This window comes from Citrobacter sp. Ce129, assembly GCF_030334545.1.
GTDB classification, from domain to species: domain Bacteria; phylum Pseudomonadota; class Gammaproteobacteria; order Enterobacterales; family Enterobacteriaceae; genus Citrobacter; species Citrobacter europaeus.
The window spans coordinates 1-50,802 of sequence record NZ_JAOWDS010000049.1 but is presented as its reverse complement, the minus strand read 5'-3'; the positions used below and the strand labels follow the sequence as shown (position 1 = coordinate 50,802).

General features: G+C 48.7%; 71 protein-coding genes, 3 tRNA genes and 2 pseudogenes. 15 read left to right on the top strand and 61 right to left on the bottom strand.

All coding sequences use genetic code 11. The features are described from left to right. The 5 genes from OGV77_RS02025 to OGV77_RS02005 all read right to left on the bottom strand — a co-directional run. Positions 1-203, bottom strand: a 203-nt coding sequence (locus OGV77_RS02025; protein WP_286502587.1) for a DUF6453 family protein, incomplete at its 3' end; no start/stop codon positions are given. Further along, a complete protein-coding gene (locus tag OGV77_RS02020; RefSeq protein ID WP_286502586.1) occupies positions 203-2,923 on the bottom strand; it encodes a phage tail tip fiber protein in 2,721 nt (906 codons plus the stop codon). The genes OGV77_RS02020 and OGV77_RS02025, both read right to left, overlap by 1 nt. After that, positions 2,923-3,321 (bottom strand): DUF6950 family protein, encoded by a 399-nt coding sequence (locus OGV77_RS02015; protein WP_016150471.1) that lies wholly within the window; start codon positions 3,319-3,321, stop codon positions 2,923-2,925. Before OGV77_RS02015 ends, OGV77_RS02020 begins: the two co-directional genes overlap by 1 nt. 6 nt (positions 3,322-3,327) lie before the next feature. Continuing rightward, positions 3,328-3,912: a hypothetical protein gene (locus tag OGV77_RS02010; protein ID WP_048217931.1), complete on the bottom strand. Its 585-nt coding sequence runs from the start codon at positions 3,910-3,912 to the stop codon at positions 3,328-3,330. After that, on the bottom strand, positions 3,912-4,505 hold the full coding sequence (locus tag OGV77_RS02005; RefSeq protein WP_286502585.1) for a hypothetical protein: 594 nt from the start codon (positions 4,503-4,505) through the stop codon (positions 3,912-3,914). Before OGV77_RS02005 ends, OGV77_RS02010 begins: the two co-directional genes overlap by 1 nt. Positions 4,506-4,670: 165 nt before the next feature. On the opposite strand from OGV77_RS02005, the gene OGV77_RS02000 reads away from it, so the two are divergent. Next, on the top strand, positions 4,671-4,892 hold the full coding sequence (locus tag OGV77_RS02000) for a hypothetical protein (RefSeq protein ID WP_137346294.1): 222 nt from the start codon (positions 4,671-4,673) through the stop codon (positions 4,890-4,892). Here OGV77_RS02000 and OGV77_RS01995 read toward each other — a convergent pair. From OGV77_RS01995 to OGV77_RS01850, 29 genes and pseudogenes are all read right to left on the bottom strand, one after another. After that, on the bottom strand, positions 4,889-5,215 hold the full coding sequence (locus OGV77_RS01995; protein WP_181626118.1) for a hypothetical protein: 327 nt from the start codon (positions 5,213-5,215) through the stop codon (positions 4,889-4,891). The two genes, OGV77_RS02000 and OGV77_RS01995, sit on opposite strands and share 4 nt — an antisense overlap. A gap of 42 nt (positions 5,216-5,257) precedes the next feature. After that, the gene (locus OGV77_RS01990) at positions 5,258-7,732 is read right to left on the bottom strand and encodes a phage tail tape measure protein (protein ID WP_286502584.1); all 2,475 of its coding nucleotides are present in this window, start codon (positions 7,730-7,732) and stop codon (positions 5,258-5,260) included. 55 nt (positions 7,733-7,787) lie between these two features. Further along, positions 7,788-8,075: a hypothetical protein gene (locus OGV77_RS01985; protein ID WP_286502582.1), complete on the bottom strand. Its 288-nt coding sequence runs from the start codon at positions 8,073-8,075 to the stop codon at positions 7,788-7,790. A gap of 67 nt (positions 8,076-8,142) precedes the next feature. Next, positions 8,143-8,319, bottom strand: a complete 177-nt coding sequence (locus OGV77_RS01980) for a phage tail assembly protein T (protein WP_286502581.1) — start codon at positions 8,317-8,319, stop codon at positions 8,143-8,145. 110 nt (positions 8,320-8,429) lie between these two features. After that, a complete protein-coding gene (locus OGV77_RS01975; protein WP_286502580.1) occupies positions 8,430-8,810 on the bottom strand; it encodes a phage tail assembly chaperone family protein, TAC in 381 nt (126 codons plus the stop codon). Between the two features lie 53 nt (positions 8,811-8,863). Further along, positions 8,864-9,361, bottom strand: a complete 498-nt coding sequence (locus tag OGV77_RS01970; protein WP_286502579.1) for a phage tail tube protein — start codon at positions 9,359-9,361, stop codon at positions 8,864-8,866. Positions 9,362-9,413: 52 nt separating this feature from the next. Beyond that, on the bottom strand, positions 9,414-9,779 hold the full coding sequence (locus OGV77_RS01965) for a DUF3168 domain-containing protein (RefSeq protein WP_286502578.1): 366 nt from the start codon (positions 9,777-9,779) through the stop codon (positions 9,414-9,416). After that, the gene (locus tag OGV77_RS01960; RefSeq protein WP_286502577.1) at positions 9,776-10,261 is read right to left on the bottom strand and encodes an HK97-gp10 family putative phage morphogenesis protein; all 486 of its coding nucleotides are present in this window, start codon (positions 10,259-10,261) and stop codon (positions 9,776-9,778) included. The genes OGV77_RS01965 and OGV77_RS01960 overlap by 4 nt, the downstream gene beginning before the upstream one ends. After that, on the bottom strand, positions 10,254-10,586 hold the full coding sequence (locus OGV77_RS01955; protein WP_048231622.1) for a phage head closure protein: 333 nt from the start codon (positions 10,584-10,586) through the stop codon (positions 10,254-10,256). The genes OGV77_RS01960 and OGV77_RS01955 overlap by 8 nt, the downstream gene beginning before the upstream one ends. A 2-nt stretch (positions 10,587-10,588) precedes the next feature. Continuing rightward, entirely contained in the window at positions 10,589-10,783 is a 195-nt protein-coding gene (locus tag OGV77_RS01950; RefSeq protein WP_286502576.1) for a hypothetical protein, read from the bottom strand. 70 nt (positions 10,784-10,853) lie between these two features. Continuing rightward, the gene (locus OGV77_RS01945; RefSeq protein ID WP_003833951.1) at positions 10,854-11,180 is read right to left on the bottom strand and encodes a head-tail connector protein; all 327 of its coding nucleotides are present in this window, start codon (positions 11,178-11,180) and stop codon (positions 10,854-10,856) included. Then, on the bottom strand, positions 11,177-12,061 hold the full coding sequence (locus OGV77_RS01940) for a phage gp6-like head-tail connector protein (protein ID WP_286502574.1): 885 nt from the start codon (positions 12,059-12,061) through the stop codon (positions 11,177-11,179). The genes OGV77_RS01945 and OGV77_RS01940 overlap by 4 nt, the downstream gene beginning before the upstream one ends. Further along, positions 12,058-13,410: a phage portal protein gene (locus OGV77_RS01935; RefSeq protein WP_286502573.1), complete on the bottom strand. Its 1,353-nt coding sequence runs from the start codon at positions 13,408-13,410 to the stop codon at positions 12,058-12,060. The genes OGV77_RS01940 and OGV77_RS01935 overlap by 4 nt, the downstream gene beginning before the upstream one ends. 202 nt (positions 13,411-13,612) lie before the next feature. After that, positions 13,613-15,550, bottom strand: coding sequence for a phage major capsid protein (locus OGV77_RS01925; RefSeq protein WP_286502572.1), 1,938 nt, complete (start codon positions 15,548-15,550; stop codon positions 13,613-13,615). Positions 15,551-15,608: 58 nt separating this feature from the next. Further along, positions 15,609-17,267, bottom strand: a complete 1,659-nt coding sequence (locus OGV77_RS01920; protein ID WP_286502571.1) for a terminase large subunit — start codon at positions 17,265-17,267, stop codon at positions 15,609-15,611. A 3-nt stretch (positions 17,268-17,270) separates the two neighbouring features. Then, on the bottom strand, positions 17,271-17,732 hold the full coding sequence (locus OGV77_RS01915; protein WP_286502570.1) for a terminase small subunit: 462 nt from the start codon (positions 17,730-17,732) through the stop codon (positions 17,271-17,273). 99 nt (positions 17,733-17,831) lie between these two features. After that, a complete protein-coding gene (locus OGV77_RS01910) occupies positions 17,832-18,200 on the bottom strand; it encodes an HNH endonuclease (RefSeq protein WP_286502569.1) in 369 nt (122 codons plus the stop codon). After that, positions 18,193-18,786 carry a hypothetical protein gene (locus OGV77_RS01905; RefSeq protein WP_286502568.1) on the bottom strand — a complete coding sequence of 198 codons (594 nt, stop codon included), beginning with the start codon at positions 18,784-18,786 and terminating at the stop codon, positions 18,193-18,195. Before OGV77_RS01905 ends, OGV77_RS01910 begins: the two co-directional genes overlap by 8 nt. Next, positions 18,768-20,225, bottom strand: a complete 1,458-nt coding sequence (locus OGV77_RS01900; RefSeq protein WP_286502567.1) for a glycosyltransferase family 2 protein — start codon at positions 20,223-20,225, stop codon at positions 18,768-18,770. Before OGV77_RS01900 ends, OGV77_RS01905 begins: the two co-directional genes overlap by 19 nt. Continuing rightward, the gene (locus OGV77_RS01895) at positions 20,213-20,548 is read right to left on the bottom strand and encodes a hypothetical protein (protein WP_069891564.1); all 336 of its coding nucleotides are present in this window, start codon (positions 20,546-20,548) and stop codon (positions 20,213-20,215) included. The genes OGV77_RS01900 and OGV77_RS01895 overlap by 13 nt, the downstream gene beginning before the upstream one ends. A gap of 133 nt (positions 20,549-20,681) precedes the next feature. Beyond that, positions 20,682-21,017, bottom strand: a complete 336-nt coding sequence (locus OGV77_RS01890; RefSeq protein WP_286502566.1) for an ATP-binding protein — start codon at positions 21,015-21,017, stop codon at positions 20,682-20,684. Positions 21,018-21,289: 272 nt separating this feature from the next. Next, positions 21,290-21,535: pseudogene (locus OGV77_RS01885) on the bottom strand (DUF2514 family protein); the annotation flags it as partial. Between the two features lie 34 nt (positions 21,536-21,569). Next, complete coding sequence (locus tag OGV77_RS01880; RefSeq protein WP_087051416.1) at positions 21,570-21,920, bottom strand: HNH endonuclease; 351 nt, start codon at positions 21,918-21,920, stop codon at positions 21,570-21,572. Between the two features lie 239 nt (positions 21,921-22,159). After that, positions 22,160-22,930, bottom strand: a complete 771-nt coding sequence (locus tag OGV77_RS01875) for a hypothetical protein (RefSeq protein WP_087051415.1) — start codon at positions 22,928-22,930, stop codon at positions 22,160-22,162. A 317-nt stretch (positions 22,931-23,247) separates the two neighbouring features. Next, on the bottom strand, positions 23,248-23,439 hold the full coding sequence (locus OGV77_RS01870) for a hypothetical protein (protein ID WP_286502588.1): 192 nt from the start codon (positions 23,437-23,439) through the stop codon (positions 23,248-23,250). Beyond that, complete coding sequence (locus tag OGV77_RS01865) at positions 23,390-23,665, bottom strand: hypothetical protein (RefSeq protein WP_286502565.1); 276 nt, start codon at positions 23,663-23,665, stop codon at positions 23,390-23,392. The genes OGV77_RS01870 and OGV77_RS01865 overlap by 50 nt, the downstream gene beginning before the upstream one ends. Positions 23,666-23,672: 7 nt before the next feature. Continuing rightward, on the bottom strand, positions 23,673-24,287 hold the full coding sequence (locus tag OGV77_RS01860) for a glycoside hydrolase family 19 protein (protein WP_286502564.1): 615 nt from the start codon (positions 24,285-24,287) through the stop codon (positions 23,673-23,675). A 155-nt stretch (positions 24,288-24,442) separates the two neighbouring features. Further along, positions 24,443-24,724 (bottom strand): phage holin family protein, encoded by a 282-nt coding sequence (locus OGV77_RS01855; protein WP_181632376.1) that lies wholly within the window; start codon positions 24,722-24,724, stop codon positions 24,443-24,445. Continuing rightward, positions 24,711-25,097 carry a phage holin family protein gene (locus OGV77_RS01850; protein WP_286502562.1) on the bottom strand — a complete coding sequence of 129 codons (387 nt, stop codon included), beginning with the start codon at positions 25,095-25,097 and terminating at the stop codon, positions 24,711-24,713. The genes OGV77_RS01855 and OGV77_RS01850 overlap by 14 nt, the downstream gene beginning before the upstream one ends. A 104-nt stretch (positions 25,098-25,201) precedes the next feature. Between OGV77_RS01850 and OGV77_RS01845 the strand changes: the two genes are divergently transcribed. Beyond that, positions 25,202-25,798, top strand: coding sequence for a hypothetical protein (locus OGV77_RS01845; RefSeq protein WP_048216089.1), 597 nt, complete (start codon positions 25,202-25,204; stop codon positions 25,796-25,798). 79 nt (positions 25,799-25,877) lie between these two features. Here the strand turns inward: OGV77_RS01845 and OGV77_RS01840 are convergent, their stop codons facing one another. The 12 genes from OGV77_RS01840 to OGV77_RS01785 form a co-directional block, all read right to left on the bottom strand. Next, positions 25,878-26,456 carry a DUF1133 family protein gene (locus OGV77_RS01840; protein ID WP_048216088.1) on the bottom strand — a complete coding sequence of 193 codons (579 nt, stop codon included), beginning with the start codon at positions 26,454-26,456 and terminating at the stop codon, positions 25,878-25,880. Positions 26,457-26,470: 14 nt separating this feature from the next. Beyond that, positions 26,471-27,460 carry a DUF968 domain-containing protein gene (locus OGV77_RS01835; protein WP_286502561.1) on the bottom strand — a complete coding sequence of 330 codons (990 nt, stop codon included), beginning with the start codon at positions 27,458-27,460 and terminating at the stop codon, positions 26,471-26,473. Further along, a complete protein-coding gene (locus tag OGV77_RS01830) occupies positions 27,457-28,173 on the bottom strand; it encodes a phage antirepressor KilAC domain-containing protein (RefSeq protein WP_353655772.1) in 717 nt (238 codons plus the stop codon). The genes OGV77_RS01835 and OGV77_RS01830 overlap by 4 nt, the downstream gene beginning before the upstream one ends. Before the next feature lie 25 nt (positions 28,174-28,198). Further along, the gene (locus tag OGV77_RS01825) at positions 28,199-28,588 is read right to left on the bottom strand and encodes a RusA family crossover junction endodeoxyribonuclease (protein ID WP_286502560.1); all 390 of its coding nucleotides are present in this window, start codon (positions 28,586-28,588) and stop codon (positions 28,199-28,201) included. Continuing rightward, positions 28,585-28,905 carry a LexA family protein gene (locus OGV77_RS01820; protein WP_044702960.1) on the bottom strand — a complete coding sequence of 107 codons (321 nt, stop codon included), beginning with the start codon at positions 28,903-28,905 and terminating at the stop codon, positions 28,585-28,587. The genes OGV77_RS01825 and OGV77_RS01820 overlap by 4 nt, the downstream gene beginning before the upstream one ends. Before the next feature lies 1 nt (position 28,906). Beyond that, entirely contained in the window at positions 28,907-29,125 is a 219-nt protein-coding gene (locus tag OGV77_RS01815) for a hypothetical protein (RefSeq protein WP_286502559.1), read from the bottom strand. After that, a complete protein-coding gene (locus tag OGV77_RS01810; protein WP_286502558.1) occupies positions 29,112-29,780 on the bottom strand; it encodes an MT-A70 family methyltransferase in 669 nt (222 codons plus the stop codon). Before OGV77_RS01810 ends, OGV77_RS01815 begins: the two co-directional genes overlap by 14 nt. Further along, positions 29,780-30,223 (bottom strand): hypothetical protein, encoded by a 444-nt coding sequence (locus tag OGV77_RS01805; RefSeq protein WP_180836753.1) that lies wholly within the window; start codon positions 30,221-30,223, stop codon positions 29,780-29,782. Before OGV77_RS01805 ends, OGV77_RS01810 begins: the two co-directional genes overlap by 1 nt. Positions 30,224-30,225: 2 nt before the next feature. Continuing rightward, positions 30,226-31,209, bottom strand: a complete 984-nt coding sequence (locus tag OGV77_RS01800) for a phage replication protein O (protein WP_286502557.1) — start codon at positions 31,207-31,209, stop codon at positions 30,226-30,228. Further along, positions 31,166-31,378, bottom strand: a complete 213-nt coding sequence (locus OGV77_RS01795; protein ID WP_286502556.1) for a DUF4222 domain-containing protein — start codon at positions 31,376-31,378, stop codon at positions 31,166-31,168. The genes OGV77_RS01800 and OGV77_RS01795 overlap by 44 nt, the downstream gene beginning before the upstream one ends. Positions 31,379-31,541: 163 nt before the next feature. Next, the gene (locus OGV77_RS01790; protein ID WP_286502555.1) at positions 31,542-32,096 is read right to left on the bottom strand and encodes a YmfL family putative regulatory protein; all 555 of its coding nucleotides are present in this window, start codon (positions 32,094-32,096) and stop codon (positions 31,542-31,544) included. Then, positions 32,089-32,334: a Cro/CI family transcriptional regulator gene (locus tag OGV77_RS01785; protein WP_286502554.1), complete on the bottom strand. Its 246-nt coding sequence runs from the start codon at positions 32,332-32,334 to the stop codon at positions 32,089-32,091. Before OGV77_RS01785 ends, OGV77_RS01790 begins: the two co-directional genes overlap by 8 nt. Before the next feature lie 101 nt (positions 32,335-32,435). On the opposite strand from OGV77_RS01785, the gene OGV77_RS01780 reads away from it, so the two are divergent. After that, the gene (locus OGV77_RS01780) at positions 32,436-33,062 is read left to right on the top strand and encodes a LexA family protein (protein WP_286502553.1); all 627 of its coding nucleotides are present in this window, start codon (positions 32,436-32,438) and stop codon (positions 33,060-33,062) included. Positions 33,063-33,287: 225 nt separating this feature from the next. Here OGV77_RS01780 and OGV77_RS01775 read toward each other — a convergent pair whose 3' ends face one another. Beyond that, positions 33,288-33,773 carry a hypothetical protein gene (locus OGV77_RS01775; protein ID WP_286502552.1) on the bottom strand — a complete coding sequence of 162 codons (486 nt, stop codon included), beginning with the start codon at positions 33,771-33,773 and terminating at the stop codon, positions 33,288-33,290. Between the two features lie 259 nt (positions 33,774-34,032). On the opposite strand from OGV77_RS01775, the gene OGV77_RS01770 reads away from it, so the two are divergent. The 9 genes from OGV77_RS01770 (at position 34,033) to OGV77_RS01730 (ending at position 39,304) form a co-directional block, all read left to right on the top strand. Continuing rightward, on the top strand, positions 34,033-34,392 hold the full coding sequence (locus OGV77_RS01770; RefSeq protein ID WP_225092854.1) for a hypothetical protein: 360 nt from the start codon (positions 34,033-34,035) through the stop codon (positions 34,390-34,392). Next, on the top strand, positions 34,392-35,432 hold the full coding sequence (locus tag OGV77_RS01765; protein ID WP_286502551.1) for a ParB-like helix-turn-helix domain-containing protein: 1,041 nt from the start codon (positions 34,392-34,394) through the stop codon (positions 35,430-35,432). The genes OGV77_RS01770 and OGV77_RS01765 overlap by 1 nt, the downstream gene beginning before the upstream one ends. Further along, complete coding sequence (locus OGV77_RS01760; protein WP_286502550.1) at positions 35,416-36,075, top strand: hypothetical protein; 660 nt, start codon at positions 35,416-35,418, stop codon at positions 36,073-36,075. The genes OGV77_RS01765 and OGV77_RS01760 overlap by 17 nt, the downstream gene beginning before the upstream one ends. A 179-nt stretch (positions 36,076-36,254) precedes the next feature. Next, entirely contained in the window at positions 36,255-36,809 is a 555-nt protein-coding gene (locus tag OGV77_RS01755; RefSeq protein ID WP_286502549.1) for an ead/Ea22-like family protein, read from the top strand. Position 36,810: 1 nt separating this feature from the next. Further along, positions 36,811-37,230 (top strand): HNH endonuclease, encoded by a 420-nt coding sequence (locus tag OGV77_RS01750; protein WP_286502548.1) that lies wholly within the window; start codon positions 36,811-36,813, stop codon positions 37,228-37,230. After that, the gene (locus tag OGV77_RS01745; RefSeq protein ID WP_286502547.1) at positions 37,227-37,784 is read left to right on the top strand and encodes a DUF550 domain-containing protein; all 558 of its coding nucleotides are present in this window, start codon (positions 37,227-37,229) and stop codon (positions 37,782-37,784) included. Before OGV77_RS01750 ends, OGV77_RS01745 begins: the two co-directional genes overlap by 4 nt. Further along, positions 37,777-38,028, top strand: coding sequence for a hypothetical protein (locus tag OGV77_RS01740; protein ID WP_286502546.1), 252 nt, complete (start codon positions 37,777-37,779; stop codon positions 38,026-38,028). The genes OGV77_RS01745 and OGV77_RS01740 overlap by 8 nt, the downstream gene beginning before the upstream one ends. A 38-nt stretch (positions 38,029-38,066) precedes the next feature. Continuing rightward, the gene (locus OGV77_RS01735) at positions 38,067-38,294 is read left to right on the top strand and encodes a DUF4224 domain-containing protein (protein ID WP_072034363.1); all 228 of its coding nucleotides are present in this window, start codon (positions 38,067-38,069) and stop codon (positions 38,292-38,294) included. Beyond that, positions 38,294-39,304, top strand: a complete 1,011-nt coding sequence (locus OGV77_RS01730) for a tyrosine-type recombinase/integrase (RefSeq protein WP_199953609.1) — start codon at positions 38,294-38,296, stop codon at positions 39,302-39,304. The genes OGV77_RS01735 and OGV77_RS01730 overlap by 1 nt, the downstream gene beginning before the upstream one ends. Positions 39,305-39,429: 125 nt before the next feature. Here the strand turns inward: OGV77_RS01730 and OGV77_RS01725 are convergent. The 6 genes from OGV77_RS01725 to uvrY all read right to left on the bottom strand — a co-directional run bounded on the left by OGV77_RS01725 (position 39,430) and on the right by uvrY (position 42,970). Then, a tRNA-Leu gene (locus OGV77_RS01725) sits at positions 39,430-39,516 on the bottom strand. Positions 39,517-39,528: 12 nt separating this feature from the next. Then, a tRNA-Cys gene (locus tag OGV77_RS01720) sits at positions 39,529-39,602 on the bottom strand. 51 nt (positions 39,603-39,653) lie between these two features. Further along, a tRNA-Gly gene (locus OGV77_RS01715) sits at positions 39,654-39,729 on the bottom strand. A gap of 151 nt (positions 39,730-39,880) precedes the next feature. Further along, complete coding sequence (gene pgsA / locus OGV77_RS01710; RefSeq protein WP_043016768.1) at positions 39,881-40,429, bottom strand: CDP-diacylglycerol--glycerol-3-phosphate 3-phosphatidyltransferase; 549 nt, start codon at positions 40,427-40,429, stop codon at positions 39,881-39,883. A 55-nt stretch (positions 40,430-40,484) separates the two neighbouring features. Continuing rightward, a complete protein-coding gene (gene uvrC / locus OGV77_RS01705; protein ID WP_043016769.1) occupies positions 40,485-42,317 on the bottom strand; it encodes an excinuclease ABC subunit UvrC in 1,833 nt (610 codons plus the stop codon). After that, positions 42,314-42,970: a UvrY/SirA/GacA family response regulator transcription factor gene (uvrY, locus tag OGV77_RS01700; protein WP_003834023.1), complete on the bottom strand. Its 657-nt coding sequence runs from the start codon at positions 42,968-42,970 to the stop codon at positions 42,314-42,316. The genes uvrC and uvrY overlap by 4 nt, the downstream gene beginning before the upstream one ends. A gap of 296 nt (positions 42,971-43,266) precedes the next feature. On the opposite strand from uvrY, the pseudogene OGV77_RS24820 reads away from it, so the two are divergent. The 3 genes and pseudogenes from OGV77_RS24820 to OGV77_RS01690 all read left to right on the top strand — a co-directional run. Beyond that, positions 43,267-43,347, top strand: a pseudogene (locus OGV77_RS24820) (hypothetical protein); the annotation flags it as partial. Beyond that, positions 43,320-43,433, top strand: coding sequence for a hypothetical protein (locus OGV77_RS01695; RefSeq protein WP_141110917.1), 114 nt, complete (start codon positions 43,320-43,322; stop codon positions 43,431-43,433). The pseudogene OGV77_RS24820 and the gene OGV77_RS01695, both read left to right, overlap by 28 nt. Beyond that, positions 43,430-43,654, top strand: a complete 225-nt coding sequence (locus OGV77_RS01690) for a DUF2594 family protein (protein ID WP_043016770.1) — start codon at positions 43,430-43,432, stop codon at positions 43,652-43,654. The genes OGV77_RS01695 and OGV77_RS01690 overlap by 4 nt, the downstream gene beginning before the upstream one ends. A 66-nt stretch (positions 43,655-43,720) precedes the next feature. On the opposite strand, the gene sdiA is transcribed toward OGV77_RS01690, so the two are convergent. The 8 genes from sdiA to OGV77_RS01650 all read right to left on the bottom strand — a co-directional run. Beyond that, positions 43,721-44,443, bottom strand: coding sequence for a quorum-sensing transcriptional regulator SdiA (gene sdiA / locus OGV77_RS01685; RefSeq protein ID WP_043016771.1), 723 nt, complete (start codon positions 44,441-44,443; stop codon positions 43,721-43,723). A gap of 231 nt (positions 44,444-44,674) precedes the next feature. Continuing rightward, positions 44,675-45,427, bottom strand: coding sequence for an L-cystine ABC transporter ATP-binding protein TcyN (gene tcyN, locus OGV77_RS01680; protein WP_003030477.1), 753 nt, complete (start codon positions 45,425-45,427; stop codon positions 44,675-44,677). Next, complete coding sequence (gene tcyL, locus OGV77_RS01675) at positions 45,424-46,092, bottom strand: cystine ABC transporter permease (protein ID WP_003030474.1); 669 nt, start codon at positions 46,090-46,092, stop codon at positions 45,424-45,426. Before tcyL ends, tcyN begins: the two co-directional genes overlap by 4 nt. 21 nt (positions 46,093-46,113) lie before the next feature. Further along, entirely contained in the window at positions 46,114-47,100 is a 987-nt protein-coding gene (dcyD, locus tag OGV77_RS01670; protein WP_032943823.1) for a D-cysteine desulfhydrase, read from the bottom strand. Positions 47,101-47,207: 107 nt separating this feature from the next. Further along, entirely contained in the window at positions 47,208-48,008 is an 801-nt protein-coding gene (gene tcyJ, locus OGV77_RS01665) for a cystine ABC transporter substrate-binding protein (RefSeq protein WP_043016773.1), read from the bottom strand. Between the two features lie 100 nt (positions 48,009-48,108). Beyond that, positions 48,109-48,660, bottom strand: a complete 552-nt coding sequence (gene fliZ, locus OGV77_RS01660) for a flagella biosynthesis regulatory protein FliZ (RefSeq protein ID WP_043016774.1) — start codon at positions 48,658-48,660, stop codon at positions 48,109-48,111. A gap of 57 nt (positions 48,661-48,717) precedes the next feature. Next, complete coding sequence (fliA, locus tag OGV77_RS01655) at positions 48,718-49,437, bottom strand: RNA polymerase sigma factor FliA (protein WP_016153479.1); 720 nt, start codon at positions 49,435-49,437, stop codon at positions 48,718-48,720. Between the two features lie 162 nt (positions 49,438-49,599). Further along, a partial coding sequence (locus tag OGV77_RS01650; RefSeq protein WP_286502545.1) for a flagellin occupies positions 49,600-50,802 on the bottom strand: 1,203 nt, incomplete at its 5' end.

Here is a 50,802-nt window from a genome sequence, read left to right as displayed (position 1 = left end):
TCAGCAAAGGAATAGATGTAAATGGGATTGGTTGGCACCACGATAGCCTGTGAACCAGGAACAAGCGGTGTATTGACCGGATATTGCATGAACTGGGATGACCATCCCGAGAACGATGTACAAAAACTGGGGGCGCGAAGCCCCGCAGTAATTGCCATCACCGGACGGCCATCGTTGTAATCAATCAGAATACCTTCCGGCATTATGACCACCTCCCGACAACAACCCGTCCACCACCAGATAAATTGACGGTCACACCATTACCGTTGATAACGACTGTGTTATTCGTACCGTTAAATGCAAACTGGCCACTGTTTGCGTAAAACTGCCCATGAAATTCACAGTCTCCGTTTTTATCGACATTCCACCCAGCACCAGAAGGACCAGGAACGAAAGATGTGGACCGGATATAGTTGCCAATTTTGGCATTAGTAATACTCCCGTCCTGAATTAGCGCATCACGGATAAATACTTGCCCGTTATAGACAAAAAATGCAGCAGTGTAATTTCCCGGATCACTTCCGGAATAAATACCAAACTGGTCAGCAGCAAAAACCACTGTGGATTTATAGCTGTTCCCCGATGGCTCAATCGACATACCGAACCCGGTGCTGTATTTCACTCCATTCCTGACAATGCCGAGATTAGTGACATAAGAAGCTTTTGCCGTTCCATCAATATTTACTTCGGCGGTAAGTTTCTGGTTAACCGCAGCCGTCAGACTGCCTTCTGGTCCGATTGATGCCTGAACATAGGTGGACAGGTCAGCGAGCCCCTGCTCGGCGGTGGCCACCGTAGTTTTTACGACCAGAATGTCAGCGCGAACCTCACCGTATTGCACCCACTGACGCTCAACAGTGCCATGATTTGCCAGCGCATTTTCCATAATGCCTTCCAGGTTCGTATCGACACCGGCCTTAACGTTCTGGAACGCATCTGATTTCTGTACCGCATCATCAATGAGGTCTATGAGACTGCCAGTGTCCATAGAGCACAGCGCAGGTACTTCGACAAAACCGGATGCACCGAAGGCGTTAATTGTCCTGATATACCAGTAATAGGTATGTCCAACCTGTAGCTGATTGCTGGTCCAGGTGGTTCCCATCCCTTCACGGCTGGCATTCGCTTCCACGGTGGCTGTTGAGGCATCAGGCAGCTTCGTTTCTCCTGACGTCCAGAAATCAAACTGTGTGGAAACACTGGTAATTGCCGCCAGACGCGGGATCAGAGTGACGGCAAAGAAGCCCTGCTCAATATCAACATGGGAAGGTGCTGGCGGGGCTTCAATACTGAATTCAAGATACCCTTCCGGCGACTCTGCCCCCATCTGGTTTACGGCAATAACGTGGGCTGTGTAGGTATTTTTTGGTAACCCGGTAAGACGCGTGAACGTTCCCGGAACCTGGACGGACATCACCATTTGACCATTGCGACGAATGATCACTTTGTTGTAGACCACCTGCCCGATATTCTGCCAGGACAAAATACCCTGTACGACCTGACCAATTTCCTCTACGGTGTATTTCAGGTTCTGCGGCTGCGCCACGCCGCCTGATGGCAACTGAGTAAACGGCGGTCGCTCGATCGGTTTACCGATGGCATCGCCCCAGACATCTGCTGTTTCCTGCTTCAGTGTCAGTTGTACGCCATTCTGAACGCCGAACTTCCAGTCAGTTACCCGCATTTCAACATTAACGATACCGATAGACGGGAAATTCACCTTCACATACATTCCCGGGCGGTAACGGTATCCGCTCAGATTTAACGTTACGTTCATCGTCCTGGCGATGCGAGTGCGCTTTAACTTCACGTCTGCCAGACGCTGGGCCTGAAATTCAGAGGTCACAAATCGCAGCTTCATATCCTGCGATATTTCTACCCCGTCTTCCGTCACCCATTCACTGACTGACACAGAGGGGAAATCTGCTTCGGTGTACCCCTGCTGCGGATCGACAAACGTCCCCTTGATAGTGTTAACGCGTTCCGCCTGGGAGACTTCCGGCATAATTTCGATATCACCGGCCAACTGGCTCTCAGTGATCACCTCTGTCGCAGGACCATAATAAGCCCCGACCAGGAGGCCATGTTTTCCCGCAGTGTACGTTACATCCCCGGCGCATGCCGCCAGCATCCCCTCCAGAATACTGACTTTGTTTTCACTGAGATCGAACTCACCGTTAATCGTGTAGCGCTTCTCAACGGTATTGCTGCCAGTAATCACATCCTCATCACAGATGTTCGCCGCTTCCTTAAACTGGTCCCAGAGAATATCGGTATCAGGTACTTTCAGGTAATTGCGGTAATAGTCCAGGATAACCAGCGCCGCATTGTTGCTGTAACCCGTCAACCCGGTGCGGGGGTCATAAATAGCCCGCCCCTGTTTTTCGACCTTGATGTTAGGGATGCCTGCCGGGAATTTTTCAGCATTGAATTTAAGGGATACGCGCAGCCAGGTGAGTCCTTTACCGATCATGTCTTCTTTCCATGACGGGCAGTTTTCCAGCATGTAGGGGTCCGCCGTCTGGCGGTTGGTGTGCAGCTCGAAAAAGGCATGCTCAGGATAGCTACTGATAGGCTCATCACCCAGCCAGATCGTCTCTACCCCGGATAACGGATGTCCTGCCAGGGCAATGGCCAGATGCAGCATTTCACCATCATCCTGTTCACCAGCCTGCTCTTCAGAAAAGAACAGAGTGCCTGCTGATGTCGAACGACCATAAACAACTGTTTTGGCGCTGGCCGCTGCACGCAGAACCTGTTTGCGTTCAGACGTATCACGGTAAGAATTCAGCGACGGGGTCTTGGTCAGTGCCTGAGTGGCAATCTGTGCGGCGACGGTGATAACCATCGCAATGGCATACATTTCATTTGCCGCCGCCACACCTGCGGCAATGGTGGCAACAATAGGAACAGCAGCAGGCATTAACGCACCCTCCAGACACTCAGCGGTTTAACCCGCAGACTGACAAGACCAGTTTCGCCAGGAACCCATACCACGCCGGAATACACCACCCCGGCACACCGCGCCCCGGCATTTTCAACCACGGCAATATCCCCTCGCTGCGCCAGCTTCACCGGCACTTCATCGAGATAACGGGCCAGCACCTTTTCAAGCGAACCGCCACCGCGCAATATCGCCTTTTTAGCACCATGCTCGCTGTCGTAGGTTCCGCGCCAGCCTGCCGCAAAATCCTCGCCGCACATGGCCTGAGCGCAGTCAGCCGCGAACAGGCAGCAGTCATGACTGCCCCATAAAAAAGGCCGCTTTTCAGCGGCCCTTATTACGGTGATTAATCTGTTATGCCAGTCCGGATGCTTCATGCTTCCTCACTTATAGGTAAATCCTGGTGCATCTTTTTTACTGCCCCAGTAAATCGAACGTTCAGACATCTGCGCCACATACCGGAATATGCGGTCGCCGGGATAAGCAGCCTGCTGCGATTCATCGGTATAACGATCGGGGAAAGGACGCTGCCAGTCTTCAAAAATATTACTGATGGTGTACTGCAGGGCGTTCGTCCCGCCAGCGGTCGCCCCCGTACTGGATACCCGCCCTTTAAACAGGAGATCGGCAACCTGGACAACACCGTTATCATCCATGGCCACAAGATAGATTTCGGCATTTCTGCCCACACAGCGTTCATTAAGCGTGGTGGCAAAGAGGGCCATATCCAGGCCAGAAAGAGTCATTTTGACCTGCGTCGGGCTGGTCGTGCTGGTTTCGCTGGCATCATCAACAGAACCCATGCGCCCCATACCGTAATAGACATAACCGCCGAGAACCAGTGTCCCGGTACCGGAATGCACATAGACGGTACCGGATTCAAACTGAATATTAGCGGCGATCGCAACCGTCACCCTGTCGCGGGATAACCAGTCCACCATCGAATCAGAAAAGGGGGAATACAGCATTAAAATGCCTCCTCAAGCTCCAGCGTGTAACTGGTAAAAACACCCGGAACGCGGTTACCGGCCCCCTGCTGGTTATCTTTCAGTTTGAAAATACCGTAAGGTTTCGCAACTTCAATGGCAGCATTAGCCGGTGGCGAGCTACGCAACATAGGCGCAAATGCAATCATTGCGGTACCGTTCGCAGTACTCGTCACATCAACTGTGACCATCTTCAGCTCGTCATTAACAGTAAAGTAATCTCCCTGTCTGAGCACCACTGTTCCCGGCGTCCAGCCCTTACTCTGAAGCTGGGTGCCGGTCTGATTAGCGCCATCAACAACAGGCAAGCCCGCTGATATTCTGCCACTTCTGCCCCAGTCGCGGACTTTTACCCTGCCATACTCGCCATCAAGCGAAGCCACCAGTGCATCAATACGTCTGGATTTTTCGTCCGTCAGGTTATTAAAGGTAAGGGAACATACCCAGCGGGTACCGGGGAAGCGTGCGGTTTGTGATGATCCATTGAACGGGGAACGAAAGGTTTTGGTATTACTCTCAGGTCGCCAGGTCAGCGACGCGGGACAGACATCTTCCGGCCATTCGAGTACAGCCATAGATTCTCCTGCATTATTCTGCGCACAGCAGCGCTACTGATCATTTATCAGGATGTTACTGGTTTACATACCTGGTTATGGTTGTTATTCAGCCCGTCAGTGGTGGGACACTGGCGCACTAAAAAAGGGAGGGATGGCTGATTACCTCTGACAAGGAATTAGAAAATGGATCAACCAATAAAGTTTATTGAAAAGCTGGAAATTAGTGCTAACACAAGTAACCTTGAGTCTCTTGGCGCTGAAATTGTTGCACTAAAGGTTGCTGTTGGCCTTATTTTTCAAAAGTTACAAGACCCAATGAGAGAAGCTTTTCTGAAAGAATTAAGGCAACTTAATAATCCAGCAATGAACGACCTAGCAAAACAACTCGAACAATTTCGCATTTAATTCATAATGCCAAATTGTGATGAGTGAAATGCTACTTTTAATTCAGCGGTCTGTTTCTGGGCCGCTTCAATAATCTTCGCGATAACATTTTGAGCATATTCTTTTGCCCGCTGATTGTACCCTTCCAGCGTAAATTCTGGCGTTAAGTCTTCGCTGTACTGAATGGTAGCGACGTTTTCTTTGCCAATTTTCACTGACACGTTACTGCCAATGCGCTGCGTAGATGACATCGTCAAATTTTCTCCGAAAGAAATTCTTACTCCTTTTTCTTTCGGAAACCCTACTTTAAATTCAAGTGACTCAACTCGTTGTTCTAAAGTCATAACTTTCTCCCGCCTTTCGGCTTAATGAATATTAATAATGCATTACACACCAAGTAAGCGCCGCGCCTGGCCGCGATTTGAAAAATCATTCAAAATATCCCGCCTGGCCTGTTTCGCACCGTCGTTAGCTCCCTGTCGCGCAGCTTCCTGCATAGCCTGCTTCAGTGCGGCGTCTCCGTTCCCGGAAATAGAGAAATGCTGCTGAATAGTTTGCTGGAGCTGAGCCCCGCCACCGCCAACAGAAGAAACTGTGTCATCCACCATACGAACGCCGAGATTACCGTCAGCAGTACGCGTCAGGGGCATAATAGCTTCCGGACCAGCCTCTCCCATCAGACCTGCACCTTTTGCAAATGCAAACATCGTCGGGCTGTTCACGACGCCATTACGGAAACGACTCAGATCAGGGGAGTCCATTACGCCGCCCTTAGCGAATTTCAATTGAGATGCCGCACCAGTATAAGCTCCGGACGGTGTTGCACCGCCAGCGGATGCTGCACCAGCTACTGAACTACCAAACATCCCACCTAGTGAACCAAACCAGCCGCTATCACCAGCCGATTTAAGCGTGTTGACCATAATTGCCCTGAGCAAGACTTTCTGCAGCTCATTCAACACACTGTTCGCCCAACTGGCCCAGTCAGCTTTATTACCACTAAGGGCATCAGCCATGTTATCCACCAGGCCATCAAGGGTGTTACCGACTAAATCTGACACCTGAGTGTAATAATCGCTGGAAGTATCTACCCAGTTAGCCAGACCATTCTGAGCCCCTGCCAGCCAGTTTCCCTGTAACTCATCCAGTTGGTCATAATGAGAACGGTATTTATCGAGTCGCTCAGCAAGCGCTTTGTCCAGTTCCTGGTTATAGCGGTCATAATCCTCCTGGCTACGAATATCTCCGCTCTGATAGCGCCGTTGCAAATCCTCTCGCTTCTCCAGAAATTCGCGTTCAATACTGAGTTGCTCACGCATCCTTTCGCGGGATTTATCACCAAGTCCTGCGCCAATGACATCTGCATCAAGAGAAGCCGCTGAATTCGCATTTTCACGTTGAAGGTTCGAAACGTATTCAGCCAGTTTTAGATTTTCCTCGTTCGCCCTTTTTACGGAATTTAGGCGATCAACCTCTGTAGCCAGTTGTTCAAGGCGTTGCTTCTGTGTTTCATTAAGTCCAGTTAGCTTGCCGTCAGCGATATCAAATTGTAGTTTTTGCTGTTCAGTAACCTCTGCGCTTTTCTTTCCAGTGGTGTCGATGAGAGCAATCTGGCGGAGGTAACTTGTCTCCATTGATTTAAAAGCTGATTCAAGTTTTTTTGCTGAAAAATCAGTTTTTAATTTCCCGTTTGATTCATCTTTTCCAAGCCCATAACCCGTCTTAGTTGATGAAGAATTACCCACTCTAGCTGGAGTAAGAGGTAGATTATTTGCAGTTTCTAAAATTGAAAGGCGGCGTCTTAATTGTTCTCTTTCTGCCCTTTTTCCCTCTATATCCATTCCAATTCTGTTAACATTTGCAGCAAAACCCTCATCTTCAAGATCTGCTGTTAGATTTCTTATCCTACGCTCAACCTCTCCGGCTGATGCATTATCACCAACAGGGCTACCTCCTTTATAGAGATCAATCAGTTTGCCAGCCTCAGAACCAACCTTCACAAGCCAAGTTGCGAGATCGACAACACCGCCGACAAGGTCGGTTATGCCTTTGATAACTTCAGGGTCTTTAAACACATCCCCCATATCACTGATTGATTTTTGTAGGTTCGAAAGGTCAACCTTTGCTAATCCTGTAGCCAATTCGATCTTAACCCCATTCACTTGGGTTTCCATATCCTCAAAGATTGAATTAACTTTAACCAAGCTTTCTATATCGGAATCGTCAGGTGCAACACCAAAATCTTTAGCAGCCTTAAGATATTTCTGTAATTTTTCTCCCCCCTGATCAAGTAGAGGGAGAAGCTTTGATAAATCATTACCAAGACTTTCAAGAATAGTCGTTTTTTCAGCGTTTGTTTTTATCTTTGAAAGTGCATCGCTGATCGCTAAAAGTTGTTTATCTGGTGACTCGCCTGATAGTTTTTTTGCCGACAATCCAAGAGCATCAAGAGCGTCAACAGCCTCACCTGATTTATTCAGAACTGCATCACCAATCTTATCGCCAATATCTTTAAAAATATCAGCCATCTGATCGCCAGATACGCCAGCTTTTTGCGCTGCATACTGCCAAGACAATAATGACTGAGTAGACATGTTAAGTGATTTTGCCCAGCGATCAGACTCAGTAATCTGTTTAGAGGTGTTTTTAAGGAGATTATACCCTGCCACCCCCACACTAAGCGCAGCAGCACTTGCCGCTGTAGCAAAGCCAGTAAATGCAATAGCTGCTGCCTTAGCATCGCCTTGAACTTGTTTACGCCATTTCTGTGAAGCCCTTTCCGCCTGGCTGAGTCCAGATACAAAACCACCAACTTTAGCAATAAGATCAATAGTCAATGTACCTAGTGATTTTCCAGCCATATTGATCTCCAAATAAAAAAAGCCCGCTAAGCGAGCTTTTCAGAAAAACTGATAATTACTTTTTGTTGAAATATGACTCAAATTGCTTTGCGTCAATACATCTTTGTTCTTTAGTGACATCATGGCCTTTTTTGCTCCACTCGTCACACAAATATGAAATTTTACCTTGATCAATAGCAGTTGATATTAGATTTTTAACGTACTGTACGCAAAGCATACTTTTCTCGCTACCATCATTATTGCAGACTAATTCTATATCCTTATCATATGTTTTTGTTTCAGCAATCGACGTGCACGTGAAAACCGAAATAGAGATTAAAGCACCTAATATTATCTTATTCATAAATTAATTTCCTTTTGAATTAACTCTTCGATAATATCAGGCAAAAGCTTAGCATCAAAATTTGCTACTATGTCCACGTCCTCATCGCTTCCTGCAGGCTGATTGGTTCGTTAGCGGCTACGCGCTCTACCGCTGCAATGTGAGGGGCGAAATCAGCAACGCTGAATGCCGGTGTGTTTGTACCGCGATTAACATTAGCCAGCACAGAAGAAATCAACGCTGCGCCCCATTCAGTTCGCATCATAGGGTTCAGGCTTCCGTACTTTTGACGATACTGAACCCACTGCTGGAACTCAAGGAAGCTAAGGCATTCCTGAGCTTCTGAAATGGTACGACCACCAATCCCGTTGATGACTAGTTCGCACCAGATTTCGTCTTCTGCGCTGAGTCCGTCTTTCCCAGATCGTTAACTTCCTGAATGGCCACCAGCAAAGCCACTGTAAGATTCCCATCCAGTGCGCCACGCTCCGGATCAGCCTCACCTGTTACATCAGCTACGTTAAACACCTGATGCCCGTCTTCGTCACAGATTGAAGCTGCAATACGTCCAGCAACGCCATCAATCTTGCCTAGCCCGGCGAGGACGTCAGACGTAGCAGTGTGATAACCCAGAGGGCGAACATAGGTTGTGGCAATGTGTTCTTCCCCGTCAGCACCTTTCCATTTAATTTCTTTCTCTACAGGACGACCTGTGAATGCCCCAGCCTTTTTTAATGAATCAAGATTCAGTTTCATTTCTTTCCTCTCGTATTGCGGGGTTTCCCCCGCAAGTTAATACCTGATTACGATTAACTGGTTGGCTGTGCTTTAGGAACCCAAACACCCTGACCGGAACGCTGAATAGTCGCGGAAGTCTGAACTACTGTATTGGCCTGAAAATCGAAGGGAAAATCGGACACATAGCCCTGGAACACATACCAAGTACGAGTGTCAGGAAGAGAAAGGCCGTCCACTGCGTCAGGAGTGCCAGAAGTAGCCGCAGTAGGTTCTTCAGTACCATCAGCCCAGCCGATAGCAAAGGTCAGGTTTGTCTGGTCGTTTGATTCAGCAAGATTGCTCAGCATTACGTGACTGGCGTTTGCAGGGTCAGCGTTAAGTGCAACCGTTGCCTGCCCTGGGGTGCGCAACCCTTTTTTGTAGGAACGTGTGTTGGTTTCACTCAGACATGTATCTTCAATCTGATCTGCTGGGCTACTGCCAGGTGAAAAAGAAGTGATGCATTCTATTTCCTGTACCACACCGTTATTCAGCATGTACATCTGAGTGCCTTGAGTCACTACTGACATAATTATCTCCGGGTATAAAAAAACCGGCTCAAGGCCGGTTGTGGAAGGTTTGTTATCGGTTGACTATCCAGTCAACGTCGAAAGAATATCGATACCTGAGCGTTTCAGGGTCTCGTGTTTGATTTCCCCATCGAACAATGTTGGCTTTTACCTCAATCGCATTACACATGGCTTTAGCGACAGCAATAGCCTCATCAGGAGTATCGGCATAGATATCAACCTGAAGCGAATACATGTCCGCATCTGGTCGTTGGTTGAGGAAATTTTCAGGAGAGCCGCTGATGTTCTGCCAGACGGCGTATGGATAAACAACGTCATCATCCTGAATGCCGAAAGGGTAAATTCTGACAGGGTTGCTTCCAAGTAGAGCAGTCACTGCCGGACTCGCCGCACAAACAGGAAAAATGGGAGCAATCATGCGGTCTCTCCTTTCTTCTGTGCTCGTTTGATAGCTCGGTCAATCCCCGCCTCATAATTCACAGAGAAGGTGTTGAAAACCTCAATCAGTCGAGCATTAGCTGCAGCACGAACCAGAGGTTTTGCGGCCATCTTTTCAGTGCCAAATTCCAGAAGACGCCAGTGAGGGGTAGGTGCATCTTTTGCCGTATTCGGATGCTTTTTAAGTACAGCGCCCTGAAGAATACCTATTCTGAAGGCAAGATCACCTGTTTGTTTGAACATTCGACCATTCCAGCGCAGCGCGGCATTATCAGCAATGCTACGGGCAGTGTGTGGATCGTCGAGTCGTTCTGCGTTTCTCTTTATCTGGGTTACGATAACGTTTCCCGCTTTTCTCAGTGCCGAACGCCCTGTTTTCCGTTTGGTTTCCGTAGTAATGGCTTCTAACTTACCAAGCAGTGAATCTACACCTTCAAGCTTAAACTCAATGCTGTCAGCCATCTTTAACCCCCTCAGAACATGGAAGTGTCAGGTATTCAAGTCCGCTATTCGGGTCAGGTAAGATCCCTTCAACGCTGTATATTTTTCCACGGAAGAGGATGCGGTCTTTCTCCTGAATATCATCCCGAAAACGAATGGTGATTCTGGCAGTAACTTTTACGTTAGCGGCTTGAGCTGTAATGAAGTCACGGACTGATGAAGAAACCACGCTGGCATAAACATCTGCCAGGTTGTTCCAGGTATATTCCATTGCCCCTGTGGTTGGTGACTGGACGCCTGTTCGTCGCTGAATAGTGATACGGTGACGCAGTTTAGCAAACTCCACGATTACCTCGGCTTACCATCAAGATAGGTCTGCGGTGGTAGCTCATCATCAATTTCATCAACGAGCGTTTTTGCAATCAGAGATATCAGTGTTTCATCAGCCAGAACCAAGCGGTTTATCGCTTCTGCCTGTTTCAGTTGAGACGTTGCCAGCGCTTTCAGTGCCGCCGTTAGTTCGTTTACCTGCTGCTCGTTCATAGGCAATCCTCGTCCACTTTTTAATCCACTCGCGCCGTCTGGCGCATCCTGCGCATGTCATACCTGCCCCTTAAATAATTGTCGGTTTACGGAGATCGTAAATCAGCATTGAAACAGAAAACGGAAGTTCGCCCTGCTTCAACTTGTCCTCCTCTTCGCCGCCACGGTTACGGTCAAGATAGCCGAGCAGAACCAGCAGAGCTGTCTGAACGCGAGTAAGCGGCTCACCATCAATTAGTTTTCCTGAATTATCCACGACTAACGCGCGACTTCCCTGAATGTAGGAAAGTATTGCTGCGCTGCCGCCCTGAATTTTTAAGGTAAGGTCTGAATCTCCGTAATCGTCGTCAATACGGAGATGCAACTTAGCCTCTTCGAGCGAAACCAGTTCGATCATGGCTTATCCCTCAGATCTCGCCCTTTCTTAACAGCAAGCGTCCATCCTTTCGATCCTGTCTCACCAGGCTTGTCGCATGTTTTCTCGTTGCAATGCCACATACAACCACCCCATGTGACCGTATCGCCAGGTTGATATTCGGTACCAGATTTGAATACGTCGCGATAGATAGTTACCGGGATGTCAAAGGACTTAACTTCAACAGTACCGCTTGCTCTTTCGAGAGAAATTGAGAAGGTTCGCTGGTTATCTTGTTTGATATCAATGCCTGACACACCGTCAACAATACATTCCCAGCCCCGCATGCCGTGCGTCTTTTCGTGGGAGCGCCAAAGTCCGCCTTTGTGAGTCGCATAGGTACCGCGTGGATAGCTTTTTTTCTCATCGATGAATGGTTCAAGCTCTATTGCAAGAGCGTCACGACCATCGGAACCAGGTTCAGGAACAGGAATCTTTGACAACAAATCCTGAGCGAGCTTTTCAACATCTACCGGCTCAGGAATTAACGCATTAACTACCTCTTCGACAAGGGGACGCAGATCATCAACCGTGACGCTTTTACCATCCTTGGGTACTGGAATTGATTCAAAAGCCTGCTTCACCGCGCTTTCGATAGCATCGGTGATAATCTGGTTCAAGTCTGGTAGTTCTGGTGCCTTCGGTAATTCAATTTCACTTACAGCATCGGCAACCATTTTAGATACATCTGGTATTTCTACCGGTTGGAATTCTGGAATTGACTGACGAACCTCTTCCAGTTGCTTCTCCAGATTACTGGCTGTTTTCTCCAGCGCTTGCTGAAAGTCATCTGCCATTTTTTTTATGGCTGCTCCAAACTCTTCGCCAAGCGCCTTAATCAGGGATATTTCACGTTCATTCATTTTGTTAATAATCCTCTGAGCATTGTTTTCGCTGCGAAAAGTTCAGTCTCACTGAGCGACTTTCCACTTTCATCAACAGGTGCAGTCGCTGTCTGTGTTTGTTGCGTCCCTTTCGCGAATGGGTCTTCTGATGCATCGCGTTTGGCCAGTGCTGCCAGGCTGTAGTTTTGCTGCTGCAGGAAGAGAGAATCACCACCCTCAACAGGAGGTAGGTTTTCACTTTTACGGGCTTCGTTTGGAGTAAGAATGGTGTTTTTGACGCCATCACCCAACGCTTTCATTCTTCGTTCGCTGTCCATGCGTAATAGTGCTCCGATATCAAGCTCAACCCGCTTTTTTACACCAAGCTCGAAAGCTTCTTTCAGGAGTGACTCGATAGACTCAATCAGCACCTGCAAGCACTGTGAGTAATATTGCTGCTCAAGTGCTTCAACGTTGTCAGAGCTGGGTATTTCTCCTACGCCAGCCTTATAAGCAGGAACATGAAAGGCGGAACAGATAGCGAGATCAGAGAGTTTCTGTTGTTCAACAGTATCAGCATCAACAGCTGACATAGTCAGTGCCTGATAAGCGGCGCCACCGGAAAGAAGACCTGTTTTTCCTGCGTTTTCACCAGTGTAACCTGCGTCCCATGCTGCTTTAATTTCTTTAGCCTTTTCAGCATCAAGAGAGCCTGGCACAGTGATGATGCCGCTTGGCTTACCACCGTTTTTAAAGAAGTGTGCTGAACTCTCCTGGATATGTTTCCCTTGCATCGCAGCTATTCCGCATGCGTAGATGGGAGAAATACCAATCAGAGGATGAAATAGACAGTTAAAGCGGTCGTGAATTATTTCTCGTGCCGGAACGGTTACTTGTGTCGGCAAACCACTAATCTGGTCAGGACTGATTTGGTAAAAGAGAGACCCGTCATCAGCGACCAACGGGATGACCTTATCCGGATCAAGAATGCGAAGTTCTATAATTTTCCCGGCATTATTTTTTACCTTCATCACATAGGTGTTACCGCGTGAAAGTTTAGAGTTCATCCACGTTTCAAAGAACTGAATTGTGTTCTGAAACTGGTTGGGTTTGCTGATTAGTTTATCGAAATTGTCATCAGCAACTTCTTTCCAGATGCCGTTAGAATCTTTGGACTGAATGGCTGGCGACATCTTTGAAATGTCACTGGCTATCAGCGTAATGCAAGAGAACACCGCATAATACGAAAGTACGGTCTCATTCCTGATTTCAATGTTTCTTTGCCATGCACCAGCGAAAGATTCTCTGACAAAGGAAAATATTGGAGTCCAGCCGCGAGATGATGGTTGCTGTAATGCTTTCTCTTTCCGTCTAAAAGGATTCCACATCAGCCATTCTCCGCGTTAACTTTTTTCTTTTTCGGTCCACCAGCTTTTTTGCCAGTCACATATTCAGCTTTATGCAGCAGAACCAGCACCTTTGCGCACTGGTCATTAACAATTTTCTCATCACCTGGCAATGAGTCATGTGTACGCTGTAGGTATCTGATCTTTGCCATATGAAATGGCGGGGTTTCCCCCGCCCTCCTTCTTAGCTGGTAGCGCCAGTGCTGTAATCAACGCCAGAGATAACAGCTACTGCTGCATCGCGACGGCGTTTCCAGTTAATCCAGCGCTCTGCACGAATGGCCACGCTGTTGGTCTGGAACATGGATACCAGTTCCACTGCCGTTGGGGTGGTGCTGTCATGGGTCGGAGCACTCTGCATTTCCAGAGAAGCTTCGCGAGACATATCAACGGCTACACCGCCGTCATCAGCCAGGTACACATCCGGCGCATTAACCAGTACCAACTGGTTGCCAACGTACTGGGAAACAATTACTGGCAGGCCCTGGAATGTACCGCCCAGCATGGTCATATCCGGATACTCTTTCTGGCCCAATGCATTTTTACGCATGGAGAGAGTGAGAGCCGTAGTGCTGGACATCAGCCATACCGCGCCATTCGGCTGCAGGTTATTGGTAATAAATTTACCAAATGCTGCTGCAGCATCGGTATCCGGATCGCCAGTAGACGGAATCGCAGTAATGCCGCTGGTAATAGATGCAGGGGAAACATCAGCCACTGCCGCTTTTGTCGGGTCGATGAAGTCGGTATCCAGTCGCGCAATAACCGCTTCGGCCAGGGCGTTACGCACCAGAGCATCAGCAGATGGATTTGAGAAGCGGATCAGTTCTTCAGTCAGAACTGCAATGGACGCTACCTTAGAGAAGCCGAAGGTAATGGTTGCAAAGTCAAACTTGGTCAGAGGTTTGGCTTTACCCTGACCTACCCAGCTTGCAGAGCCACCTGAAGTTTGCGCAGGGATACGAACGTTGAATGGAACCTGACGCAGAGACGGGATACTACCCTGACCGAAGCGGCCGATAATGGTCTGAGGACGCAGAAACTCAACGAAATCCTGCGCGTAATCCTGATATTCAACCAGTGCACCAGCCCAGGCAGGGTCTGTGGTGGTACCAGCACTAACCGCAGCTTTCAGAACATGATGAAGTTTGGTGTCATCAGGATACTGGTTTTTCGCAATCTGCAGCGCTTCTGAGCGGCTACCGTTACCAGCTGCCAGAGACTTGGCGAAACGGGCAAAGGCAATACCTTTTTCCAGCTTAGGCTCTACACGGATGATTGACGGCGCGTTATTCACCACTGTAACTTCACCAGATGCTGCTTTAGTAACTGGCTTGGCGGTTGATGCCATGCTGTTTTCCATATCACGCAGGCGTTTAAGGTGCTCGTCGACTGCTTTGATTTCAGTGGAAGTGTTATCGTAGCTCTCTGTTTCTTCCGCATCCAGCGTGCGGCCTTCATCGGCGGCTTTACTCATGATGTCGTTCAGTGAAGAGGCCAGCGCTGCACGCTTGTTTTCAAAACTTTTGATCTGTTCAGCGATATTCATCGTTGATTTTCCTTTTTGAGAAGATTTATTCGGTGCTGAAGCGCCAGCAGAATTTATGGTTTTCACTACCGGTTTCTCAGTGCCGAGCGCGGCGAGTAACTGGCGGTCAAACGATTTAACGGTTTGAATCGAACACTCGGCATTCGCCGGGATCGTTACTGCAGAGACTTCAAGAAGCTCCCATTCAAGAAAATGGATGCCACCAGAGTCGAGATATGCATATTTAATTGGCTTGAAGCCGATAGACAGGCCTTTCACAAGACCTGATTTGATTGATGCCCACGCCTCTTCAAGCCTGGCCACCAGCTGCGATGGCATGTCAGGTGTTGGCTTAACAAGTTGCGCCGTGATCTGAAGCCCTTCTTTCACTTTCTTTGCAGAACAGTTCCCAATAGGTTGGGTTCTGTCATGCTGCCAGAGGAAAGGGTTTTCACTACCGAACTTCGCACCGTCAGGGTCCATAATGTCGCCGTCACGGTCAGGTGATGGAGTGGAAGCAATCCCGGTGATTATCCGTTTGTCCTCATCCACCGCTTTCACCGTCATGATCGTACATGCGCGGTCAAGCTTCATTTACTGTCCTCCAGAAACGAAAAAACCCGCCGCTGCGGGTTATTAACTGACGTGTTATTTATATAAAAAATACCTGGTAATCTTTCTTCTTCGCTTCAGGATTAAGTGCCATTAGCGAAACAGCATTAAACAAGGCCATAAGGGGGTCAATTTTCCCCTTTCCACTGGCCTGTTTAGTGATGAGGATAGCGTTACCTTTAGGTTCTACTCTGGCGTTGCCTACACACCAGGCCATTAATGGCTGTCCACCATGAATTAGCACCCCCTCTGCAAGCTTGCCCTCTGTTGTCTTAATCGCACCACCAAGTCTCCATCCCTGGCTGACACCAACCACTGAATCTTCAGGTATTTCAGCTTCTACAAGAGCATCAAGGATCTGACCGACACCAGAAGGGTCAATGCCAATTTTATCCAGCAGTTCCGCATCATTAATACGGCTGACATATTCAGCGACTTCCTCCGTGTCCTGTCCTACTCGTTTTACGATAGTCAGGTCACCGGCCTTAACGAAATCGTTTAACCTGGATTCCTCGCTTTTGCGGCGACGCACAGCTATTTCATGCGCCCAGGCATGGCCCCATCCAATCCACTCACGGGTTTCTTTGTCACGACCAATAATGTAAAGACCAAGAAGGTCATCAAGGCCACCACCATCTATTCCAACCGTAGCAACCTCAGCTCGCTGAAGGATATCGCTGAATGTTACCTGCCTGATTTGCGGCTCCCAGAAATCAACACCTGCCCATCGGTCACTGCGGAGGTTCAGACCAATTTCGATATTGAGATGTTTTGCAAGGAACTGCTGTAATGTGCCGTCTGTTTTGTTCTGGTTCTTCAGAAGCTGATCGGCAATCCATTCTTCACTTACCGAACGTCCAATATTTGGATTGGTGATGTAGAAATTTTTTGGTTCAAGGTAAGCCTTGCTTTCCACCATCGAGTCAGGGAACTCATACAGGACGCCGAGTGTTTTAAGGTCATTAATCTTTCCATCTCGCACAGCACGCCAGTAATCAAGGCGTTCTTTGAATACACCAGCAGGCGGTTCATCACTTTGCGTAGTCAGGAATATAACCCACCCTTCGTTGCGAGATACCTGACCACCAAGTGCTTCCATAAACATGGCTTCGGCATTAGCTCGCTTGCCAAACAACCAAAGCTCATCGACCAGAATGCGCCCTGACTTTTTACCTGAAACCGTATCGGTGTCAGCTGCTACTACTTTGAGCGTATTTCGCGTTACTCGGTGTGTGATGGTGCGGATATGGTCCTGAATCTGGAACATATCAGACAGCTCATCATCGGCGCGTATCATCCCGGCAGCAGGTTTAAAACTGTTATCAGCAACCTCTTTTGTCGGCGCGAGAATCAGGTGCTCTTCATCTTCACGCCAGCACAGGATTAGCGCAGTCAGCATAATCCCTGCAGCGATGGTCGATTTTGTGTTCTTTTTCGAGATAAGTAGTCCATATTCGCGGATTAACTGCTTACCAGTCTCTGCTTCATAGCCACCGAAGATGGCATTAACAAAGTCAAATACCCATTCCTCGGAACACTCACCAAATGTTGGCTTCCCTGGTAAATCAGAGACGCGTAACTCTTTGAAGATGCCAAGTGCCTGTTCTGCCTGGTCTGGGAAAATTGGTGGTGGGATGATTGATTGCTTTGCAACCAGAAGAGATTCCCATTCATGGCAAGCCGTGGTCCATTGAGCCATTGATTACCCCTTGTTATTAACAACAAGCTTCGGCGGTGCCATTGCCCCAAACTTGCTACCCGTAGCTGCGACCTTCGCAGCGGCATGTCTTGCATCCTTTTTACCGCCTTCTCCTTTTTTGGGGTGGAGGTATGGCAGCATCGCTTTTGCGGCATCTTTTCTGACATCCGTCTCTTCTGATACGTCGTTCATCACTGCTTTCAGGAACTCAAGCGGATCATCAAATTCCTTCACCGTTCTGTTAACAACTTTTGGCAGATCATCTGGTTCAGAAACAGCCTGCTCGGCAATGACATCGGCCCCACGTTTTTTACTGATAAACGCGATGATATCCGGGTCTTTTGCCAGCCTGGAACCCTGAGACCTCGCGGTTTTCTCGGAGTAACCGGCCTTTCGGGCTGCTTCAGCCTGGGATGAACCGGACATCAGCGCTTGTGCGAATTTGCGCTTTTGTCCTGTTAACACGTCAACATCCTCCAAAGGGGAAAATTTTCTGTGCGTGAGAGGGGGCGCGGTGTCCAGCGCGATCGGCGTTGACACCCACTGATACCCCCCGGTGTTTGGTCAGAGAATTACGATGCCAGATTGTGATTTATCTTTCGGCACAGAGTGCTTCAGAGCCTCACTGTCAGGCTGTTTCATTGATGCTTCGCGCGATGACTTACCTGAATGGCAATCAATGCACAGCGTCCAGAGGTTGCTCTCATCGTTGTCACCACCGAACTGTAGTGCTATGCGGTGATCAAGTTCACTGTCATGCAGGTCAACCACTCGCTGACACATGCAACAGTGACCACCGTCGCGAACATAGATACGACGCTTAAGGCTTACCCTTGCGCTACCGCTTATGCGGCGATGCTCACCATAGACAGGCTTTATTCGTCGAGTGTCGATAGCTTTCAGGCGCGGTTGTAGTGTCTTTAACTTAGACATGTAACCTCCATGCTCTGCGGCGTTCTGTTCTTGGCTGATTGTCTCTGGCTGGTTCTACTGGCTGTCCATCAGCGTGGTCAACAAGTGAGTAGCATGGATAGACAACAGGGCCACCGTAAGCATCACCGACTGCATAGTCTGCTGCTTTGCTGTGGTTCCATTTATCCAGCACTCTCTTGAGATGTTGCTGAGGTACGCTGTAGCAGACGCCATGAATAAGGCGCGGCAATGTAATAAAGTCAGCTCTGGCCTTATCAGCTGCTATTAGCTTTGATGCTACCTCCAGTTGATACTGTGGTGGACGGCCAGTGCCGAGATAAAATGAACACAGTGCATCTGGATATCGAGAAAGCCACACAGCAATCTTGTCGCGGAACCCAGCAACTGGCATAGCATCATCTTCAAGTACAACAACGCGGCATGATTGGTTGGCAGCCCATTCAAGCGCACGGCGGTGATTCCAGTTGGCCCCATGCTCACCTTCATCCAGAAGAAGATGGGCTCCCAAATCGCTTGCCAGAAGTACCGCAGAAGCAAAGCGGTCATGGTGTCCGACCACTACGAACTTCACTTGTGTTTCCACCACGCTAACTCCTTACCGAAACCGTCCGTTTTAAAGATGGTATGCACCAGAGGGCCGGTAACGATTCGATCACCGAATGACTTTGCAGCCATTCCGAAAGCACCCATATCAACCAGCGTGGCGGGTGCAGTTTCCATCTTCCAGAAGCGGTGACTTTCTATCAGGTAATACTGACGGATGATGCGGTGAGCGAACTCCATCACATCAGTTCTACTTCCACCTAACAGACCAGCATTCAGTAGTGGTTCATCACGATGCTGCTCGATGAAGTCGCTATATGCTTTGCCGTGGTGATTGGCCTTCATCCATCCATCGGAATACGTCTTGTGCTCAGACCCAACATATATTTTACCTGGCTGCATTTCTGCCCATGGCTCTCTAAGCATCTCGACATCAGTACCATCAGTGCACCAGACCAGATCAAATTCAGGATGTGAGCGCAGGTATTGGTAGATGTGAAGCCAGCGAGCAAAGTAAGGGCTCATGCTCAACTCGGGAACTTCGTACAACTCTACGCCATAAGGTAATACTTTCAGTTCATCCGCCAGTACAACCGGCACCGCACCAGATACTGAATCAGCCCACGACTGTAGAATACCCGCATCATGTTTCATTCTACCTGTGCGCTGTGGATCTGGCTGACTTGTTAGTAATGTGGTCAGAACAAGATTTGGGTTACTTCGGTAAGAAGTGAAAGCTGTATATCCGCTATCACGCCGCGCGTTGAAAATACCAACGTTACGCTTCACTAAAGCTTCGCGATCTGGACGAGGGATGGAGCGTGAGCCCTCTTCGTGCTCATCCATTGAGTGAATAAGCTTTTCAGAGCCAACCACATCAGCGAAAGCCCATGTCGATAACCCGGCGTTGTGAATGCGAAGCGCCAGATCGGGATGCTCGTACATGCCACGACCGTATACCGGATCAAAGCCGCCAACCTTATCAATGGCGCTGCGGTGGTAATACAGCATTACACCGCGCTGCCCTGTGTAAGCGATATGCTTATCATCCCTGTACAGGACAGTCATATCGTTAATCTTTCGTGGGCCAGCGAGGTCAAGAAACTGATAAGCCAGATGGGGCTCTGGTGACTCGATGTAGGGTAGATGCCAATTATCAGCTATTGGCCATGCATCATCATCCCACAGGAAAAGATGCTCACACCCTGCGTCCACCAGCGCTGTCAGGCTGGCGTTCTTGGAAGCGACAATGCCGCGTGATTGCTCATGGCGTACCAACTTAACCCCATCAGGAACTATTGCAGCAGGACTTGATCCATCGTCTATCACAACCACCAGCGCACCAGATGGAAGATGCTTCATGTGCTGCTCAATGGCACGCTTAAGCACTTCATGACGATTATGGGTTGTGATTGCTATCCCAATACGTACTTTATTATCACCTTCTGATATAAAACGTACCCCGTTTATTAATACTTCCATAAACCACCATCAGAGAGATTATGTTTGGCAACAAAGTCTTTTACTAAATCTCGCAGTTCGTCTGCCTGCTCGATGGTTAATGGCTTATCTGGATGGATTACAACGTTAAGTTCGGTAGAAGCGCTGGGATTATCTAAATCAATTCGTGGTTGTTTTTCGGAATGTTCATTGCTGAGATTAAATGTCGCAATTACTTTCGGCATTTCGTTTGGCGCAGTTTCTACCACCGTTGAAACCTGACCATCAATAAGCAAGCCACCTACTGCTATTCCATACCCGAAGAAACGATCACCGCGATACAATTTTGCGAGCTGATACTTCATGTGCGTTTCCTTTTAGACGTGAGCCTGTCGCACGGCAATGCCGCCCGAGAGGTAAACGCAACCTAACGGCATCACCCAGGCTCACTACTGAAAGACTCTCTTCGATATGCGCGTGCGATGCGCTTCGGTGGTACTACCAGGAGTGTTCGTATGAGATGTTGGTCAGCTCATCTGACAGCTCACTGATGGTGTAGGCTATAGCCATTTTCTGTTCCCTGTTGAACGATGGCCACAATTGACGCAAGGAATCGCTTAAGTGGTTTTGCCAGTGTTCACCAACACTAAGCTCCTCCCAACCAGTAGGCAGCAGGCAAAGACCGCGTCCATATTTTTCTTCGTCTGGTGTAAGCGGTGGTAGTGGATTTGCCGCCGTACTGGTGTCGTTACCCCAATTACCAACAACAACACGACCACCACCAGCAAGGTGAACCGTTACACCCTTTTCACCAATTTCAACAGCGTTATTCATCGGTAACCTCCAGGAGTCATGCATTATCGCAGACACTCAGTGAATGCCTGCTGTAATGACTAACGCCGCTTCATGCTTGGGCTCTCTATTAGGCACTACAATAGATAATCTCAATTCGAGGCTATCTCCTGTCATGAGTCTTAAAAGGAGACCTAAATGTTTTTACTAGAAGTGATTAAATTCGCAACTGCTTTAATTGAACTCGCCACACCAGTTATCGACGTCATATGCCATTGGATTAAACTCGAACTGAGTAAGCGCTACGGAGGCAGTTAACCCCTGTTATTTGACTCTCTCACCGAATCGTAAATGCGTTCACAAGTCATCCCGGCGGCATAGCGTTCGTCAGCGATTCCAGCATATCGTTTAACTTCTGCTGCAATATCTCCGTGCATGTCGGCGAGCATTCCGGAATCGGCGCTGGCTATTTTGCTTCTGACGGAAGCGGCAAGATCTGCGGTGTGCTTTGCGGCATCCAGGCGGGTAGTCCGGAAGGCGTGCAGTCGCAGAGATTTAACTTCCCCCTCCCTTGGCTGGCGATGACATCAATTCTCATTTGAGCCGCTCACGCGCTGTCTTCGCGGCGTGACACGACCAGCACAGGCTCTCAAGGTTGCAGTCATCATCAGTACCGCCGTGGGCCTTAGCCTTGATGTGGTCCACACAGGAAGCTTGCTTTGCAATACCCTGACGCAGATGGTTCTGACATAGAGCTTTGTCACGCGTCAGTACCCGAGCACGTATAACTTCCCACTTAGTCCCATATCCGCGCTGATGCCGGGTTTGTCCTGATTTGTAGGATTTCCAGCCTTCGCCTTTGTGGGATTCACAGTAACCTGATGGGTCTGTTGTAGTGGAACGACAGCCTCGAACGCGACAGGCTTTTGGCGTGCGAGGTGGCATGCTTGCTTACTCCAAAGTAACGGTTGCTATATGGATGGAGACTAGAAATATCATTCTCCACTACGTTCATAAAGATTCAATATCTGTAAATGTTTCGCTATAAAACACCCACGCTCAACATGAAAGTACAATTTCATCATCACTTACATCAGCGCAAATGATGATGGCCTTAAACATAATAAATCGTATTATATCTGACAACACTCTTTTGTATTCAGATACTTATAAATTAACGAAAATCATTTCATAGGTTTTATATCATTTACTATTTGACTTAATAATCTCATTACTGGCATTGTACCTTCAAACATCTCCATGGCGTCTTTTTTAATCTTCAAAGCCTCTTCAAAAGTCGCTTGGCCACTAGATTTTAAATTAAAGAAATTAGTACCAGTGCTGGTTGTAATTCTTATTTCTGGTTTTATCTTCTCCATTCTTTCAGAAATATCCATATGTATTGCTTTATTCATAGCATCAGAAAAATCATGACAAAGAACATCCGTTAAATTACGTATTATGGAATATACTTTCGAACAGTATTCTCTTGCGTCAGACTCCGTTGGAATCTCGCCTTTATGAATTACACCATTTCTAAATTTTGTGACATTTTGATCAGGAACATATACTTTTCCAACCTCAGTAAGGTATAGAGCCATAAATGCTCCCAGTTGCCTCTCAGACTGTCTAGACATCTCCTTAAACATTTTAGTAAATATTTCCTTACTGACGCCCCTATTTAATATAAAGACTTTAATGGCAAACTCATAAACCCGCTCAAGAGCAGAACTAAAACTCGCACAAGCCTCTAAGGTAAATCCACTCAAAAGCGCTTCAGAACCTGATTCCATAAGGACTTCGAACTTTTGACTTTGAAGCATTAAGGCACTTTTGTGTCCCCTCGAGCATTCAACATAGCCAATACGATCGTCAAAGTAAGGAATCATAAATGGCTCGAAACTTGGGTGACCAAGCTCAATCTGACACTCCATACAAACAGCAAACACCTTCATTATCGCCCCATACCTACATAAATAAAGAAGACTTGTAATGCTATCGGGAATTTAATTACTTTCAAGCGGTATTTGAAGATTCAATTCAAAACAAGAGAAAAACTAGTCACGAGCTATAATTAGTTGAAAAATAAAAATAAATAGAAATAATTATTGCTAACGCCAGAGACTTACAAAGATTAACTATGCAACTATGCTAAATTGTAGGTATTTCATTTATTATTAGCTACCGCTATATGCAAACTGGATCTCTGCAGGGGATACGAATCAACTGCGATAGCAGTGAGCTGGCAGTTAGCTCATCCCTGTCCAGTTAACTACTTCATCTCAGCAGCCCCATTCTGGCAGTTCGACTGAAGTGTTTTGTTATGCGCTAGAACATCGCGCTTGGTTTGCTTGTCCATAACGTCAATATCGTGGTCGGTCAGGTAAATGGGTTTCACCCAGTCACACGCCGTATCAACGACTACCGGGACGCTTCCACGATTCCCGCAGCTCGCAATCAACATCGTCATTAGGCATATGACTAACAGTCTGCTGTACATCCCTAGCTCCTTTTGTTGTCTCTACCCGGCGTTCTGCAACGGCTTCAGTAGTTGCTGCACGTTCTTCAGTGCGCTGCTGGTCTGCTTTTGTCTCAGCGATGTTAGTACCGCGTGATTTACCCAGACCAAAAGCACCGGCAATTGCTGCCAGCGCGGCAACAATAAGGCCGATAATCATTTCAAGTCCCATAGTGACCTCATACCAGTGCGGCTTTTGCTTTGGCGTAACGTTCACGGCGGTCTTTAATGCCGTTCTGCCCGCCGTTAATAATCTGCGTTACACGTTCCACGTCACCCGAATACATCAGGCAACCGCGTAACGTGAAGTACCACGCCGCCGAACGGGGCGCATGTCGTTCCTGCGTTAGCAATTCTGGCGTACTGACAAGGTCAAGTTTCAGTGCCGCACCGCATTTGGTGTAGTTCTCACGGCCGGTGATTTGAAGCAGGCCACGACCGCGATATTTCCAGCCGTCCCCCTGGCTGTTATTCCCCATGCGGTCACCGTAAACCAGATTGGCTATTTGCGGCTGGTGGGCGACTTGCTTACCATCGACACGCCCCAGCATTTCGCACTGATACGGCGTCAGACGCTTACCGAAGGTTTTCTTCAGCCCCTCAACCGAGTAGTTGAAGCTTTCTACCAGCGAAGTAAAACCAGCAGATTCATGCCCAACCTGTGCAATGAACATGGCCTGGTCGTTAAGTGCTGTAATACCAAACTCTTTCATTGCTGCATCAATGTGCAGAAACCAGCGTGCAGAAACCCCGGCGCTGATACCAGCCGCCTGCTGAAATTGTGATTGGTTCATATAGTTACCGGATAAAACCACTATTAATGGTAGGGATTGGAATTCACCTGAGATAATGAAATTAAATTTAATTTAAGTCACAATGAGACTTAAGATAAATCCTAATGATTTCACCTTCTTTGCGGGTTGTAGCGATGTCGTTGCGACTCGCTTTTTTATTTGTGAACAGCATCAATAAGTCGTGCCACGTTGCCTCTGACGGCGACCAGCACGGACAGAAAGATAATGTTGGCCCCGATAGTGGCCCATGATGAGTACGGGTATATACCGCACAGATACGCCAGCGGAACTGCGCTGTAGATGACCGTAAGCAGCCACGCTAAGCGAGATATCCACGGTCGATGTCGCGAGTCGCCGCGACGGTAAAACATCAGGGTTAACACTACCCCAGCACAAAGCAATGCATTAAAAGTTGCCGATGGGTCATTTTGCACCACCTGAACCTCCCCGGCGCGTTATCAGCGCCACCAGCGAGCCGACATCCTGGTTATTCAGGAACGTCAGGATTTTGACAGCTAAAGCAGAAACGATTACGGCACCGATAGCGTCCAGAGGCTTATCACTGTAACCAGTCCAGTCAGCCAGCTTTGAACCAACCAGCCCTGAGCAGATGATCCCTGCGATATAGGACACGACAAAATACGCCAGCCGACGGGCTGCGCTGAGGTCCGCAGCCGTTGCAATATAAAATACAGCCCCGGCAAATGCGCCAAACACGACGCCGTAATCGGTTCCGGACAGAAATCCATAAACACTGGCACCAGTCAGGACACCACCAGCCAGCCCAGTACCGGAAATCGGATCGGACATTTAGCCCCCTCTTTATTGCTGTGAGTCCTCTCAGAAATGAGGGGAAAGTGAAAAAATGATGCTTTTAGATATAATGAATTATTCTATCTAACGGAGTTACTGCCATGACGGGAAAAGAAACGATTCAAACGATCATTAGCGATATCAGAAAGGCTAGAGATGATGGCATTAAACAATTAGATATAAATGGCCTACTAAAATATCTCGAAGGATTTAAAGAAGATGAAGGTTTGAGCCATGACTTTCAGTTAGAAACTTTAAAAGCAAATCATCAAATTAACGTTGAAGCTTTTAAAGCTAATACTGTCGTAGAAATCGAAGCATTTAAGTCAGTAATTACAGTTGGTGCAAATGCAGCAAGAGCGATACTTATTATCAACGGTGGTGCTGCCATCGCCTTACTAGCTTTTTTAGGCAATATTTGGGAAAAAACATCAGAACCAACCGCTGTAGCAAACATCGCTTTAGCATTGCTCATTTTTTGCGGGGGTGTGCTTGCATCAGGTTTTTGCTCAGGATTTACCTATGTAGCTCAATTTTGCTTCGGCAAAAATCCATTAGATCATGATACCGCTTGGAAAAAATGGGGAAACGCAACAAATATCGCCGCTGTGCTATGTGGATTTGCATCACTGATATTGTTTGGTTGTGGAACGTATAAAGCATTCATTTCAATGGGAGCTCAATTCTTCCCAAGCTAGGCCATAAAAAAACCCGCTCTGTAGCGGGTTCTTAATGTTGGTTGCTCAGTTCGCTTTAACGTCCCGAGCTTAACACAATTTAAGCACTTTCCGCGCAACTATTCAAGTAGAATCTGTCGCTATTTGTGCCGAATGCGTCACACATTGGCTTGTATAGCATCGATTCTGCTACATTTAGCCAAACATCAATCCGGCTTTCACATGTTCGCAAACACCATTCAGGATGCTTTTCATTTAGGTCTCTTGCCATCGCCTTTTTGCTCAGGCGCTTGATATAACGATCTTCAATAAGAGCGTATAACTTCTTATGCCCTGACTGCACAAGGACACCGCTGAGTACAGCGTTGATGGCCAGCGCTTCTTCATCGGTACAGAACGCCAGGCCGCTTTTATTATTCCCTTCCTGAATCTCTTTGAAGAACGCTTCAAGTTCTGGTTTGCTGATACCCGCTTTCTTCATCCGGCGTAGCGCTTCATTGATAGCTGTCTTGGTGATTTTCCCAGATGCCAGAAGCTGGTTAAACATGTTCCCACCACTACCACCGCCGATATAAGACCATCGGCCCCACATACGCAGCTTTCCCTGTATCCAGATACTTTCCAGAGTACGAAGACGAACCATTTCACCAGATTTACCAACTTCAGAAGGATTAATCATTTAGCGTTCTCCACTTACGCCAGTACGCCGATTGCCAGCGCACGATCTATAACCCGAAACATCAGGACCAGTTGGTCACCGTATTTCGCTTCAAATGCCACAGGATCAGCATGCAACTCGTCGTGATGCTCTCTGCACAGAGGAATCACAAACAGGTCGTGTGCCTTTGTACCCATTCCACCCTGCCCGTGGCCAATCAGGTGGTGGGGGTCGTCAGCCTGCTTGTTACAGCAGACGCACGGCTGGGCCTTAACCCATCTCGTGTATTTCTCATTCACCCAGCGGCGACGCTTGGGTTTAAGCATGAGTGATTCCGGCGTCTCCGGGTCTACCTTCATCGCCACTATCTTTTTCGCTTTCTCCTGTACCAGTTGTTGAGCAGGTAATGTCGGAACAATATCGCTTTCACGTGTTACCGACTGGTGAGTATCTTCATTCAGACGAAGAGCTTTATGGGCTACGGCTTCAGGTATCTCATCAGCCAGGTCGCTCCTGACCATCCACCAGCAAAACTCCGGCAGCGTCAGTATGTGGTCCTCACTGAAACCTAATTGGCCGTTTACAACCTTCAGTAGCCAGGATACCAGGTTTTCACGGGCTATACCCGCCAGACCTTCAGTGAACTGATCACGAATTTTTAAGTCACAGCCCCAGCACGTGCGGATTGAGCCAGGCGCATGCCGGGTGATGGTGTAGTTGCGATCATGCCACTCGCTGTGCGGGTACTGACATTCCAGTTTTCTTTCGAGCCAGGCATCCAGTGAATTCAGTCCACCAGCACGATGTATGACCTTCTGATTTTCGAAGACAGCACGCATCAACGGATCGTTCTGAAGCTCCTGAGCAGTCTCCGGCAGCATGCCAGACGGTAACTCAGCCATTGACTCTGCCTGTGGCTCGATAAGAACACGACCACGTCTGAACAGATGCATCAGTTCACTGCCAGGGCGAAATATAACTACCCCGGTCATAGGTGCCACTTCAGGTGTCAGTAATGCCCTCACGCTACTTGCCCCTTAGCAATATGCTCTGCCCACAGGCCGCCAATCCAGCGAACACCCTTGGCGGTGAAGCGGGACTGATTGAACGCGTAATTTGTCTGGTTTGTCGTGCCCGTCTTCACCTCAAAGCGCCCTGCTTCGATATGCTTGCTCTTTGGCGTGAGAACACGGTTAAGCCGGTACATGATGCCGTTCTCAATCAGGAACATCGCAAACTCCGGCTCTTTGGCGTTAAGCAGCTTGGCGACCTGTCGAAAAGTCATTGAGCCAGTAGCCGTAACATAACGATCAACGAACTCGGCCTTCGGTGCTGCAACTGCCAGTTCTTCACTCAGGCGCTGCTTCTGTTCTGCCAGATCAGCAGCAAGGCGCAGGGCCTCAGGAAGTGACCGGGGAACAATTATTCCGCCGTTGCTCTCCAGTTCCTGCCAGCGGTCAACAAGTCGGGCGGTGAACTCAGGCGATAACTGGGCAACGATCACATAGCTGTCTCGTTTGTTCACTTCGTAGTGATGGTAGGTCTGTCCATTCTGGGGATGGGTGTACTGCAATGCAGCATACCCTCCAATCACACCGGAATTCATGAGGCGCTCTATCGTTACGCAGACATTGCTGTGCCGGGAGTCGACCAACTTCGCAATCTCACGGCTGGACATGGTGATCTGCTGCCCTACTGTCGCTGCATGATGGGTCGGACACGTTACTGTTATGCTCATCTGTTGCATGCTCTGTCTCCACTTATCAGGCGGCTGCACCCGCCACGGTTTCAAATCGGCTGATCGTTATCTCTACCCTTCCAAGCTTTACTACAGGCCCCCATTCGATTGCCATCCGTTTAACCTGACTGTCGTCTTCCCAGACTCTGGCATTCGTCAGTGCGTCGAACAGCGCTTTGTTGTAGTTGTCCAAATCCCGCCGTCTGTTATCTGGCGGGAAAAGAACTATGTTTACCTCAACGTTGACGTTAACTGGTTTAGGTATACCGCCGTACTGCTCAACAACAGATGCGTAAACGTTCTTCTTGAACTTCCTACCCATCTCACTGATCAGATGCTTACCCTTTAACGCTCCACGGTCAGGTGACCGGTAATAGGTGTTAACTGTTGGCGGGAATGGCAGCGTTAATTTCATTGCTGAACACCCCTCGCTTCCAGCCATGACAAGGCGCGTTCTCTTGAATCACTCTCACCGTTAATGAGTGACTTGATGATCGATATCGCGTCTGCCTCATCGTTTGCTGAAATAACGGTAATCCCCCTGGAAACCCCTGGCGCTACTGAGATATATCCCTTCTTCGCTATGGCCTTAACATGCTCCGCTGCTGCGTTCGGTGATGAGCAACCAATCAGCCCTGCCAGTTCACATATCGTTGGAGGGAATCCAAACCGGCGCTGATAGTTCACGATCGAACCAAGTACTTCACTTTGTCTCACGGTAAGTTTGTTCACTTCAGCGCTCCTTAATCCGCTTGTTCAGAATCCCGACTTCGAGATACAAATGAGATGGTGTAAAGCCAAGTTGCTTAACCATCCCCATGGCACCGTTAAAAATCGGCCTGGCTATTTCGTCACAATTCATACCAGGATTAGCCTTGCGTTTAGCGGTTATTTCCTCGTTGCATCTTCTGGCGATGTTACGAAGCGCGTTACGTGTTTCAACGTCCTGCATAAACCACCTCCAGCAGCGGAGCAGGTTTAGCAACGTAACTAGGGAACATGATTACATCAGGGTTTTCTACCTGATTTCCCCAGTGATGCCAGCCGGGAACAGCACAGCGGCTGAACAACTCAATGCGTGACACATCGCCGTATAATTGCTCCAGACGGTAACGCGCTTCTGCTGGCTTCTGGCTGTGTTCGCCGAGTGGGCTGTAGATAACCTGCTTCACGCCTGCGTTTAACCGTTCCAGCCCTTTACCACGGGTGGCGATGAGAAGATCCTCTGTATTGGCGCGGGTATAGTTACCACCGTTCATTCGGGTCTGAGCGTTCAACAGGTCGAGGAAGTCGTAAAAGTCCTCTACTCCACCAGCCTGAAGCGCTTTATTGATATGCTGTTCTGCCAGTGCGTTAAGCTTCACCCAGGTGAATCCCTTCATGGTCCGAACCTTAAAACCCCATGCCTCAGCAAGTTCGATCGCTTCACGGGTATGTGTACCGGTGAACCACATGGCCAGAACGGAATCTTCCGCAGCCAGCTCCCAGACGGGCAGACGTTTTATGTCGATGAGTTTCATCGTGCCGTAATGGTTTTCCGCTGCGCCATTGCTGATAGTGTTCCCGTATTCCCACGGTGGATCAGCGTAAATCAGTGAATAGTTCATTAACGGCCTCCCGAAAATCGACCAGCCAGATAGCATCCGTCTTCGGCAATAACTGCTGGTTTAGCCAGGCCAAGACAGCGCTGACGTTCTGTCAGTATTGCTGCTCGCTCTGATTCAATGGCTGATGCGCTGAACGCCTCCATGTAAATCGTCGCGGCACGGTGAAAAAGACCTTTCGACTCTAGGCCTTTCGCCGTTTCCATCAGGGTGGTGACTTCAGGAGTTGGTTCAAACACCTCGAAGTGGCAATCTGCTGGCGGTTCCGCGTAGTAACGGAATTGACGGCCATCACGTTTACGTGTTGCCAGTTCTGAACCATAAAGTCGGCAAACAGTGAGTTGAAGTTGGTCCTGGCTGTATTGGGTCAGACCTTCGATGATGTCCCTGGTCGTGGAGCCGGGGTTCATGGCAATAAACATCTGTACCGTTTTCAGAATGCTCATCATTACCCCCTGAATCCTTCAGGAATGCGTGTATCGCACTCGTATTTGGATTTAAACATTGGGTCCTCTCGAACCTCATGTTTGCTCGCTGACGCTGATAACTTCAGAGACAACTCATCCCATTTTTCACGCAGTTTCGAAGGACTAAGAATATTTTTGCACCAGAAAGGATCACGATTAACACGACCGTACAGTTCGCAGATCTGGCGGTGATTGCGATTATCTTGAGTGCACATCAGACGAACCTCGTTAGCCCAGGAAACCCAGTTAGGCTCTTTAGGGCGAACAAGTTCACCGTCAGACTCAGCGGCTTGCTCGTAAAGTCGGATAATCTTTCCCCAGATCCATTCTGCGCAGGTTAAATCTTCCTGAGTTCCCCATTGACGTTTTGCCGCACTGAAAACCACCGCTGTGGGATGACGAGACAGAAAATCATTTGGATTAACCAAAGCGTCCGGTTGCGAAGCTTCCGGACAAGAAGGGGTTTTATTCTCTGTAGTACTCTCTGTTGTATTCTCTGTAGGATCATCAGTGCATTTTGACCTGATGACATCGGTTCGTTTTGACCTGATGGAGCGTGTCACTTTGACTTCTTCCATCGTGTCATTTTGACCTGATGGAGCAGCGCATTTTGACCTCTTCGATTCGGTCACTTTGACTTCATCTAAAAGCTCGCTTTCATAGTTGATCGTGTAGAAGTTGGTCATGTCGCGTTGAGACTTGTTCAGTTGCTCAATTTTGAGCACGCCGAGTGTCTTCAGACGGGTGAAGGTACGCTTCAGGGTCGACTCAGACCAGAACGGGAACTGCTCCAGCCACTGTTCTGTCGTGTTGTAAATCCAGCGAATACCGTCACGCTCCATGCCAGACGTTGTTTCTTTCAGCCAGTAGTTAATCTGCTGCAAAGCAATCGCCTCGTTCAGACCAATGCTGTATGCAAGGTCAGGATTTATCACTATTGGCCGGGCTGTCATTAACAGGCTCATTCGGACCCTCTATTTCCCTGAATTTACGCTGAAACTGTTCGAGAGGACTGAAGCACTCATGCTCGTATCCGTCGCGCAGGTATATAACCCGTTGAGTTTCTGGTTCCCACCGGATAACCCTGACAGGGATTTCGTAGCTGTCTTTAAACCGTCTGTTGAGTGCTCGCATATGCGTTTCGCCCTCCGCTGGAACACACCCACAATTGCGATAGCTCTACTGTGGTTACAAGGAATCCACCGACCTGATACCATGCACTCATACCGAAACAACGAGGTTCCATGCACTGGAATTCCACGGAGTTGCGGAAGACGGTTATTTGCCGTTAAACTGTTCATGCGTTAGTTTCTCCACTGATACGACACGCCACGGAGCCCGGAGCTGCACACTCGCGGGCTTCATTCTTTTCTGGAAGGCAATAAACACGTGAAATCAAGTTCAGGAACGTCATAAGTGTTACCCTGAACTGGTAGGCTATTTCGTTCAGGCTGTCCCATTCCCCTTTATCAACCACACCATCATCGATGTATCGACGATATGCGTTAACCAGGTCACCAAGCCTGCCCACCAGCTCAGCCAGCTTTAAGCCAATCTCCTCGTTCTCTGTTTCTGGTGCCGCGCCCGGGATATGGATCCCGTTATCTGTTTGACGAGAAAACGCATCAGCTATGTAGCTAACACCGGCGGCTTTCTGTAAAACCATCGCCCATCCCATAGGGAAGATCTGATCCCCGTCGACACGGAGGCGGTTAAACAATGCGTTTTCTGTTACCCCCAACCATTCCGCAGCTTCGGCGTAGCCACCAGGCAGGCCGGTAATCGTTTTTTTAATTGCGACCACCAGCCAAGCTGGCTGACGTTCGACTTTCCAAATAGGTTCGTTACCCACGGCTTGCTCCTTCGACCTGTGGTTTTAGTTTTTCTGGAGCTTCACTACGCTTTTCATAAAGGTCGGGATAGAAAACCAATTTTCCTCCCGTTCGATAGGCTGCTTCAGCTGCACGTCCTTTCGGGATAAGGCGACCAGCCCTATTACGCCATTGGTAAACAGCCTCACTTGTGATTCCAAAAAATTCGGCAACCTTCTCAGTGCTGCCGAAGTAGTTTTCAATGTCATCGGTTGTCATAATGCCCCCTTAGCTAAGTTTGATTAGATATTAATAACCAATCTAACTTTGGTCAATAAAAACTAAGATTGCTTAGCCTTTTAATTTTTTATGGTGTTCAAATGGAAACTGTCGGTCAGCGCATCAAAGCTCTCAGGCGCGTAACCAAAACTTCGCAGAAAGAACTGGGTAAGTTCTGTGGTGTTAGCGATGTGGCGGTTGGGTATTGGGAAAAAGACATTAATGTGCCAGGCGGTGAGTCACTTTCGAAACTTGCAAAGTATTTCAACACATCAATTGATTACATACTATATGGCACTGAATTCGAAGGAAATCTGATAACCAAGATGCGAAGGATTCCGGTGATATCTTGGATTCAGGCTGGACAGTTTACAGAATGTAAAGCAGCAGAAGTTTTCAGTGAAATAGATAAGTGGGTAGAAACATCACTCAGGATAGGGGACAGCTCCTTTGCTTTAGAGGTAAAGGGGGATTCAATGACAAATCCCAATGGGTTACCAACAATTCCTGAAGGTGCGACAGTAATCGTAGATCCTGATGCAGAGCCAGTTCATGGAAAGATAGTAGTGGCTAGGCTTGATGGGACAAATGAAGCTACTGTGAAAAAACTAGTCATTGATGGGCCTCAAAAGTTCTTAGTCCCCTTAAATCCACGTTATCCGAACATTCCAATTAATGGGAATTGCCTGATCATCGGAGTTGTCAAAGGCGTTCAGTACGAGCTTTAACCCACTCCTAATCTTCCTTTAAACATCAAACTAAGAATAGTTTGGTGTTTTTTCTTGATCTATAAGCTAAGTTAAGTTAGATTTTAATCATCAACAGCGAACAGGCAGGACGCCCACGAAGTAGCCGCCGGTGGCATATGAATAACCGGATGATTCGCAGGTAACAAAAAAGCGCCCTACTGGACGCTTCGCTCTTTAACAATCTGGATATCCTATTAATACAGGTTATTTTTTATGGTTAGTTTCATCAACAGATTTGCTTTGTATTTGAGCATAATTCTTAATGCTGAAGAAACAAAAAAGTCGTAAGAAAACTAAAAAACCCGCCATTGAAACATATAAGGAGCGGGAGGCACTCCCCTTCAGAAAGGCCTCGAATATGAGTGAACAAAAGACACCTATCATTATGTAAAGCAAAAATAAAAAAAAGTTCGCTGTTCTAGGACAATCCCAGTTACGGCCAGATGTGAATATAACCCTATCTTCAAATCTATATGATAGCGCCCACAGTGAAGCACACAAAGCGACCCAAGTACTGATGATGCCTATTGGCATTTTAAAAATCTGTTCAACGCTAATAGCTCCACTAAATAGCCCAGTAATATAAACACCGATCATAGAGCAAACAATACCGCTCAAAATGCCACGAATTCCACTGTAATAGTTTTTATTGGTATCGAATGGGATTTTTAATTTCTTTTCACCAGCCACAAAAAAACCTTAAAAATAAATGCATTAGGATATCCAGATTACTCTAATCATTGCTGTAGTTAAATAGCTACTCACTACCTATCTTGGTAGCTATTTAACACGAAAGCATAATAACAATGGAGCAATCCGTTGCGCTAAGTACCTTTTGATGGAGCATTTACTGAAACGAAACCCAAATTTTTATTCGCCTTTTGGCGAGGGATTCGTGCAACCAAAATTCAGCGCCGTGCAGGGCGCATATAACACGGAGAAACTAACCATGACGACCACACAGAACGTCACTGAGTTACAACCACGTATGACCAGAGAGCAACTGATCGATGCAGCCCGTAAAGCTGCCCCTCTACTTCCGGTTGCTTACCGCGGGATCATGACAGAACTGGCTAACCGCCTTGATATCGTCAGCGTTGCACTGTGCGAGTCAATGGAACAACGTAAGTCGCTGGCTATTGAGAACACCGTATTACGCGATGACGTTGTCTGCTGGGCAAAAGAATGCGATCGCATTGTTGAAAGACACACAAAAACACGTAGCAACATGCACCTTCTGGAGGCTCAGCGCGAACTGCGTGAGCTAACTCCGGTAACTAATGTTGTGATGAATGAAGGGGCTAAGTGATGGCAGCTAACTCATTCAAACAGATGTCACGTGACGGGACCATCAAGCGCACCGATACCGGGATGTTTATCAGCCTTGAACATATCCACGTGCGTGAAGGTTTCAACAAGCGTGAAGACGACGAACGCACCCGCCAGGCAGATGACGACCTGTTTAACTATCTGATGAACGGCGGCAACGTTCCTCCACTGGAGGTTATCGCACGTGATGAAGGCGGTGTGTGGGTTGTTGAAGGCCACCGCCGCCGTCGTTGCTACGCACGTTGCGCTGAAGCTGGTAAGCCAGTAGACCGTATTCATATCATGCCGTTTAACGGTAACGATGTGCAGCGTCTGGCTCGCATCATGACCAGCAATAACCAACTCCCCCTTTCCGATATTGAACAGGCTGCTGTTATTCAGGAGCTTCATAACGCTTTCAACCAGACCACCAGCGAGATTGCAAAGCTGGTCAATAAGTCTGTAGCGACCGTTGAGAAGTTGCTCACTCTGAGTACCGCCAATTATGACGTTCAGCAGGAAGTTAAATCTGGTGCCGTATCTGTTGATGTTGCTGTTGACCGCGTTCGTGAGTTTGGCGAACAGGCTGGTGAGGTTCTCCAGCACGATAAAGCCGTAGCCGCCGCCCAGGGGAAAACAAAGGTTACGCGCAGTTCTATCGCACCAGAACTCAACATTAAAAGTGCTCGCCGTTTCGTGGAACTGATGGCCATGGCGACGATCAGCGATGAAGGAGTGTTCACTTTGCAAGGCACTGCTCTGGCTGAAGCGCTTGAAATCATCGACGAACACAAAGCCATTTCAGAAGCACGTGAGACTTACCGGCTGTCGCAACCCATTCCAACTACAGAAGTTCGTGGAAGAACCCTGTATGTGATGCTCGATGGTAAGGAAATTGGCTCTGCGATTTTTTATCGCGGGAAGAACGTCACACTGGATTTAGGCGATAAAAAAATTATCGCCAGCCAATCTAAAGCAGTGGCCCACTTCGTTAAACAACACAAACTTCAGCAGGTACATAACAATGCAAACGCTCAATAACCGTATGACAGAAACTCAAATTGCCGATCTCTTCAGACTGGCGGTTCAGTTGCAGGTTAAAGCTGAAGAATCAGATGATCGTGATACTGCAATTTTGGCCTACTCAATTCAAAACGCCTGCTCAAATTTAACGGAATCCCGTCGCGAGTTCCGGGCAGCAGACGCGACTATTCACAATCTGGAACTGAAACTCACAGACATAGCAGTACAGCTCGCTAACGCCGAGAGCAAGTGCAGGGAGCTGGCTGAGTTTAAATCGCGTGTTTATGCACAGATGGGTGCAGGATGTGATGCTCCAGAATTCTCTATCACGGAAGGCTTGAGCAACCTACGCCGATTCGCTGACACACTCCATGCCATCGAGCGAGAATTCTTTACCAAAGAAGTCCCTGATGAAGAATGCGAAGGCGAAACGGTAGAGGAATGCCCCTTATGCTGGGGAATGACCGTAGAACAGTATGTTTCTGAGTTTGGCAAATGCCTAGCTGAAATGCGGGCGCAGGGTGTGGAGATGATGGCTGCTGAAGCTGATCAACTGATGAATGAGTTTGGAGATGACAGCTACAAAGTGATGGTAACAGCAGATTTACAGCGTTTCGCCAATGCTTTCGCCGCCCAACTTCGCCAGGGAGGTGCAGTATGAGCAAGTTAACAGCTAAGCAAATTGAGGTCTTGTCGTGCGTTAGCAAAGGGGAAAAGCCGTACGCAATCTGGAGAAAAACTCTAGACGCTCTACTGCGCAAAGGGCTGATAACCAGAACCGTTGTTGGCTATTCAATTACAGCGAATGGAATCGACGCAATTAAGCAGGGAGGCAGCCCAATGACAGCACTCAACAAACAGGCGTTGCGCCAATTTGCAGAGAAAGCCACCCAGGGCGAATGGTGGTCTGATGTTGTCGAAACTGACGGCGAATACGGCGAGGGTGAAGACAGAGCGTCTGGATACCACTCATACGCGGTTTACGTCGGTAGCGAGTCTTTGCTAGACATGACCAATTCCACAGCAGCGTGCATTCACGAAGAGTGGGATCACGATTACCACATGGCTTGGGATGAGACAGCCAAACGCAACGCTGAATTCATCGCCGCCGCTAACCCGGACACCGTTCTGGCGCTGCTGGATGAAAACCTCCAACTACAGCGCGACAAAGATTCTCTTGAAGCAGTTTCGATTGCTATGCGTGACGATATGCGGGATGCGCGTGAAAAGCTGGATGCCGCAGAGAAGCGCATAGCAGAACTGGAGGCGCGGACCGTGACGCTGCCGACGCCGTACCCGAAAGGTTACGGGCTAGTTTCTGATAAATATAACTTTGCACTGGAAGAATGCGCCGACGCAATCCGCGCCGCTGGTATTGGCGTGAAGGGGGAGTGAGATGGCACTGACGAAAAAACAACGTGCAGAGCTACGCATGAAGTTTGGCGGTCGCTGTGCTTATTGCGGCTGCGAACTGCCAGAGAAGGGCTGGCATGCTGACCATGTTGAGGCTGCATTGCGGAAGTGGGAATTTGGCGAACGCCAGACAAATGGAACCCGGCGTACTGTTGCAACCGGGGAATTCTGGCTACCTGAGAATGATGCTATCGAAAATCTTTTCCCGGCTTGCGCACCGTGCAACCTGTTTAAAGCCACATTCAGCGTGGACTTATTCCGGGAAGAAATTACGCGGCAGGCAGAACGTGCTCGCGCATATAGCGTCAACTTCCGCACTGCTGAACGATTTGGCCTGGTTGAAGTTGTCGAAAAGCCGGTTGTGTTCTGGTTTGAAAAATATCAAGAAGGAGCGTCAGCATGACAACTAACAACCACCCGGCGAACGGTCCTGTATCACTCGATCGCCTGCACCAGATAAGCGAAATACTCAGCAAAGCAGCAGCACAAAGCGACGGCGGTAATCTCGGCTACGCAATGGCTGATGCTGTGAAGGTGATTGACGGGGTTCTGGAGTCGATAGTCCGTGAACAAGTACGCCGTGAACATGCAGCATGGTCACTGGCTACTTTCGGCGATGTCGGTCCAGTTGGTCCGCTGAAGCACCTTCCCAAAGAAGCGCTCGAGGCTGCTGCTGAACCCGACGACCTTAGCGAATGGGCTGACATGCAATTCCTGTTATGGGATGCGCAACGTCGTGCCGGTATCAGTGACGAGCAGATTACCCAGGCGATGGTAAAAAAGCTCGTAGTAAACAAGCAACGCGAATGGCCTGAGCCGAAAGACGGAGAACCGCGACTGCATATCAAAGAGAAATCAGAACTGATGCTTCCGGAAATTGAATGCGATATCTGCGGGCATGTATCTACTGACTCAGAGGGGCGGCACTACTGCTGCGAGGATAATAGTAATGATTGATAAATACCGTTTGGAGGATATGCGGCGCGAAAGCGGTGAAAAGGGAGAGCTTGCCCGGTGGGTTATTCAACTCCAGGCTGACCTTGATAGAGAAATAAGAAAGAGCGCTAGCGAAAGGGCTATGCTATCGCGCCTGGCAGTGATAATGCACGGCTCTGAAACAGATTTAAACCTGCTAACGGTAACGGCTCAATCGCTGATGGATCGTTGCAAGGCAGGCAACTCTTCAGTAACTACAGAATGAAGTAACCGGGTGCAGCCGGTTTAAGTGGAGAACTATCTATGAGCGGACAAATCCAACGTTTTCTTACTCCAGATGACCTCTATCAATTAACTGGTTATCGTCGCCCTTCCCTACAGTGCAAAGCTCTCAGGGAGAGTGGAGTATTTTTTATCCCACGTAAGGACGGCAGACCAGGAACAACATGGGATCATGTATCAAACCCGGTTGGCCTTAAGTTGATAGTGAGTAATCCAGAGGAAGAAGAACCAAACTTTAAGGATATGTAATGTCTAGAGCTCGCAAAAACCCCGATGATAACTGGATGCCTCCCCGCGTTCGTCGGGGAAAATCTGCTTATGAATTTCGTACAACAGATGGTCGTACCGTCAGGTTGTGCAATCCTGACCTAACAAAATCGCAGGTGTGGGCAGCTTACGAAAACTTCATAAACGATTTAAAGGTTGGTACGAACTTCAACGCACTTTGTGAAGAGTTCTTTAATTCCGGTGATTTCCACGAGTTAGCAACTGAAACACGTAAAGACTACAGAAAATACGGTTCAAAGGTAAATGTTGTCTTCGGGAAAATGAAGCCGGATAACATCAAGCCAGAGCACATCAGAAAATATATGGATAAGCGAGGTGTTAAGAGCAGAGTTCAGGCAAACCGAGAGAAAGCGTTTATGTCGAGGGTGTTTAGGTGGGCATATGAGCGTGGCAAAGTGAAGATGAATCCATGCCAAGGTGTGAAGCAATTTAAGGAACAGGCACGCACCCGTTACGTCACGGACAAAGAATATGAAGCACTATTTAGCGTTTCGTCAGTACCGGTGAAGATTGCCATGGAGTTAGCCTATTTATGTTGCGCACGTCAGGGTGACATTCTTGATCTAAAAAAGAGTCAGATACTTGATGAAGGTATTCTAATTCAGCAAAGCAAGACGGCCGTGAGCCAGATTAAGGCTTGGACTGTGCGCCTATCGAATGCGATCACCCTGGCAGATTCCCTTCCGTTAAACAGCGGCATGGTGAGCCTGTACGTGCTCCACCAGCAGTCAGGTTCTCGTTACACCCGAGATGCATTTAATGCTCAGTGGATGAAAGCGAAAAAGTTAGCCGCTGAAAAATTTCCTGAGCTTGAATTTAACTTCACGTTTCATGATCTGAAAGCTAAGGGGATATCTGATCTGGAAGGAACGCTGCATGAGAAACAAGAAATATCAGGCCACAAAAATGCTTCGCAGACCGCAAGATATAACCGCAAAATATCTGTTGTTCCGGTCGTTGGGGGGCAGTAATGCCCTCTTTTTATGGCGAAGCTGAATGGCGAAACAATGGTGAACATTGAGTACAAAAACAAAAAAACCACCCGTAGGTGGTTTCACGACACTGCTTATTGCTTTGATTATTCTATTCTTTCCCATGGTACCCGGAGTGGGACTTGAACCCACACAGCGCGAACGCCGAGGGATTTTAAATCCCTTGTGTCTACCGATTCCACCATCCGGGCTCGGGAAGAAATTGGAGGCGCGTTCCGGAGTCGAACCGGACTAGACGGATTTGCAATCCGCTACATAACCGCTTTGCTAACGCGCCGAAATCTTCTGGCTTTACAGCCGACATCCGCTATTGCCGATGTCTTTAAATTGGAGCGGGAAACGAGACTCGAACTCGCGACCCCGACCTTGGCAAGGTCGTGCTCTACCAACTGAGCTATTCCCGCATCACCAAGTAAGTTTGTTAATCACTTGATTTTGTTATCGTCTGGCAATCAGTGCTGCCGTTCGATGCGTTGCATTCTACTTACCTGACGCAATGAGTCAACGATATTTTTCACCACTGACGATCGTTTGCTGAAATTTGCGCCGAAACGATCACTGTTCAAGCAAATCTCCCCATGCAGCGCTCAAATACTGGAACATTGACCACAAAGTCAGTATCGCGGCGACGAAGAAAAGTGCGATCCCGGCGTACTCTACCCAGATATTTGGACGCCACAGCAACCATGCGAGCGCGGCCATTTGCGAAGTGGTTTTCACTTTACCGATCCAGGACACAGCCACACTGCTGCGTTTACCCAGCTCGGCCATCCATTCACGCAGCGCAGAGATAATTATTTCACGCGCAATCATCGTGGCGGCAGGCAGCGTCACCCACCAGCTGTGATAGTGTTCGGTCACCAACACCATCGCGATAGCCACCAGCACTTTATCAGCAACCGGATCGAGGAAGGCACCAAAACGGGTGCTTTGGTTCCAGCGACGTGCCAGAAAACCGTCAAACCAGTCGGTGACCGCCGCAATACAGAAGATCAGCGCACAAACGAAGGGAGCCCAGGTGAATGGCAGATAAAAAGCCAATACAAAGAATGGGATCAGGATGACGCGAAACAGCGTGAGCAACGTAGGGATATTAAATTGCATATGACGGATAACTATCTGTTGTCAGTGAAATTACCCCTATGTTGCTACAGAGGGCCTAATGTTTCAACGAGTAGAAGATCTTTTCTGCCAGAGCTTGCGAAATACCCGGCACTTTTGCAATTTCTTCGATACTCGCGTTACGAAGACCTTGCAAACCGCCCATATATTTCAACAACATCTGCCGACGCTTTGGACCAACGCCTTCAATGGTCTCAAGCGTACTGGTACTTTTCACCTTCGCCCGTTTTTTACGGTGCCCGCTAATCGCATGATCGTGAGATTCATCGCGGATATGCTGGATAACGTGCAATGCAGGCGAATCAGGCGGCAGGCTAAAGCCCTCACCTTCCGGCTCAAAGAACAGCGTTTCCAGGCCGGCTTTACGATCGGCCCCTTTTGCCACCCCCAACAAGAGTGGGTGCTGTTTGTCCCAGGGAACATCCAGCTCCGCAAAAACGGCTTTCGCCTGCCCTAACTGACCTTTACCGCCGTCGATCAATATGACGTCCGGAATCTTACTTTCTTCAATCGCCTTACCGTAACGCCGACGCAGAACCTGATTCATGGCAGCATAATCGTCACCCGGCGTAATGCCGGTGATGTTATAGCGGCGATATTCTGCACGCAGCGGGCCATTGGCATCGAATACCACACAGGAGGCTACCGTCTGCTCGCCCATCGTGTGGCTGATATCAAAACATTCCATGCGTTTTACTGCCGGTAGCTTAAGTACCGATGCCAGCGCCGTCAGACGTTGGGTAATGGTCGACTGCTGGGAAAGCTTCGTGGTTAACGCCACCGCCGCGTTGGTTCGCGCCAGCTTCAGATAACGAGCGCGATCGCCTCGCGGTTTCGTCTGAACGTTAACCTTCCGCCCGGCCAGCTCAGACAAAGAATCCGCCAGCAGGGTTTTATCGCTAAGATTAAAATCGAGCAGGATCTCACCGGGTAAGGTGCGCATCTGGCTTCCCTGCAAATAGAACTGTCCGACGAAGGTTTCGACGACCTCACCGAGTTCTGTTCCACTCGGTACTTTCGGGAAATAGCTGCGACTGCCTAACACTTTCCCCTGGCGAATGAACAGAACGTGCACACAGGCCATGCCAGCGTCAAACGCCACGCCGATGACGTCCAGATCGTCTCCGGTATTTGAGACAAACTGTTTTTCAGTCACGCGGCGTACGGCCTGAATTTGATCACGAATGCGGGCAGCCTCTTCAAATTCGAGATTTTGGCTGGCCTTTTCCATCCGGGCGATCAGTTGCGTTAATACCTGATCGTCTTTCCCGGACAGGAACAGACGAACGTAATCAACCTGCTGCGCATACTCTTCTTCACTCACCAGACCCGCGACACACGGACCGAGGCAGCGACCAATCTGATATTGCAGACAAGGACGCGAGCGATTGCGATAAACACTGTTTTCGCACTGACGTATAGGGAAGATTTTCTGCAGCAGCGCCAGCGTCTCACGTACAGCATAACCGTTAGGGAACGGTCCAAAGTACTCGCCTTTGGCATGCTTAGCCCCACGATGCATCGCCAGGCGAGGATGGGTATCGCCGCTGAGGAAAATAAAAGGATAGGATTTATCGTCGCGCAGCAAAACGTTGTAGCGCGGCTGATACAGCTTGATGTAGTTGTGCTCAAGCAGTAACGCTTCGGTTTCGGTGTGCGTTACCGTGACATCAATCTGCTGTATTTGCGCGACCAGCGCTTCGGTCTTACGCGACGCGAGGTTGCTACGGAAGTAGCTGGAAAGCCTTTTTTTTAGGTCTTTCGCTTTCCCGACGTAGATGACTGTCCCGGCGATATCATACATACGATACACGCCGGGCTGACTGGTCACGGTTTTCAGGAACGCTTTGGCATCAAACTGATCGGTCACTGGCTTGTTAATGTCTCCGCATTACACAGGCCATGGCGAATTGCCAGATGAGTCAGCTCAACATCGCCGTGAATGTTTAATTTACTGAACATTCGATAGCGATAGCTGTTCACCGTTTTAGGACTAAGATTCAGCTGTTCTGAGATCTCATTGACCTTCTGACCTTTGGTGATCATCAGCATAATCTGCAACTCACGTTCAGACAAACTGGCAAACGGTGTTTCCGTTTTCTCAGGCTCAATCTGGCTGAGCGCCATCTGCTGAGCGATATCGGAGGCAATATATCGTTGGCCGGAAAAAACCGAACGAATCGCACTCACAACTTCCTGGGGGGCGGCTCCCTTGCTGAGATAGCCCGCAGCTCCTGCCTGCATGACTTTAGCAGGCAACGGGTTTTCGGTATGGACAGTCAGCATGATCACTTTAATGTCAGCCGTTGAACGCGCAATTTTTCGCGTTGCCTCAAGGCCACCAATACCGGGCATATTCATGTCCATCAGCACGACGTCAACGGAATTTGAGCGACACCATTTTACCGCATCTTCACCGCAGCACGCCTCACCGACAACTTTAATGCCTTTTATATCTTCAAGAATGCGTCGTATCCCTGCGCGCACCAGTTCGTGGTCATCAACAAGAAAAACGTTGATCAAAGGAATATCTCCAGAATAGGGATAACGCTACCGATAGTTAATCGGTCCTATGTTAACGGGTTTTATCTCAACTTTGAAATGTAAAAAGCGCCCGACTTTCGATTTTGCTCTCGTTTTTGGAAATTAGATTGTACGACGGGTGGAAACATTCAGTACTGGCAACCTTCGGCCACGGTTATATCTGCATAGCTGTTTCATAATAGTGACAAAAAAATCATATTCCTTCGCTGAATGCGAACCAGGCAGTTAAAGTTGTAACAATAATTAACGAAGAAAATACTCGAAATAAACATCAAGTGGAGAAAATATATGCAGTGCAACATGTTGTTTATTTTAATGTCACCCACTTTTGTTTGCGCAAAAAACAACCACTGATATTTTTAGCCTCGCTTATGGTATACTCCGCCGCCTTAAGATTTCACATCGCACTTTTTCATTGAAACATAACGAGGAAAATAAATGAGTACGCCTGACTTTTCCACTGCTGAGAATAACCAGGAACTGGCCAATGAAGTCACCTGCCTGAAAGCCATGTTAACGCTGATGCTGCAGGCAATGGGTCAAGCTGATGCAGGACGCGTGATTCTTAAAATGGAAAAACAGATCGCACAGATTGAAGATCAATCACAGGCTGCGGTATTTTCCAGCACTGTTAAGCAAATTAAACAGGCCTACCGCCAGTAATAAGAAACCGGCTGAAAGCATCGCTATCAGCCGGTTCTGCGTCTGACACTCAGAACGATAATTTATTCAGATAAGCCCGGTCGCAGCGGCGTAACAGGCAATCTGCGTTTTGTTTGGCGCATTGAATTTCTTTTGCATATTCTTCTGGTGAAAGTTAACAGTATTTTCAGAAATCGAGAGAATTATTGCTATTTCTGAAGATGTTTTGCCCTCAGCGGTCCATTTCAATATTTCTTTTTCCCGCTTGCTAAAGCGCATCTCTGGCGCCATGACCATATCATCTTCCAGTCGCGTCAGAACGGATAAACTTTCCCGCACCAAAAGCTGCATCCTGAGCTCCACTTCATCATTCGCAAAGCGACTATTGCGGATACTTGCACGTGACACCGATAAAAACCCCAACGCTCGATTAGGTAACATTAAGCATTGCGTCATCCCTTTACGTAAACCATGATTGCGCGCGGCATCCCACAGGGGCTGCGCATCGCGAAATAAGGTGTCGTTCCAGGGTAAATGCCCCTGACTGAAGTTTTCAGGCTTCAGCACCGGATCAATCGCGAAATAATTCTCGGACTGATAATGCGCCACCCAGGCTTTGGGATACGTCGTGTGAAGTGATGTTTTGGGCCGGGTAAAAGGTACGGGATGACGAACACAGAGCGCGTAAAAATCGAACTCTAAGTGCTGCGTCTGTTGCTGTAATTCATTATAGACATCCTCTGCCGTCGCCATTTCCTGAAAGCGTAACAGCATGCTCCGTCGCCAGGTGAAGAAATCATGATCCTGCATACTAAGTGGTATTGCCCCTGAGATTGATAATCATCCAAACATATGAAACAAGCTAACACATAAATGTATTTTATATATGCAAATTATCGGACAAAGGAACAATTACTTGAGCGTTACTCAACGGCGAGAGGAAGTAACAGAATCGGGGGTTGATAATAAAGCAATATTTATAAATAGTTATGCGAGCAGTACTCACCCAAAAACATTATCGGTGAGTACTGTATGCACAATTTATTGCATCAGAAACTTTTCAAGAAACTGACGGGTTCGTGGCTGTTGCGGATGCGTGAACAGGGATTTAGCGGGGCCCTGCTCCACGATCCTGCCTTGATCCATAAATATCGCCCGGTCGGCCACATCGCGGGCAAAGCTCATTTCATGCGTCACAATCACCATGGTGCGTTTTTCCTGCGCCAGTTGACGGATGGTATTAAGTACCTCGCCAACCAGTTCAGGATCGAGCGCAGAAGTCGGCTCATCGAAAAGAATAACCTCAGGTCGCATCGCCAGTGCCCGGGCAATAGCCACGCGCTGCTGCTGCCCACCGGACAAACGCCGCGGATAGCTGGTTTCTTTACCTGCCAGGCCAACCTTCGCCAGCAGTTCGCGCGCACGTGCTGTCGCTTCGGCTTTCGGCTCGCCCTTAACAATCACCGGGCCTTCAATAATGTTTTCCAGCACCGTACGATGTGGGAACAAATTAAAGTTCTGAAACACAAACCCCACGTGCTGGCGCAACTGACGAATCAGGCCTTTTTGCTGAGTTAACGAACGTGCGGTATCAATGGTAATCTCACCCACTTTAATGGTGCCCGCCTCCGGTTGCTCCAGCAAATTAATGCTACGCAACAGCGTGGTTTTGCCGGAACCGCTCGGCCCGATAATCGCCACGACCTCACCGGGTTTAACGTCGAGATCGATCCCATGTAACACCGTTTGCCCATGGAATTTTTTGACCAGGTTTCTGACTTCGATAGCACTCATTTCGGCTCTCTCTCCTGGCGGTTCAGTTGTTCTTCAAAATAGTTTTGCAGTGCGGAAAGCACCGTCGCCATCACCCAGTAAATCAACGAGGCCGCCAGATACATTGTGAACACTTCCAGAGTACGCGAGGTAATCAGCTGCGCCTGGCGGAACAGTTCCGGTACCTGAATAGTGGCAGCCAGAGAGGTGTCCTTCACCAGGCTAATAAAGCTGTTGCTCAGCGGCGGGAGCGCAACCCGCGCGGCCTGCGGCAGGATCGCCCGGCGCATGGTTTGCCATCTCGTCATGCCAATACTGGCGCCCGCCTCCCACTGCCCTTTGTCGATGGAAGAGATTGCCGCACGCAGGGTTTCCGCAGCGTAGGCTGCCGTATTAAGCGACAAGCCAATCATCGCCGCCGGGATGGGATCCAGCTCAATACCAAACTGCGGCAGACCGTAATAGATCATGAACAGTTGGGCAATCAACGGCGTTCCGCGAAAGATTGAGATATAAAAGCGCGCCAGCCAGCGCACAGGCAACAGCGGCGACAGACGCATCAGCGCCAGGATAAACCCCAGCACGAGGCCAAAGAACATCCCGCCGATGCTCAGTTGCAGCGTAAAAACCGCACCTTTGAGCAGGTACGGCAGAGAATCAATCACCAGTTGGATACTTTCATGCATTAGCGTTTTTCTACCTGGTCGTTACACGTGAGGATGGTAGGCAAACAGCGCAGGCGCCCCACCAGTATGAATAAAGAGAATTGGCCCTTCATCTTTGAAGCGTTTCTGGCTGATGCCGTCAATCAGACCTGCCATCGCCTTGCCGGTATACACCGGATCCAACAAGATACCTTCCAGCCGTGCCAGCAGTTTTACCGCCTCCATGCCCTCTTCGTTTGGCGTACCGTAGCCCGGCGCAAAATAATCGTCCCATAGCAGGATATCCGCGGAGGCCGTCAGTTCCAGTTCTCGGGCAATATCCTGCTGCAGCGTAACAACTTTGGGTTTTTGATCCGCCACGCTGCGCGAGACAGTCACGCCGATAAGTTCGACGTCTGGCATCAATTGTTCCAGACCGACGGCCAGTCCGGCATGCGTTCCCGCACTGCCCGAGGCAACCACTACGGAAGAGAGCGCGACAGCGCCTTCACACTGTTGGGCTATTTCCAGCGCACTTTCCACATAACCCAGTGCGCCCAGCGCGTTAGAGCCCCCAACCGGGATCACATACGGGCGGAACCCTTGCGCTTCAATACGCGTCGCCAACTCCTGCAGTTGTGCATTCGGATCGGTCAGCGCATCGCACATTTCAATTTGCGTATTAAACAGATCCAGCAGCAGACGGTTGCCATTGGTGAGATAGTTTTCCGCAGTGGTGCCAATCGGATTTTCCAGCAGCGCCACACAGTGCAGACCGAGCTTAGCCGCTACCGCCGCCGTCTGGCGAACGTGGTTAGACTGAATCGCACCGGCGGTTATCAGCGTATCAGCGCCTTCACGCAACGCGTCTGCGGCGAGAAATTCCAGCTTACGCAGCTTATTGCCGCCCATGGCCATCGGCGTGACGTCATCGCGTTTGATGAAAATATCGCGCCCGAGGTAGTCGGAAAAGCGTGGAAGATATTCGAGCGGTGTTGGCGCGCCAATAAATTCCAGACGTGGAAAGCGCGTTAAGTTATGCAGCGGCATACAGCCTCCGGTATTCGTTGTTGTGATGTTCTTTTTATTATGCACGTTCAGGCGCAATGAAATAAAAAAAGGCGCTGTTAAAGGCGCCTTTTTTCATCGGATGACGATTATTTCGTCACATCCGCTCCAAACCATTTTTCAGACAGCGCTTTCAGCGTACCGTCTTTTTGCATTTCGGCAATGGCAGCATCAACCGCTTTCAGCAGATCTTCATTGCCTTTGCGCAGCGCCACGCCGGACTCCTGGCGGGAGAATGCTTCACCGGTAACGGCCAGCGTATCCTTGGTTTTTTTCACCAGGTCCAGTGCGGCCAGGCGGTCAACCAGAATGGCATCGATACGGCCTACGCGCAGATCCTGGTATTTGGTCGGATCATCATCATAGGTACGAATATCCACGCCCTGCACGTTCTGACGCAGCCACTCTTCATAGTTGGTACCCAGACCAACGCCGACTTTTTTACCTTTCAGATCGGCAGCAGTCTTAATAACGCCTTCATTGCCTTTCTTCACCAGCGCCTGAATACCAGACACAGTATACGGGGTAGAGAAATCGTATTTTTTCTTCCGTTCGTCAGAGATGGTCACCTGGTTGATGACCACGTCAATGCGTTTGGAATCAAGAGAGGCCAGCATACCGTCCCATTTGGTCGGCTTGAGCGAGGCTTTCACACCCAGATGTTTAGCCAGCTCCTCGGCAAATTCCACTTCAAAACCGGTCAGCTTGCCGTCATCGCCCTGAAAACTAAACGGGGGATAGGTCCCTTCCAGGCCCACCAGCAGCGTGCCGCGCTCTTTAACTTTATTTAACAGACCTTCATCCGCATAAGTCTTTACGCTCATTCCGGCGACAAGTGCAACAGCCATTACACCCATCAGAGCCTGACGTCCCAGAAGTGCTAATTTCATAGTTACCCCGAATATTGTCATTAGTGACTATCATTTATGACTACAGTGTAAAGCGTTTGCTGTGTTCCACAAACACCACTCTGTTACACCTTATTCGTTTTTAATATATATCAGAACTGGCTGTCCAGGAGGATTTCTGCATATGTCCTATATGGGTATGGGCTTTGAACTGCTCATACTTACGCAAGGCGATGCGGTAATTGTTGGTGCTGGTTTCCGGCAGCCACGGGGCAAGGTTTTCGTCGAGGAACCCTTCCTGCAGCAGGTCGTGAGAGATATTTTGTTCGGTCAGATGATTTCCGAGGCGGCGCAGGCGGACAACGTATTCGCGTACCGTGCCGTGGCTCATTTCTGTCTGCTCGAATAAAAATTGTTTGAAGCCAATAATGTCAAAAAAGTCGCTCTGCTCTTTGCAGTGCAAATCACCGCAAAAACGACATAGTGCCACCCACTCTTTTTTTTCCTGTTCCCACTCAGCTTCATTCAGCAAAGTGTCCAGTCGGGCGATGGCGATTTTATTCACAATTTGCCCGCGGCGAACCAATGTGATCCGGTCGAGCAGCTTAAAGCAATGGGCGCAATGCGTCTGGCTGTGTTTGAAATCTTTGAGGTAGCGGCTTAGAGGCCGTCTTTTTGATTGCTGCACCGTCATGAGAACTCCTGGTAGTCAATTCGTAATGCGGCATTGTTCAGGGGTAATAATGTACCCCTATAGCTTACCCAGCTTGGTGCGTAGACGTTTGATGGCCTGACTGTGCAACTGGCTGACCCGCGATTCCCCGACTTCCAGTACCGCGCCAATCTCTTTCAGATTCAGCTCTTCCTGGTAGTACAGCGTTAACACCAGCTTTTCGCGCTCCGGCAACGCCTCGATCGCGTCCATCACGCGCTGGCGGAGGTTACCCTCAAGTAGCTGTTGTAACGGGTTTTCCTGCTGATGTTCTTCCGTCACCAGCTCAATACTATCGCCATGCTCTTCCCGCCACTCGTCATAAGAGAAGAGCTGGCTGTTATTGGTATCAAGCAACATCTGACGATACTCTTGCACAGGAATAGCCAGACGCTCCGCCACTTCGGTTTCCGTCGCGTTACGCCCTAATTCCTGCTCCAGTTGTCCCATCGCCTGTGCCACTTCGCGAGCATTGCGCCGAACGCTACGCGGTACCCAGTCCCGGCTACGTAGTTCGTCCAGCATCGCTCCACGAATACGCTGCACTGCGTAAGTGGTAAATGCCGTTCCTTGCAAAGCGTCATATCGGTCAACTGCATTCAATAACCCGATGCCGCCCGCTTGTAGCAGGTCATCCAGTTCTACGCTCGCCGGCAAACGCACCTGAAGGCGCAATGCTTCGTGACGCACCAACGGTACATAACGCTGCCACAGCGAGTGTTTATCCATTACACCTTCAGCGGTATACAGTGAATTCACGATAAACAGCCCTGCGTTAAATGAGTTATCGGCATGATTATCCGTTTCTGCAGGGGTTTTAATCGGGTGAATAGTGGGTGAAATGGGGGGTTATTTAGGGGTTACGGGTAAAGCTAATTATAAAAAACCCCGCCGGAGCGGGGTTTGCGTAGTAAGCGTAAATTAACGCAGCAGAGACAGGACGTTCTGCGTGGTCTGGTTAGCCTGCGCCAGAACAGAAGTACCTGCCTGTTGCAGAATGTTTGCACGAGACATGTTGGACACTTCGGTCGCGTAGTCAGCATCTTCGATACGGCTACGTGCTTCAGACAGGTTGTTTACGGTGTTACCCAGGTTGGTGATGGTAGAGTTGAAACGGTTCTGTACCGCACCCAGGTCGGAACGCAGGTCAGCAACTTTCGCCAGCGCCGCGTCGATTTTAGCCAGCGGGCTGTCAGTTGTTGCAGTTGCAATTTCATTCACTTTAGGTTCAGTTTTGAAATTGTGATTTTTTACTTTATCAGCAAGATAATCCTTGCCGCCAACAGTTGCTATTTCTGTCTTGCCGTTGACACCGCCAAGTTGAACTGCAGCAGTTGCTGCCTTACCATCTTTATCTGTATACGCTACTTCTTTGATAGAGACTTCTTTGGTGGATTCATCGACTGAGGCAGCATAATATTTACCGCTTGCAGTTTTCAGCGCGTAACCGCCATCAATTGCTTTATCATTTTTATCAGTATAGGAAACCTTAACCAAGGTAGCTGATGTTGCTTCCGCATTGGAAACTCCACCTTTTTCCAGAGCAGCTTTTGCCGCAGTAAGATCAGGCGTTACTTTTTGTTGCACCTTACTAACAGCCTGGGCCCCTGCAGGAACTGTATCCGCGGTCTTGTCTTTCAGTGTTACTACGCCAGTTCCCGCAACAACATCAACTTCATATGTACCATTTACAGTATTATCTTTAACTGATGCCACATCTGCATAGTATTTATTGCTAGCTGCATCAAATTTAAAATTGGTAGCAGTTGCATCATCTACGGCCGCACCAAACTTACCCGCTCCCGCTGCATCAGCAGCAAAACCAGTAGTAACAAACGCCTGGGCAGTATCTTTATAGCCAAAATCTGCAGCAACGTCAGAAACATCATATTTTTTCTGTACGTTCAGTGAATCCAGCCCCAGGGTTTTGGAGTTGATTTCCTGCAGGTTGATATCGATGGTTTCGCCATCGTTGGCGCCGACCTGGATGGTCAGGGTGTTGTCTTTCGCCAGCACTTTCACGCCGTTGAACTGGGTCTGACCAGATACGCGGTCGATTTCGTTCAGACGCTGAGTGATTTCAGCCTGGATAGAGTCGAGGTCAGACTGGGAGTTGGTACCAGT

What these genes read in the sequence shown, in the direction of transcription:
- fliZ (WP_043016774.1), bottom strand. Translation starts at nt 48,660, where the DNA reads ATGACGGTGCAGCAATCAAAAAGACGGCCTCTAAGCCGCTACCTCAAA.
- OGV77_RS01880 (WP_087051416.1), bottom strand. Translation starts at nt 21,920, where the DNA reads ATGCCACCTCGCACGCCAAAAGCCTGTCGCGTTCGAGGCTGTCGTTCC.
- OGV77_RS01970 (WP_286502579.1), bottom strand. Translation starts at nt 9,361, where the DNA reads ATGTCAGTAGTGACTCAAGGCACTCAGATGTACATGCTGAATAACGGT.
- OGV77_RS01890 (WP_286502566.1), bottom strand. Translation starts at nt 21,017, where the DNA reads ATGAATAACGCTGTTGAAATTGGTGAAAAGGGTGTAACGGTTCACCTT.
- OGV77_RS01895 (WP_069891564.1), bottom strand. Translation starts at nt 20,548, where the DNA reads ATGAAGTATCAGCTCGCAAAATTGTATCGCGGTGATCGTTTCTTCGGG.
- OGV77_RS01865 (WP_286502565.1), bottom strand. Translation starts at nt 23,665, where the DNA reads ATGGGACTTGAAATGATTATCGGCCTTATTGTTGCCGCGCTGGCAGCA.
- tcyL (WP_003030474.1), bottom strand. Translation starts at nt 46,092, where the DNA reads ATGCATGAAAGTATCCAACTGGTGATTGATTCTCTGCCGTACCTGCTC.
- sdiA (WP_043016771.1), bottom strand. Translation starts at nt 44,443, where the DNA reads ATGCAGGATCATGATTTCTTCACCTGGCGACGGAGCATGCTGTTACGC.
- OGV77_RS01810 (WP_286502558.1), bottom strand. Translation starts at nt 29,780, where the DNA reads ATGAACTATTCACTGATTTACGCTGATCCACCGTGGGAATACGGGAAC.
- OGV77_RS01960 (WP_286502577.1), bottom strand. Translation starts at nt 10,261, where the DNA reads ATGGCTGACAGCATTGAGTTTAAGCTTGAAGGTGTAGATTCACTGCTT.
- OGV77_RS01985 (WP_286502582.1), bottom strand. Translation starts at nt 8,075, where the DNA reads ATGAATAAGATAATATTAGGTGCTTTAATCTCTATTTCGGTTTTCACG.
- OGV77_RS01940 (WP_286502574.1), bottom strand. Translation starts at nt 12,061, where the DNA reads ATGAATGAACGTGAAATATCCCTGATTAAGGCGCTTGGCGAAGAGTTT.
- OGV77_RS01935 (WP_286502573.1), bottom strand. Translation starts at nt 13,410, where the DNA reads ATGTGGAATCCTTTTAGACGGAAAGAGAAAGCATTACAGCAACCATCA.
- OGV77_RS01755 (WP_286502549.1), top strand. Translation starts at nt 36,255, where the DNA reads ATGACAGCACTCAACAAACAGGCGTTGCGCCAATTTGCAGAGAAAGCC.
- OGV77_RS02020 (WP_286502586.1), bottom strand. Translation starts at nt 2,923, where the DNA reads ATGCCTGCTGCTGTTCCTATTGTTGCCACCATTGCCGCAGGTGTGGCG.
- OGV77_RS01690 (WP_043016770.1), top strand. Translation starts at nt 43,430, where the DNA reads ATGAGTACGCCTGACTTTTCCACTGCTGAGAATAACCAGGAACTGGCC.
- OGV77_RS01825 (WP_286502560.1), bottom strand. Translation starts at nt 28,588, where the DNA reads ATGAAATTAACGCTGCCATTCCCGCCAACAGTTAACACCTATTACCGG.
- OGV77_RS01765 (WP_286502551.1), top strand. Translation starts at nt 34,392, where the DNA reads ATGGCAGCTAACTCATTCAAACAGATGTCACGTGACGGGACCATCAAG.
- OGV77_RS01785 (WP_286502554.1), bottom strand. Translation starts at nt 32,334, where the DNA reads ATGACAACCGATGACATTGAAAACTACTTCGGCAGCACTGAGAAGGTT.
- OGV77_RS01780 (WP_286502553.1), top strand. Translation starts at nt 32,436, where the DNA reads ATGGAAACTGTCGGTCAGCGCATCAAAGCTCTCAGGCGCGTAACCAAA.
- OGV77_RS01995 (WP_181626118.1), bottom strand. Translation starts at nt 5,215, where the DNA reads ATGACTTTAGAACAACGAGTTGAGTCACTTGAATTTAAAGTAGGGTTT.
- OGV77_RS01965 (WP_286502578.1), bottom strand. Translation starts at nt 9,779, where the DNA reads ATGATTGCTCCCATTTTTCCTGTTTGTGCGGCGAGTCCGGCAGTGACT.
- OGV77_RS01875 (WP_087051415.1), bottom strand. Translation starts at nt 22,930, where the DNA reads ATGAAGGTGTTTGCTGTTTGTATGGAGTGTCAGATTGAGCTTGGTCAC.
- OGV77_RS02015 (WP_016150471.1), bottom strand. Translation starts at nt 3,321, where the DNA reads ATGAAGCATCCGGACTGGCATAACAGATTAATCACCGTAATAAGGGCC.
- OGV77_RS01920 (WP_286502571.1), bottom strand. Translation starts at nt 17,267, where the DNA reads ATGGCTCAATGGACCACGGCTTGCCATGAATGGGAATCTCTTCTGGTT.
- OGV77_RS01760 (WP_286502550.1), top strand. Translation starts at nt 35,416, where the DNA reads ATGCAAACGCTCAATAACCGTATGACAGAAACTCAAATTGCCGATCTC.
- OGV77_RS01900 (WP_286502567.1), bottom strand. Translation starts at nt 20,225, where the DNA reads ATGGAAGTATTAATAAACGGGGTACGTTTTATATCAGAAGGTGATAAT.
- OGV77_RS01805 (WP_180836753.1), bottom strand. Translation starts at nt 30,223, where the DNA reads ATGAGCATTCTGAAAACGGTACAGATGTTTATTGCCATGAACCCCGGC.
- tcyJ (WP_043016773.1), bottom strand. Translation starts at nt 48,008, where the DNA reads ATGAAATTAGCACTTCTGGGACGTCAGGCTCTGATGGGTGTAATGGCT.
- OGV77_RS01850 (WP_286502562.1), bottom strand. Translation starts at nt 25,097, where the DNA reads ATGTCCGATCCGATTTCCGGTACTGGGCTGGCTGGTGGTGTCCTGACT.
- pgsA (WP_043016768.1), bottom strand. Translation starts at nt 40,429, where the DNA reads ATGCAATTTAATATCCCTACGTTGCTCACGCTGTTTCGCGTCATCCTG.
- OGV77_RS02000 (WP_137346294.1), top strand. Translation starts at nt 4,671, where the DNA reads ATGGATCAACCAATAAAGTTTATTGAAAAGCTGGAAATTAGTGCTAAC.
- OGV77_RS02010 (WP_048217931.1), bottom strand. Translation starts at nt 3,912, where the DNA reads ATGCTGTATTCCCCCTTTTCTGATTCGATGGTGGACTGGTTATCCCGC.
- OGV77_RS01980 (WP_286502581.1), bottom strand. Translation starts at nt 8,319, where the DNA reads ATGATGCGAACTGAATGGGGCGCAGCGTTGATTTCTTCTGTGCTGGCT.
- OGV77_RS01975 (WP_286502580.1), bottom strand. Translation starts at nt 8,810, where the DNA reads ATGAAACTGAATCTTGATTCATTAAAAAAGGCTGGGGCATTCACAGGT.
- OGV77_RS01800 (WP_286502557.1), bottom strand. Translation starts at nt 31,209, where the DNA reads ATGAGCCTGTTAATGACAGCCCGGCCAATAGTGATAAATCCTGACCTT.
- OGV77_RS01735 (WP_072034363.1), top strand. Translation starts at nt 38,067, where the DNA reads ATGAGCGGACAAATCCAACGTTTTCTTACTCCAGATGACCTCTATCAA.
- OGV77_RS01795 (WP_286502556.1), bottom strand. Translation starts at nt 31,378, where the DNA reads ATGCGAGCACTCAACAGACGGTTTAAAGACAGCTACGAAATCCCTGTC.
- OGV77_RS01830 (WP_353655772.1), bottom strand. Translation starts at nt 28,173, where the DNA reads ATGAGCATAACAGTAACGTGTCCGACCCATCATGCAGCGACAGTAGGG.
- OGV77_RS01925 (WP_286502572.1), bottom strand. Translation starts at nt 15,550, where the DNA reads ATGAAGCTTGACCGCGCATGTACGATCATGACGGTGAAAGCGGTGGAT.
- OGV77_RS01910 (WP_286502569.1), bottom strand. Translation starts at nt 18,200, where the DNA reads ATGTCTAAGTTAAAGACACTACAACCGCGCCTGAAAGCTATCGACACT.
- OGV77_RS01990 (WP_286502584.1), bottom strand. Translation starts at nt 7,732, where the DNA reads ATGGCTGGAAAATCACTAGGTACATTGACTATTGATCTTATTGCTAAA.
- OGV77_RS01770 (WP_225092854.1), top strand. Translation starts at nt 34,033, where the DNA reads ATGACGACCACACAGAACGTCACTGAGTTACAACCACGTATGACCAGA.
- dcyD (WP_032943823.1), bottom strand. Translation starts at nt 47,100, where the DNA reads ATGCCGCTGCATAACTTAACGCGCTTTCCACGTCTGGAATTTATTGGC.
- tcyN (WP_003030477.1), bottom strand. Translation starts at nt 45,427, where the DNA reads ATGAGTGCTATCGAAGTCAGAAACCTGGTCAAAAAATTCCATGGGCAA.
- OGV77_RS01950 (WP_286502576.1), bottom strand. Translation starts at nt 10,783, where the DNA reads ATGAACGAGCAGCAGGTAAACGAACTAACGGCGGCACTGAAAGCGCTG.
- OGV77_RS01860 (WP_286502564.1), bottom strand. Translation starts at nt 24,287, where the DNA reads ATGAACCAATCACAATTTCAGCAGGCGGCTGGTATCAGCGCCGGGGTT.
- OGV77_RS01815 (WP_286502559.1), bottom strand. Translation starts at nt 29,125, where the DNA reads ATGCAGGACGTTGAAACACGTAACGCGCTTCGTAACATCGCCAGAAGA.
- OGV77_RS01740 (WP_286502546.1), top strand. Translation starts at nt 37,777, where the DNA reads ATGATTGATAAATACCGTTTGGAGGATATGCGGCGCGAAAGCGGTGAA.
- OGV77_RS01745 (WP_286502547.1), top strand. Translation starts at nt 37,227, where the DNA reads ATGACAACTAACAACCACCCGGCGAACGGTCCTGTATCACTCGATCGC.
- OGV77_RS02005 (WP_286502585.1), bottom strand. Translation starts at nt 4,505, where the DNA reads ATGGCTGTACTCGAATGGCCGGAAGATGTCTGTCCCGCGTCGCTGACC.
- OGV77_RS01945 (WP_003833951.1), bottom strand. Translation starts at nt 11,180, where the DNA reads ATGATCGAACTGGTTTCGCTCGAAGAGGCTAAGTTGCATCTCCGTATT.
- OGV77_RS01845 (WP_048216089.1), top strand. Translation starts at nt 25,202, where the DNA reads ATGACGGGAAAAGAAACGATTCAAACGATCATTAGCGATATCAGAAAG.
- OGV77_RS01840 (WP_048216088.1), bottom strand. Translation starts at nt 26,456, where the DNA reads ATGATTAATCCTTCTGAAGTTGGTAAATCTGGTGAAATGGTTCGTCTT.
- OGV77_RS01750 (WP_286502548.1), top strand. Translation starts at nt 36,811, where the DNA reads ATGGCACTGACGAAAAAACAACGTGCAGAGCTACGCATGAAGTTTGGC.
- OGV77_RS01730 (WP_199953609.1), top strand. Translation starts at nt 38,294, where the DNA reads ATGTCTAGAGCTCGCAAAAACCCCGATGATAACTGGATGCCTCCCCGC.
- OGV77_RS01870 (WP_286502588.1), bottom strand. Translation starts at nt 23,439, where the DNA reads ATGTTGATTGCGAGCTGCGGGAATCGTGGAAGCGTCCCGGTAGTCGTT.